The sequence below is a fragment of the Vibrio sp. 10N.247.311.47 genome (assembly GCF_041467535.1).
Lineage (GTDB): Bacteria > Pseudomonadota > Gammaproteobacteria > Enterobacterales > Vibrionaceae > Vibrio > Vibrio crassostreae_C.
On the sequence record NZ_JBFSUR010000003.1, the window covers coordinates 1 to 57,671 of the forward strand.

Below are 57,671 nucleotides of genomic sequence, written 5' to 3' on the forward strand. Positions count from 1 at the left end.
AGAAATACGCGAAACGGGGTTGTTCTATCTTTAAATTTAATTACGCAACAAAGCCCCTTTGAGAGACTTCCGCTCTAGAGGTAAAATTGAAATCTAGTGGCCATCTGATGCCCGTATGTTTCTTCTCTGATATATCGAATGGTACGACCCAAAGCTGATGCCCACCTCCCAACTCAAAGGGGAAATGCAGTGCTTCATCAAAGTTGTCTTGGCTAGGGTAAATCAGCACCACATCCTGACCACTTTCATCATCCGCAAGGTATTTTTTTGCATAAGCAAACAGTTGGTAAATATCCGATTGGGAGATATTTGAATTACTTAACTTGGTATTGAGAAGCTTCCACTTCGTATCGAGCACGACTTGATTGGAGCTCCCTTCCTTAATAATCAAATCTGGGCGTAAACTGAATTTGTTTCTACCGTCATAACGGGCAAGGTACTCACCAGTAACTTGTGTACTAACACTGAGCTTAGGATGACTGACCGCTAGTTGTTCTTTTAAAACTTTAGCAACGTAGTCTTCAAATACCTTCTCCATAGGGAATAAAAGAGAAGCTGCGTTAGCACCACCTTTCATCGTTTGTGGAGAAAAGCCTTCTAAGATTAGTCGACACCAGTCTAAAGGTATTTGGTAGTAACTCATCCCTCTATCAAGCCTGACTTTTGAAAAATCAACGCTGTAGTCCTTACTCTCTGGTATTTCATTAAATACAAAGTCTAGCTCTTGTAACAACTTCTGATTTTCTGCACTCCGCGTATAGCCTTTCACTCGTTTTAGAGCACTATGCATTAACCGGTTTACGGGACGATCGAGTAAGAACTCATCGTACTCACAGTAAAATTTATGCTTACTAATGGAGTTATGCCTAACTTGTTTTCCTACATTCAGCTTCCCCTTTAAGAAACCTAAATTGTCTTCCCTACGTACATAGTCGCTTCTTAAGCCACGTTTTACGAGCGTGTTCACCGACTGTAAGAACTGGCCTATAAATACCTCTAACAACGGCATTCTTTGGCGAGTAATATTAGCATTCGAGGTTTGAATATGTGAGAAACCTTTCAACGCACGTAACATTACTAGTAGTGTGTGCCGAGCTTTCACATAAGCGTCATCATAGTTGTTGTCACTACCTTCATCTGTGAAGCCTTTGCCGATTTTAGGCAAGATTTCAATTTGCGTTTTATCTGGCGTAAACATAACTCCTGCATAGTTTTGAACTTGCAGAACTTCCATACCATTTCGACGACGTAATTGAAGAAGATTTCTTTCATTCTCATTACTTAAGCAAAGCTGCTTGAGATATTGATAAGCTGATATAGAGATAGCTTGAACGTGTGAAGATGCAGTCTGATCTTTCAGCACATCTTCACTCACTAAACAGTCATACTCAAAGAGAGTAATTTCTTGTTTGGCTTTCACTAGCCCTACTCACTATCTTTTGCGTAGATAGCTTTGAACGCTGCCGGGTTTTGCCAAACAGTCCCTGCCCCAAAAGGCTTGAATGAGTATGTCACTTTACAATCCTCATACAGCTCCAATCCATGTTCAGGGCCAAATAACTCACTGTAGGAGTCTTCAGTTCTTTTTAAAAATTGTAGTCTCTCATCTTGCTTCAAACTGTCACCAAGGACTAAACGAATCTTGCTCCAATCTTCATAAAAATACTCTTCCAATAATGGGATTATCTTGTTCTTAAACGCTGACTGTAGCTCGATAAACGCCTTACCTTCATCAACCTCATTGAAAACAGGGAACAAAAAAGCATGACCGAGCGTATGCTCACGATCATAGAGAACTTCAATTCGCTTATTTAGTGTTTCTAGCAATTTAGATAAATTGATGCCCTTAACTTCTTTATCAGCAAAAAGCTTGGGGTTTGGCATCATCTCTTTAAAGTCAAAACGACGACGTAATGCAGTGTCCATCATTGCCAATGAACGGTCCGCCGTGTTCATAGTGCCGATGATATATAGGTTATCTGGCACTGAGAAAGTATCACCAGAATAAGGTAGGATGACTTCTAGCGGCTCCTGCGCACCTTTGCGCTTAGAAGGTTCAATCAAGGTAATCAGTTCCCCAAAAATTTTTGAGATATTACCTCGATTGATCTCATCGATAACTAATACATAGTTTTGGCGTTCTGTTTTGACTTCGCGCTTACTATGCGCAAGCTTTTCTAAATGCTTGATCAAAGCAGAATAGTAAGGGTTCAACCCTCCATTAATCACTCGATCACCATGAAAGATGTCTTTTAAGGTTTTTACACTCAAAGAATGGGTTGATTCACCTTTGTCTTTTTCAAAGCGAATTGTGTTGTTATCGACATCAGTCACTATAAAAAACGTACGAACGGTGTCGATTCGAACGCCCTCTTCCTGTTCAGATAAACTATTTAGAAAACGCCCCCACAATGTATCAAAATCATCTTTCTCATCCGTGGTTTTGGTTTCTTGGTAGTCCTTAGCTTTTTCACAGAGCGCCTTAAATACACCCTCTTTTTCATAGTAAGAAATTTGACCGCCTTCTGTTTTAGCACTAAGTCCTTCCACAAACTCTTCATACCCATAGCTTTGATGGAATGTGACAAAACGAATTCGACCAGAGTCAGTCAGTGCTTTGTATTTTTTCGTTAGTGAGTCTCTTTGCTCTTCTGACACACCGGTTTCAGGATCAATGTTTATGCTGGCGTAAAAGTCAGGATCAGCGGCTTGAACTGCGGCTTCGATAGTGTGGTATGTTTTACCTGTTCCCGGTGGGCCATAGAGAATTTGATTTAGGGGAGCGGCATTTGTATATACGTTGTTTTTGAACACGTCATACTCCTCTTTTGGCTCTTCAACCAGGACTTCAGAATTCAATGGATAGTCATGTGCAATGTTTTCATAAACTGAAAGTAACGAGTCTAGATCCGAAATAAGCTCTTGTTCAGAAGGAATAGACCCTACAGGGTAAAATTTGGCGACAACATTAGGTTCTTCATAAGATTTACCAGTAATTGTCTTTGCTTTTAAGTCTAGCGGACCTTTAGTCCAGCCTTTTTGAGTTAGCAACAATTCACAATATGGGTATATTGAGTCAGCGTTTTTCTTAGCTTCGTGCTTAGCCCCTCTGGTACCAAACTTTTCTTTTAGCTTGGTTGTACCTTGGTTAAGAGAAAGGTATACACCGCTTCCATCAGCACAAAACAAATACACAGGGTAAATCCCGCCTTGAGTCGTCTGAGTTATAGCACTATGCAGGATAGAAACCCAAGGAACATCAGCCCAATTCCCAGCACCGATCGATCCCTTTAAAACAAAGGCACTCTCCTTGGTGCTAGCAATATTTTCTATTTCTTGAACAAGCTCGTTTCTAATAACTCGACCAAGACGGTGCCCAGAAAAGGCTTCCTTTTTAGCACTCTGCCAGTTCTCAAGTACATCTTTTAGCTTTTCTCTTAACATTGTACCTACTACCTTTCTTATTATTTTTACCCTGAGCCAACAATATGAAGAACTAGAGTTCCTCCGCACCTGCACTTAAGAAATATTCGTAAGTTTCGTCGAACCGTGCCTCTTGAGGAAAATAAAACACTACGCCATCTCTACCCCTTGTCATCAGTACCCGGTAACTATTAAGTTTTATTTGATAGGGGTCTCTCACTTTTTGATTCCCCTTGTAAAGTTGCCACCCTCTCCCGTCAAAAATAAAGTCATCAGCCCAAACAAGAATCGGCATATCAAGCTCTAAACCTTGGCTCTTAAATTCATCGATGGTCCGCTCAAACTGACAACACGATTTTGGAGCACTCACATCATCATGAAACCATGGACCGACAGTTTCTTCAGTGTACTTCGTATTACTGGAAGAACTTAATAACCCGTACTTCTTGGCTGTGCCTTGGTACCTGGTTCTGCAATACCTTTTAGCTTTATCCAAATCTCTGGTTAGATAGATATTGAAACCGTCTTTAATCGTCTGCTTAGCCAGCGCAACATCCGGCTTATCATTCAAAACACCTTCCACCCACTTAGGATATAAACTTGCGCTATGAGATCGTAAAGACTGATCTAAATTTAGCAATGGGTTTACTCGAACACGATTACTGCTCATGAATTGAAAATGATGCTCTAACGCTGGTGGGCAAAAAACAATCCAAGGCTCTTCACTACTTTTCAAAGCATCACACCAAAGAGAAATACCCACCTCTTCACCTACATAAATCTCTTGTCCCTCTCCAACTAGAGCGACATAGTGACAAGGCGTTTTATCTTTATCTTTATCTTTATCTGCGATCCTGATGATGCAAGAAGGCTCCGACATTTGGTAATTCTTGTTTTTATTTTCGTCCCACATCCTCTGGGCTTCATCAAAAACAACCAAATTAGTATGAGGGGTTGTACGTGGCTTCATATATTCGCGTTTAAAGTCTTTCAACGCGCGAACAAACGTTTTGTCATCAAGAGCATATTGCAAGACATCTACCAGCGGGCCATTCCCAGATAAAAACTGGCCTCTTTTGTTCCGATGTACAAACTCCAAACCCAGCAACGTCTTCCCTGCTCCAGGAACACCAGTAACCAGGGTCAATACACTCGCCCGATTTCTATTTCCTTCACTCTCAACCCAAGCAGTTACTTTATCCAACTCATCAAGCGCTTCATAAATCCCTGCGCTTTTAGCGCTCTTTAGTTCTTCTATTGGGTTGTTTTGAAATATCTCTACTGCCGCATCCACTAAATTTGGTAATGGCGCATAAGGCGATTCAAGCCACTGTTTTAAATCAGTGTTAGTTGGAGCGCCCGTTAAGTACTTATCAAGAAAGGCTTTGAGTTTATCGCTAGATAGGATTGAGATATTACTTTCGATATCCGTTAATTTACCGGTGGATTGAGTCAAAACCAAACCGGCAATCACCTCTAGCGCAGCGCTTTCATGATGGTAATTGCAGAGATCTCGATAATAGCCACACAACTGGTCATAATCGGCTCGCTGATAGCGATCCTTCATTTTGAATTCTAAAATGAATAGCTTATTTTCGACTAGAAGCAGAACATCAGGCCTACGCCCTCCTTCCATTGGTAGAGCATACTCAAAAATAACATAGCCATCAGATTGGGCACGCTTGGAGAGTTCTTTCTGAAGATGATGAAAACAATCAACCCAAGCTCGTTTCTGAAGTTCACCGAGCTCTAAGCCAGGGAAGTTAATACAAAACTCAGAACACATGTTGGCCAACCAGTTTTCTTCTTGTTCTTGAAGAAAGACATCAATCCTATTTGCATAGCAATAAGTCATTCACGGTCCTCTTCAGTTTGCTTGCAACTTTGCAACGATGGGAACATCAGCTGCAGCCCAATCTAAAGAAGTTAGCTCATCGAGATTTAACCACAATGCTTGAATATGCTCAGTAAGTACTATCTTTCGGTTTTCGACAGGACATAAATAAGCGTGCATCGTGATATGAAAGTCAGGGTAAGCATGCTCAACCGTCATGAAATAATCTACATGTTCGATATTCAGATGCAGCTCTTCATTCAACTCTCTTTTAATGGCTTCTTCTCTCTGCTCACCTACTTCCACTTTCCCGCCGGGAAATTCAAACTTCTCATGGATATAAGCTAACTTTGAAGGACCGCGCTGAACACACAAAGTTTTATCTTCATGTTGAATAATGGCCGCTACTACTTCTATTTTTTTAACCATATTCACTTGCCCCTAACTATTCTTCTTATAATTCTCAGCCTGCTCTAGCACGCCTTTGTAAACATCATCATTGGCAACTGGTGGGAAGCCGTATTTGTGTAGCAGTAAGATTAAATCCACTTTCAACTTGGCTTTGATGTCATCGCGGCCTGCCCAGTCTGGGTATTGAGCGACATTGTCTACTGTGGTTTTCATCTCCTTCGCCAGTTCGAGCATCTTGTCATCGTCGTAAGTGAAATCGTACTTCTTGCGCATGTGGTTCAAGATATCGAGGAACGCTTTCTCTTCTAGGTCGATGCCTAGGTCTTCAAACGAGCCCATTTCTTTCACGATATCAAAGATAATATCGGTCATTTCTTGAGAGAAGGTATCGAACTCCTCGCCATTCAACACATCATTTTCACGGCGTTCGTTATACTGCTCCACCAGCGATTGGAAGCGCTTAGAGAAGTTCATGCCTTGCAGCTGGTTGACCTTTTTAAAATCACTTATCGCCTTCTCTAACAGCTTTTGAAGCAACTGAATCTTGGTGTTTGGCAGCTTAATCTTGTTGATACGAGCTAGGTAATCTTCGTCAAAAATATCGATAGCTTCGGCGTGCTCATCACCAATCGTAAAGATCTCTTCTACTCCATCGGCACGAAGTGCTTCTGCCACTAACTCACGAACACGTCTATTCATTTGTGCCGTGTCTGGTGCATCACCTTTGGTTAGCTTAAAGATGATAGAGCGCACTGCGATATAGAAGTGAATTTGGTCACGCTCTTGCTGAGATAACAATTCACTACCACAGCAAACATCATAAGCCGCCTTCATACGGCCCACTAAAGCCATGAATCGGGTTTCGCCTTTCTTGGTTTGAAGGATGTATTCTGCCGACTGATTAAGGCACTCCAGCTGCTTACACGGCTCTCCTGTGTAATAACCTGACGTATCGAGCTTGTGGAACATCTGTCTTAATAGATCGAGGTGGTTCTTCACCTCAATGACAGAAAAACGAATATCTTCAAAGTTAGTCTCATCAGCCTTTGAATACATTGCTAAGGCTTGATTCATTCGCGACTTGATACCAATGTAATCGACAACCAGCCCTTTCGCCTTGCCTTCAAACTTACGGTTAACACGTGAGATGGTTTGAATCAGGTTGTGTTTCTGCAACGGCTTATCGATGTAGATAGTATCCAATTCAGGAACGTCAAAACCTGTTAACCACATGTCGACTACAATGGCTATTTTGAAATTCGACTTAGGACTCTTAAACTGCTGGTCGAGCGATTTTCGATATTCCTTTGTCCCTAGCAGGCTGTACTGATCAGGGTCATCGTCTTTACCGCGCGTCATCACCATTTGCACCATCGCAAGTGGCTTTAACTCTTCTTTCTCTTTATCAGTCAGCTCGACGCCATCAATTGATAGCTTTTCCTCGAACCATTCTGGCTTTAAGACTTTGACTTGCTTATAAAAATCAAACGCAATTTCACGACTCGCACAGACAAACATCGCCTTGCCCTTTATCGTAGAACCTTCTTTAACTCGCCCTTCATAATGTTCAACAAAGTCTTTCGCCAAAGCTTCAATACGGTCAGGGTCGCCAAGAATCGCGTTCATATTGGCAGAAGCTTTCTTGCTCTCTTCTATCTGATGTTCATTAGTGCCAGCTTCTGCGCACGCTTGGTAGTATTTCTCGACCTCTTCAAGCTTGCTGTTATCAAGAATGACTTTAGCGGCTCGGCCTTCATAAACAATACGAACCGTAATTTCATCATTAACAGATTCTGTCATGGTGTAGCTGTCTACTGCATCACCGAATACATCAAGGGTGGCATCGATCGGCGTTCCGGTGAAGCCAACGTAAGTCGCGCTTGGCAGAGAATCGTGTAGATACTTAGCAAAGCCGTATGTCTCTTTCACATCGACGGCTACACCATCTTGATATTTGATCACCACTTTCTTATCGAGGTTGACCTGTGAACGGTGCGCTTCATCAGAAATACAGATGATGTTTGTACGCTCTGAAAGCAATTCGATGTCTTCGGTGAACTTATGAATGGTAGTCAGGAACACACCACCACTCTTGATGCCTTGTAGCTTATCTCTTAAATCTTGACGGCTTTTAACTGGCACCACCATCTCATCACCAATGTAATCAGAGGCATTACAGAACTGTTTAGAAAGCTGGTCATCGAGATCGTTGCGGTCGGTAATAAGTACAATGGTCGGGCTTTCAAAATCGATGCTTTTCATCAATAGGCGAGATAGAAACTGCATGGTAAAGCTCTTACCACACCCTGTTGCACCAAAGTAAGTACCGCCTTTACCACTACCGTATGGCTTACGTTCTTTGTCGATGTTGTAGTAAAGCTTACGCGCTGCGTAGTACTGCGGGTAACGACAACAGACTTTTATCTCTTTCTTAGAGGTATCAGGGAAGAAGACAAAGTTCTTCACTACATCAAGTAATCGAGTTTGGTTAAACAACCCGGCAATCATGGTGTAGAGGGAATTAATACCCTCTTTTTCGGTAGACTCGTTGCCCGTTACTTTGCGCCACGCGTAAAAAAACTCATACGGCGCAAACAGGTTGCCCATTTTGTTGTTCACGCCATCGCTGATGATGCACATCGCGTTGTAGACGAACAGCTTGGGAATATCACGGCGATAACGCACACAGATTTGCTTCCATGCATCAAAAATGGTCGCGTCTTTCTCTCGCACGGCACTTTTAAATTCAAACACCACCAGCGGTAAGCCGTTCACATAAAGGATGCCATCAGGGATTCGAATTTGTTCATCGACCCCCTCAATCTCTAGCTGGCTAACGATTTTATAGATATTGGTGTCAGTCGCTTCTAACCGATTTGTTTCTAGGTACGTAACCTTACCTTCAGCAACTTTTCTATCAGAGTTGTCTGCTTTAGATTTATTCTCTAGCAGCGGGACAAACATCAAGCGTAAGGCTTGTGCCAAATGTCTTGTATCGATTAACTCAATATAGAGGTCTTTCTTTGAGCGATCTTCACGCTTAAACAAGAAGCCATTCGTTAGCCATTGGCAGAAGGTTTTATTGCTATGGTATAAATCACTGGCAGGCAACGTTGAGATCATACGAACAATGGCGTCAATTTCGCTCTCGGTTATAGCATCGCCTCGGTACTGCTTGGCAAGGTAGCGGCGTAAGTCATCTAAGATGAGTACTTGTTCTTTGTCTTCACGCGCTATTTGTTCACCCACTACGTGTGGGTAGCCTTGCTCACCCAATAGCTCAATAATGGCCTGTTCGAGTTTGGCTTCAGTAAATTTTAAGCTCATCGCCTTTTCCTACTGCTGTTTGACGTTGTTTGTTGTTTTCTAAATTGAGTTATTTAAATTTGTTTTGTAGTAACTCGGTTTCGGGCTTTGTTCCATTTTCTCAACACCGCAGATCTTGTCACCTCCGCAGAATCAGATATATTTTGAATAATATTTCTGAATTAAAGCGAACATATTACGCTTACGCTTGTACGTGGTAGCGAGTTGCGCCACCTGACTATAAAATGTCGCCAATTGAGTAGGATGCGATTTCAGCATATTCTCTAAACGTCGAAGTAACTCTAAAGCTTGATCGTAAGCCGTATTATTGGTCTGTTCGATATAAGATGAGACTGCTCGCAGATAATAATCCAGCGTATTTTCAGGTATATCATCCACAATATGATCGGCAAGCGAAATAAGTCCTTGTATTGATATTTTATGTTCGGCAACCCATTCGCACGCTTTGTCTAATTGCTGGTTATCGATATAGAACAGAACCAAGGCATCCGTACGATCAGAAGCTTGATTATAGCGGTCTGGTTGTTGATAGGCATTGGCAAGTAGCAGTTCAGTGCGGGAGAAAAATTCAACATCATCAATTTGGTAATTGGCTTTAAACTTCGCTAACTGTTGATAATATTGAAAGCTTGGTGATTGTTCTAACAAACGGTTAGCTAATACCCATGCAGAATGGATTTCACCTAGTTCAACATAAAGACGGAATTGAGCTTGTTCGCACGCACGAAGTTCATAATCACTCGCCATTTTTTTCGCCTTAGCTAACCAAAACTCAGCTTCTAACGGCTCTTGCTCATCAATGAACATATCAACAACTTCAAGATAATCTCGACACGTTCGTGCTATTTTTTGTTTAATTTCCGCCACTTCACGCCAATCGAAGCTGTGTTTCATTAACGGAACTGCCCATGAGCGTAAGTTCCAGCTACTCTCATCTTGCGATGCTTGATCTATCGCTTGGCGGCATAAGGTTAGAAAGTGGGTGTTAGATTGCCAAATCGCTCCAAAACTCTCTTCAATCGAAGGAAATACGTCAAATTCGTAATGGGTCAAACGCTCAAACATCCACTGCGCTTTCTCTTGCTCACTCCAATTAAGCTTTGCCAGCGTCTTTGGCATGTGTTCGTTAATCATGCTTTCAATGCCATAACGATCGCCATTGGAGTCATCAATTTGCTCTAGCACCTTATTCAACCGTTCAACAAGGTAGTTGATTAATTTCCATTGATGATCGGCGTTAAGGCTTTGCATTGATTCAATGATCATGTTCAATTGAATTTCTGCTGAGTTGAAATAATCATGGCTTTCTCGCCAATCCCAGAGCTGTTCTCGCGGTAAGGCTTGGGTAACCAACTTTTTCAGCTCGCCATATACGGCTGGCTTTTCGCGTATTTCAATTTTTGTCAGCAGTGCATTCCATGTGTACTCATCTTCTTCTAGGTATTCGAGTAGCATCTCTACCATGGCCTCTTCACCAAGGCTTTGCAGGTGATTTTTTATGGTATCTCGTTCACTACTTTGGTTTAAAGCTTGTTCTTGGTCTTGTAGGCAAAGGGCAACCGCCACGCCGTGCTTGCACAACATTTGATATTGCGCCGCAGGGCAAGTACAAGTGCCAACCAGATCGCCAGTGAAATCGAGGCTCACTTGATAATTGAGGCTGCCTTTGACCTGTGCGGTCGCGGTGTTGCCAACAAGGTTAAGCTTGCGTACTGCACCACTGCGTGAAAGCAAGATGCCTTTTTGCAAAGTGCTTGTTTCACACAGTGTCGTCAATTCAGAAATGTCGATTTCACGAGTATTAGTTGCGTTCATTATATTATGGTTCCACCTACGCTTTGCTTTGTTCTATTTCGGATTCATCTAATTCCCACCTTCGTTATCTCAGAACCGAGGCGCGAGGTATCTGAGATCTCGCTTTTCACCACCGTCAAAAACGAGATTCCTGATAAGTTCGTTCCTCACTTTCTGGAATGACGAAAGGTTACTCTGCTAGTGCTTTAGCTTGTTCTACTTGCACGTTTTCTAAGTCGATTTCGCCGGAAAGCAATTTAGGGAGTAGTGTGTCACGTAGGTCTTCAAGAACTGTATTTTGTGCATTATTTTTCGCTGCCATACCGACTAGATTACTAGCTACAGCACTGTACTTTTCTAGAAGTTCTCGTGGCGGAGTCAAAATCTTAACCTTACGAAGCTCAGCTTGCTTAATACCTAATGCAGTTGTACCTGAAGCTCGACCTTCCATATCTGCCTTTGCTTTTGTGGTTTGGAGCCAGTTAAATAAAAATTCTGGACTACAAACGTCACTGTTAGCTCTAAGGCCGTATAGTCGTTGGCTTAAGCAAAAATCTTCTGAACCATCAAAGAAGTACAGTTCGCCCATAGGCGCTTCAGAAGTCATAATGATGTCACCTTTAATAAGCGGCTCTTTCATCCATTTCTTGTATGTAGCTTCATCGATAAAACGAATTGTGTCTGGGCGAACAATCTTTTTGGATTTAATATTTTTTGCAGATATTGCTGGGTAACCTTCCTCGACCCAGTCACTACCTAACTTCTTAGGTGTTTTGCCACGATGATCGATAATCATAGATGTGTGACTGTCCAGTGTTCCAACTTCCCAACCTTCCGGGATCAACCCTAGCTCAGACTCAACTAGCTTTTCTGGGAAAAGCGAGGCAACTTCTTTTGAAAGAAAAGGCGCATCCATCCCTTTTGGCTGTTCGCCATTCATTTTGGCTTTTACTGGGTCAAAATCGACAAACCAAGATTTGAAAAGCGTTTGTGCCATTTGCTCTAGGGTTTGGTTTATTTGGTTGTTAAGAGTAATTTTCTGATCTAATGCTGCTCCAACAGATACTATTTGGTCTTGAACCTCTCTCCTAGGCCACTCAACTTGCAATGGATGGACATGATTGCGGTTAAGAGCAGGGTTTGCTGCACCTACATCCATTTTTTTTAATTCCGCAGACATACCTTTGAAAAAGTAGTACACAAACTGTGGATTATTCCCTTTGAAATCTTTAACCCATAGGGATGTGTCATGAGGCCAAAAGTCTTTCTCCACAAAAAACACTGTTCCTAGAGTACCTTTTCGACCGAGAACGACTCCGGGCGCTTCTACTTTAGACACATTGTGATAACTTGATATTCCTCCTGAAGAAACTACAGGCACATTACCCTCTTGCTGCTCCTTCTTGGTTATATCAAACCCTCTTTGAAGAGTAATCTGCTCACCAATTGTGGTTGAGAAAAAGTTACTCCCCATAACCCAACGCCTCCAAATTGCGGCGAATCGCTTTATCCAAGTCTTGAGATTGATTCATTTGGCTGTATAGGGTTTGTGAAAGCTCACTCATCTTGGTTTCAAACGGAATACCATCATCTTCCATGTCAGCTGCGCCTACATAGCGCCCTGGAGTCAGTACAAAATCATTAGCCTTGATATCAGCAATGGTTGCGGATTTGCTAAAACCTGCTTTGTCTTGGTACTTATCTACTTTGCCATCACCACGTTCAATACGCGCTTTTAGTTCTGCTTCATCGCAGCGCCATGCATGGTATGTATCAGCAATTAGCGCGATATCGTCTTTAGTCAGTTCTTTATTGGTGCGGCTAATCATGGTGCCCATTTCACGAGCATCAATAAACAAAGTCTCTTTTTGACGGTTACGGAAACCTTTAGTGGTGTTCTCGGTTTTGTCTTTAGTGATAAACCAAATACACACTGGGATTTGCGTCGTGAAGAACAGTTGCCCCGGCAGAGCAATCATACATTCAACACGGTCATTCTCGATTAGCTGCTGTCGGATCTCACCTTCGCCGGACGTGTTTGAACTCATAGACCCATTCGCCAAAACAAAGCCTGCCGTGCCTGTTTCACTTAACTTAGACAGCATGTGCAAAATCCAACCGTAGTTGGCATTGCCTGTTGGCGGTGTACGATAACCAGCAAAGCGCGCATCATCGGTTAGCTCGGCTTCATTACGCCAACCTTTAAGGTTAAATGGTGGATTCGCCATGATGTAATCGGCTTTCAAGTCTTTATGCTGGTCAGCAAAGAAGGTATCGGCTGCACGTTCACCTAAGTTGCCAGATAAACCGCGAATGGCTAAGTTCATCTTCGCCAGTTTATAAGTGGTCGAGGTCAACTCTTGACCATAAATAGCAATATCTTTGGTGCGCCCTTCGTGCTCTTTAATGAATTTTAAAGACTGAACAAACATACCGCCCGAGCCACAAGCCGGGTCGTAGATCTTACCTTGGAAAGGTTCTAGCATTTCAGCTAACAGTGTTACCACTGACTTAGGCGTATAGAACTCGCCCCCGCCTTTGCCTTCGGTTGCTGCAAACTTGCCTAGGAAGTATTCGTACACACGACCGACTAAGTCTTCTTCGCTCATGTCACATTCGTTTGCCAGCGTGTCGATGTTTTCAATGCTGTCGATAAGTGACGCCAGCTTTTTCACTTCCAAACCTTGGCGCGAGAAGTAGTTGTCTGGCAGGGCGTCTTTTAAGCTAGGGTTGTTTTTTTCGATGGTTGATAGAGCGGTATCGATAATGATGGCGATATCGTCTTGCTTAGCGCGTGCTTTAACAAATGACCAACGCGCATCTTCTGATAAAAAGAAGATGTTGTCTTGTTGGTAGAACTCTTTCATCTCAACAAAAGCTTCTTGCCCGTCGTCTATCATCTTCTGACGGCGTGCTTCAAACTTGTCGCTGATGAACTTTAAGAACACAAGGCTTAATACCACGTGTTTGTATTCAGATGACTCAACACTGCCACGCAGCTGATTAGCGGTATCCCAAAGGGTCTCTTCAAAGCCTTTGGTCGCTTTTTTAGCTTTTGACGTAGGCTTAGCTTTTGAGGCGGGTTTCTTGTTAGCGGGTGCTTTTGCCATGTTCTTAATTACTCGAATAATGTAGGACTTGGCTCTTAACAGCAGAGCCAAGATTTATTGCGTGGTATTGTATCGTAAATGCGACTTTTTGCATTGATTAAGAGTTACTTATGATAAATAAATAGCAACTAAATTTGGGTAACTTCTCCCGTAATTTCAATATGTTTTTCAACGCTAATTGGAAACTCTTCAGTACTGAAAACCACTAACTTTTGCCCAGCTCTAGTCATTGCTACATAAAGTTTACGCATTGATTCTTGCAATACTTCTTCTCTTTCCGAATCACTCAACTCTAGATTCTTAGGCTGGTTAATTATTTGACCACAACCAAGAACGAACACCGTACCAGACTCCATACCCGTACAACTATTGATATTAAGTAGCCTAATTTTGCTGCCTACGTTATCCGCTAACTCTTTGGAGTTGTTGTAGTTAATGACCTTGTTTGAACCAATACGTTTTTCAATGTCTTGCTTTAGCGACCATGGATTATACTCTGGGCTACATAAAACCATGATCTGATGAAGAGCGACTGTTCCCGACAGCACCAGGGCTGCGAGTTCGTTCAGGAACCTCTTTTTCTCATCTTGAGCATTTCGAGAATATATAATTTGGGGTTTGTGTCCTCTTGCCATTTTTTCATAGTCAGGCTTCACGTAATCTTCAGGGCTTCCTTCGAGATCATCGAGCAGAGCGTTCGCAGCGACCATTATTTCATAAGTCGTTCTGTAAGAATGATTCAAACGCTTAGTGCGCCCTCGAACATTCAAACCTACGCTCTTCCAGCTTAAACGGCTTTTTAAGAAACCTTGGTTGGGATCAGCACAAATAAATAATTGTCCCCCCGGCGTCAATGAGCGTTTAATTAACTGTAACCAAGATGGCGCGAAGAATTGAGCCTCATCAAGCAGTATGTGATCAAACTGTTCAAGAGGCTTGTCTGATAACGCAACTTCCTTAATATACAAACTCGGTAGGTATTTCTTAACCGACGACAACCGAGCAGAAAAATCAACATATAGCTGCCAAATATGTTCTCGCTGACTTTTTTGTAGTGCAAACCCACGACCCTGTCGATCGAATTCCAAGTACTCTTCTTTGTCTTTAATTAAATAGTCATTGATGTACTCTAGTTCGGACCAAATCTGCTCATCTGTTAACGATAGTTGCGTGTAAGCTTCATTTTTATCACTTAAAACGGTCTTCTTTTCTTCTTTCATATTCGCATCGCCAAATACTGGCTTAACACGCTGATGGCTTTTACTGTACTGCTTTAGCGCAAACGAGTGAAAGGTGGTAATTTCAAGGTTATCAGGTTTACCTTTAAGCCAGGTTTCGAACCTGTACTTAATATCTTCCGTCACTGGCTTATTGTGTATCGCAAGAAGGACCTTTTTTTCCGGGTATTTTTTACAATACAAAACTGCACGATTAATTAAAATCAGAGTTTTCCCACTCCCAGCGACCCCATTTATCAACCTTACTGAAATGTCTTCCTGACCTTCTTCTTCAGAATCGACAGACTCAACCATATCTAGCCTAGTAGCCAATTCTTGCTCGTAATCTAAAAAAAATGGGAGCAGCTTTGCGGTATTGTCTACGGAGGTTTTTCCTCGACGAGTACTACACTGTGCGGGAATAACCGACTCCGGAAAAAACGTGCGCTTGATTCGTGAATGTGAGTCGATTGTGAACTCGGTTAGTGCGGCGTGGATTAGTTTTTCACCACGCTCAATAAACGTTTTGTTCTCAATTATTTGTACATAATCAGAGAAAGAACTATCAACTTGGAGAGAACCGTCAATTGGGAAAGTACTTTCTTCTTCCACAATCATATTATCGACGACAGCTAGATACTGAATAGGCTTTAAACCTAACGTCAACATCGAGTCATTAAACTTCAACAATTTAGAAAGACTAATACTATCTGGTTTCTCTGAATGGACTCCAACAAACACCCAACTATTGCAAGGCCCCTCAATAATACAAGGAGCAACTTGTAGAGACTCTAATAATGACTCACGAATAAAAAATTCGTCATTGAGTTTATTGAATACCTTTTTGCAATGACGTCGATGCTTGCGGTCTAAGCCTGTAATCGTATCTATATGTGCCATTAATCTACTTCCACCTTATAACAGTGACGAACCAGAGATTTATAATCTTCAATGTTTTGTCGCACCTTAGGATCATCCACCTGTTGCAGCATGCCTTCTGGGATTTCGGGACCTACAATCACCAACTTAGTCTGGGGTCTAGTAATGGCGACATTGAGACGTTCCGCTTGGAAAAAGAATTCAGCGATAGCGCTAATGTATTGCGGATCTGAGGAGCAAAATGAAACTATAATCATTTCCCGCTCTTGGCCTTGCATCCTTTCCACAGTATCCGTTACCACTAATTTTGATCCAAATATCCCCAACTTATCCTGAAGGCAAGACTTTAGAGCTTTGGCATGACCCCGAAACGGTGTAACGACACCTATCTCTTCAGCAGATAGACCCGCTTCAACAGCCGCGGTTATCAAATCGGCCACTAACGCCGCTTCTTTTCTATTTACACTTCGGGCATTGACCCCTGGAGTTTTTATGAATACAGAAGGCCGATTGCTAGAGAGGACCTCAGAATACTTGTGAGGTTTTTTAGGTAGAGAAAATGATGACAGCGTTGGTGGTCTTTTCGATTCTAATTCGCCCTTGTAATAACAGTTACTAGGCCATTCAGTTAAGGCTGGAGACATCCGATAAGTTTGGCTTAACAATACCGAAACCTTTTCATTGCCAAGAATCATCTTAGAGAAAGCCGAACTTTCCTCAAGAACGGATTGAGAAAGTATCACAGGAGGAAGCTGCTTATGATCCCCAACGAATACAAATCGACACCCTTTTCTCATTGCCATTAACGCCAATGGAACGGTAATTTGGCTGGCTTCGTCAAAAATAATGGTGTCGAATGTAAAGCTTTCAAGTCGCTCACTACAGGTAGCAAAAGGTGTCGCACCAATCACATACCCAGTGTCCGGTATATCTTCCCATTTTGATGCGTATTCAAAATGCTGAACCTTATCACTCAGTGATTTCTTACCGCCACTCGCACAAATTTTTGCAACAGGAACCCCTTCCTCTACAATTTTATTGAGTGCATTATTGATCGCCATGTGGGTATGAGAAGTCATGAAAACTCTCTGCCCTGCCTCTACAAGAAGCTTGGCGATAATACTAATAACTTTTGTTTTACCCGTTCCGGGAGGACCTTGAATACACGCTAAGTATTTAGAACCGACACCAAGCCCAACAGCTTCACTCTGCTTTTCATTTAATCCTCGAGATTCGGCATAATCCGCAGCGTCATCAAAGTCTTCGTCATAAATCGTTTCCGTATTCAAATGTCCGGAAAGCATAGGTAGCAATACGTCTCTGCCGACTTTAGATGTTGCTACATCAACCAAAGCTTTGTCATAAAACGGTTTTAAGTCCATGCCTGCAGGGTCGGCATAACAGCCTTCACTTAGTTGTGGAAGTAAGCTTTGATCTACTTTGACTTTGAGCAACCACTCTCCATCGTTTTCAGCTTCAATAGCTACTTGGTCAAATACCTTATGGTTACTTGGGTCGCCAAGATGCAAACAAATCATGTCGCCTTCTCTAAAGCGTGATTCGTTATCACCTAATACGACTTCCAGATGATTAGACCCGGAACACCTTACTGACTCTATTCGTTGAGTTTCGCCTTTTAATAGTTTTTCTTCTAAAGGTTTCTTCCAAATTTCTAGAAGGTTTTCCATGCTAGCTTCATGTTCTGCATACACAAAAGCTTGTAATTCTTTTAATACCGGAGTGAGTTCCATACCTAGCTTACCAACGTGAATTTGTACTCAAAAATGAGAATATTCATCAATACGAATAAACTATACCTTATTTTTTGAACGGCCATCACGTCAACTACACATTAGCTAAATTGTTAATTACATCCATTAGTAGACAAAGATCATCCGATATTCTCAATCAATTTCAATGAGTAACAGTGGTTTCTAAGAGGAGGATGAGGAAGTATGGTTACTGATGAAGCCTAAAATTGAATAATTTTTGGGGCTTATCGTATGCGTTGCCGTGAGCAAACTGCACTGCCTGCAACTCAAGTAAACCAACGCAAGCTACAGAAACTGCTAAATCAAATTGAAGCGGACATTCGCCTGAGTTGTTTTGTATATAGTGAGTACTTCCCTGAGTCTAAGAAAGCTCAGACATTTTTGAAACAAGACATCCAAGCTCAAAAACGCAAACAGGAATTACTTGGTAATTACAAAACGGCAGTACAAGAGCTACAAGGAATTGAAACTGTCTTGTTCGAAAGCTTCGCACAGGAGTGGTACGACGAAAACGAAGTGCGTTGGAAAGAAAGCTATAAGGACAGTATGAAGATCTACTTATGGTCGTACCTTGTACCTCACTTCGGGCGTTTAGACGTCGCGAAGATCTCTCGACCTGACATCTTAAAGTACCGTGCTTCTTTAGTGAAACCGCGTAACAACGGCAAAAAATTATCTGCCGAGTTCATTAATCATGTCATGACACCACTGCGCATGATTTTGAGCGAAGCCGGAGATCGCTATGATTTTCGTTCGACGTTTGAAAACATCAAACCACTACGTGTTGAACGCACTAATGTAAACCCGTTTGATTTTAACGAAGTGAACTTGTTTTTATCATCGGTACGTTCCGATTTTAAAGATTACTTCACCGTTCGTTTCTTCACCGGAATGCGCACCTCAGAGATCGATGGTCTGAAATGGAAGTACGTAGATTTTGAGCGTGGTTTAATTTCAGTTCGAGAAACGTTTGTACACGGCCGTTCAGACACAACGAAAACGGTGGGTTCAACAAGAGACATTCAAATGTCATCTGTTGTACTTAAAGCTATAAAATCCCAATACAAAGTGACTGGTACTAAGGAGTATGTGTTCTGCAATGCAGCTGGAAACCCTTTAGATAAAGGTAACGTCAGAGACCGAATCTGGAAGCCGACACTTAAAAACTTGGGAATGGAATATCGCCGCCCTTATGAGACTCGACATACGGCTGCAACATTATGGTTAGCAGCCGGAGAAGCACCTGAGTGGATAGCTCGCCAAATGGGCCATACCACTACAAAAATGCTGTTCACAGTTTACAGCCGATATATACCAAACCTAACCAGGCAAGACGGCAGTGCTTTTGAAAAGTTATTAGATGCTAATTTAAATGGAGGAAAGTAAATGGCTTATTCACCTCTAGCTATTCACTGCACCAGTTTGTGCTGTGACATTCTTCAGGCTCAGCGTTTTCAGAAAATCTCTCATCAAGATATTGATTGGCTATACGATGAAATTTACGAACTTATCAAGCAACGTACTGAACTGTGGCCAGATAAATTCCATCATGAACATGTCTTTATTGATTCAGTCACGCGCGGTGTACTAAAAGCACTACATCTATGTAAAGACAAGCCAAATAATCGAGATGCCAGTTGGCTGTTGATTGCAATGCAATCACGGATCAGTTTTTCTTTGAAGCAATTGCATTAATGAGAGCTACTCAAAAAAGAGCCAAATGAACCCATGTTTATTTGGCTCTTTTCTATTTCCCATTTTTGAACATTTCTATACTCTGCTTGAATCTACCCTCACCTACAACTGGCGCCTAGTTCACCTTGAAATAACTCATCAGCCATCACCCGTTAACAAGAACACTATAATTTGTTGCACACCCACTTCACTGGCCGCACAAAGTTAACGTTGATAACTTGAGCCTAAGTTCTATAGTAGTTTTGCATTAACCGTAGTGCTGGACCCTTCAAACCGCACCAGACTCAGATTAACGAGAGCATTCTTTTTAAAAATGTGCTGATGACTATTTCTTAAATGTTCTGTTACTCCAAACTGTAGATGCTTAGAAGGTTGTCACAGCATGGTCACCACGCGGTCACAAATCGAGTTTGAGAGATATGAGTCACTTAGCTCATCCAATAATTATTCAACGGGGAGGCAGACAAGAATGATGCTATTTAAGGTACTTTCCAGAAACGCAGACACAAAAAAGCCCACGCTAGGTGGGCTTTTTGCTTGTTCAGAAAGAACGAATTTGGTGCCCGCTACTGGACTCGAACCAGTGACACCTTGCATGTCATGCAAGTACTCTAACCAACTGAGCTAAGCGGGCGATGTTCTAATTTCTTATTACTACCATTGTGACAAACTCAATAGTTATGCAATAAAAACAAATAAGGAATGGTGCGTCCGAGTGAACTCGAATCACCGACCCCCGCCATGTCAAGGCGGTACTCTAACCAACTGAGCTACGGACGCATTCCCTTAGAACGCCAACGATGATATCCATGATAAACAGATGGTGCAAGTATTAACTGGCATCTTGCGATTCGTTTGCTCACTTTGCAATCAAAGACATAACAACATGTCGATTTTACACCCAGATTATCGTCAAACCGCTGAAAAACAAAGTTTAGTTAGAAAAAATTCTAATCCTTGATGACAACCAATTAACTAACCTAATGTGTTCAATTTGGGATTTTTGTTGTCTATACCGTTTTTCTTGGCCTTTACAGTAACCATACAGGTATAGATCAATGCCTATATTTAGTGTCAAAAATTTTGCTTGCCCACTGGGTTACCGTAGTATTTTGATCATTATAAGTGAAAGGCACGCAAAGGCTTTGTAACTCACTGAAATACATCATTCATAAAAATCACCACGATTTTGTAATCGTCGTCATCGAATTACTAGGCCGCAATGACTAAATTCGGATTTTTCATATAAAGTGGCCGGGTTATTACCAACATACATAAATACGATAGCACTCTATAGTCGAAAAACATCAGCTACAATTAATCTCCCTCAAGAGCAACAATCTATAAGCAATTCAAAACCCAACCCCACACATCATAGCTATTTTGAATACATACAGCACAGTAATACATAATGAAATTTGCATAATGGTAAAGCGCGCCTATATTCATAACCTGTAGGAATCAATAATCTAAATTCAATGCTATACGTGAATTTATGGTTTGCGATAAATACAAGTGTGAAAAATAGGGAATAAATTATGAAAAAATCACATATCGCCATTGCAGTGGTGAGCATACTATCGACATCTGCCGTATCGGCGGCGACCATTTATGAGACAGATGAAACAGTATTCAATATCGGCGGCCGCGCAGAAGTTCGAGGGAATTTCTCTGATGCGAATAAAAGTGCTGGTAATAGTAGCACCTATAGTGATAGATCACGTGTCCGCTTAAGTGTCGATGGCACACAAAAAGCGTCGGACGATATTTCCTTTTTTGGGAAATATGAATTCGAACTAACAGAGTCTGAAGATGGCGCATCAGATGATATCGGCATTAACACTCGATTCTTATATACGGGTGTTCAAACCAATCACGGTAACGTCTATTATGGCCACCAAAATAATGCCGTTACCTACTTAACCGATTGGACGGATATGGCTGAAACCTTCAGCGGCTATATCAATGAATACACGGTGTCGACTGCTGATCGAGCAAAAAATGTTTTACGTTATGAACTGACAAGCGACAACATCACCTTTCAAATTGATGGCAATTTCAATTCAGATAGTGAATCAGCACAAAGTGACGGCTTCGGTGCAGTTGTCGCCGGCAGCACTTCGATTGGGTTAGATATTGGCGTCGGTTATGCGTCAAGTGATGAAACCTATGGCGTTGGGACAGATACAGAAACTTCTGATGCCTATATTGGTGCGGTTAAGTACACCAACGATCAGGGGGTTTGGTTCGCCGCACTCTATCAATTTGGTAGTATTTCAGGTCTAGGCGTAAAAGATTCAGACTACGATTCTGCCGATGCTTACTTGGGATACTCGTTTGGTGTCAACACCGTCAACCTGACCTACAGCTACTTTGAAGCTGACGATATTGCAGATTACGACATTAACTTTATCGGTCTAGAATACGCACGTTATATTGGCGATGTGGCCTTCTTTGGTAGTTATAAGTTTAACATGTTAGACGAGGGCGAAGGTGGGCAAGGCGATAACGACGAAGATGAGCTACAGCTCGGTATGCGTTACGCGTTTTAGTCTAAACCAATCCACTTAATATTAGTAAAGCCGAGCATAATCAATGCTCGGCTTTTTAGTTTGTATAACTTATTCGTATCTAAGCGATTGAATGGAGTCCAACCGGGTGCATTACTATCGATACCAACTATTCTTCAACATCGAATACAACGTTGTAGTTTTCGGTATAGGTGCAGTTTGGCTGGCGGCTACAAGTGAAGAAGCGTCGGCCTTTGTAATCGCCTTGGCTTGCCAGTTTGATGATCATTGGGCTACCACACTTCTTACAAAATCGCACTTCTTTTGATGGCTCGATTAAATCGATGTGTGCTGCCAGTAACCTCTTCAAACGGCTCACTTGGTAGCTGTGTTTAATAGATGCACCAATCAGAGGTAAACCTGCCGATTTACACACGTGAATTAGTAGCTTTTCGCGATCGACTTTCCCTTTAGTGAGCTCTTTGCCGTTATCAAGTTCGATAATAACGCGGGGCTCTAGCGTTCGCGGGTCGCAAACAACAAAGTCGAAGTAACTACGTGAGATCTTGTTGTTGGCGATAAACCAATTCTTCTTATTGTTCGTCTTAGCAGGAACAAGTACGTTCGACATGCTGACTTTAGCAAACACTTCCCCATGGTTGCCCACAGCTGATTTTAGCGCATTATAGAATGTCGCCTGTTGCGCCGACATCAACGCGCCTTTCTTCTGATAAGCGTGGTCTTTGGTGTCATCGTGTTTCACCACATACTTTTGAATAAAGTAAAAGAACACAACCAGAACAATTACAACGATAAAGATATTAGTCATTTTCCAACACAATCAAGTCTGTATAGGGATTAAGAGAGTAGCTAGCGTATGTAGAAAAGCATCACCTGGCAAGCAAAAGAGCGAGAGTTGCCAACCAGAATCACGACCTTTGAGCGCAGTGCCCAACGAGAGGTCGCTCCTTCGCTAGACACACCTCTCTTATTTTGATAATTAAATCATCAATTACACTCTAGATTGATTTAGATCAATTTACCTAGATTTGTGATCAACTAGCCTAAAAAACGTTAGGCAAATGTTAATAAGGAAATTGATATGGAACTTAAACAAGACCCAAGATGTTATACCGACGTATGTGTAGATGGTAAATGGTTCCACTATGACCACTGCGGAACCCAAGCCTACATGTTAAAGGGAGGAGCTTCGGCTGTGATTGAACTCGCTAGCGAACCAGCGACAGAAGGCGAATTGGTTGAAATGCTTCAAGGTGTCGCTAAGTAACTCATTTAGAAAATGTTGATATAGATAAACTCGACATATCGCTAAGTAAACCCCACTTCTCACTCAAATTTTGATATTAGCGATCTCAGAGTGTTCCAGAAGCCATTCTTATCTCACGAAGATCAGAATGGCTTTTTGTTTCCAGATTAGCGATTAACTTTCAGCAATGATGACTTGATTCCTACCCGACTCTTTCGCTTGATATAGTGCATCATCCGCGGCTTTGAGGTACTTCTTGTAAGTATCTTGATTGAGTTGCTCATGAACAATACCAATCGACGCTCCTATCGATGTGGTGAGGTCTAAAGAGCCGGAGTGCGTATCAATGGGTGTTTCAGAAATAGCTAAACGGATAACGTTCAACTGTTGCTCAGAATCAATGGAACCAGACAGCAACAAAACAAACTCTTCCCCACCCCATCTTGCCACTACATCGTTTGTTGATAAGATTTTCTCTAAACGCTTAGCGACTTCCACCAGCACTTGGTCACCAATATCATGGCCATAAGTGTCATTAACTTGTTTGAAGCGGTCTAAATCTAGAATAGCGAGCGTATACCCAAACGACGACAAATGATGTGGCATCGGCTGAGTTAACCGTTGCTCTAAGTAACGCCTATTGTATAAGCCTGTCAGTTCGCATCTTGTTGATTGCTTAAGTAGTTCTTTGTTGGTCTTCTGGATCGAGCGTAACCTTATCAATAGTAACGTGGCGCTTATCATCACCATGATACCCAAAGCGACGACGATTCGATTCCGTAATTGCTGCTTATCTAATGTCAGCTCACCCAACTCTTTTTCTGCGTTAAGCAGTTCGTTTTCTTGAGCTAATGATGCCGTAGCGAAATCTTGCTCGAGTAAAAAGATATCACTCTGGCGCTTATCAAATAGCAGCGCTTTATTACCCTTGTAATAGAGCTTGAAGTAACGAAGTGCGTTCTCGCTGTCGCCTCTCGAATCATAGTATTCAGCAAGTGTTCTTAAGCCGAGGACCTTCCAGCTGCGAGTCCCCACAACATCGAACATTGCAGACGATCGCTTTAGATCAGCAAAAACAAAATTATCTCGGTTCAAACCAATGTTCGCTAAGGCTCTATTTAGGTAACACTGCCCCAATTGAAGTGTGTATTTGTCCACTCCTGGGTATCTAAGACACAAGTTTGCGACTTGTCGTGCTGACTCAAAGTTCTTTTCCGCCAACAACACATCACTCTCTGCTTTTAATAGGATGATTTTGTATCGTTCACTCACGTTATCGCCATTAAGCTTAGCCGCACTTTGATATGCTTCCCGCCCTTTGACCAAATCACCACTGCGCAGATAAGCAAAAGACTCATTCACATGCAGCACTCCAATGGTAGACGCTTCGAGTAGTCCACTCTTGTAATAGAGTTTTTTGGCTCTTTTAATCAGCTTGAGCGCTTTAGGCCAGTCTTCCAAATAGATATAAAGCAGTGCCATATTTGACACTAACTTGCTGTTGTAGATGTGATGAGGGTACTTCTTACCAAGGTCTAAACCTTTATGGAAAAAGTATTGAGCTTCAGGAAAGTCATTGCGGATGTTATTGATGACACCAGCCGTGTTATAGGCCTTAATCAACAACTCTTCATAGTGAAGCGATTCTGCGATATCTATCGCTGCTCTGATTTGGATTTCAGATTCCGCTAGCTCACCCTTACTGATGTATTCAATCGCCAATTCAACGAGAGATTGGGCCTTTAGCCAACCCATATGTTCGTGTTGTGCGAGTGCTTTAATCTGCCTGACGTATTCGGAAACCGCTTCGGTATCCAACTTATGTTGCGCGAGGTTGGACAAAATCATCAATTCGTAAGCACGATAGATGGCTTTATCTTGGTCTGGGAACTTGGCTTGGAGAGCCTCAAGTTGTTGGGAAGCTAAATTAGGGTCACCGCGAGATACATCGAGAATATCGATCAACGCAGATCCATATTGAGAGAGTGATAACTCTTTCTCTGGACTATAAACACTCGGGTTTTCAGGGCGAATATGCTTTAAATCGTCGTCATAAGTTGGATAGAGCAAATACAGCCCCAGCACAATACTCATCAGCACCACGAAAAGGAATGAACCTAACACATTGTTTCTATTCATTTATCAGGGCCATTATTGATTGAATTCCAATTTTATTGACGTTTTTTAAGAGCGGTCAAACATTATACCCGACAGATATACAGATTAAAATCCTGCGCACTGGTGGATCTGAATTGGGTTTTTCTCATTAATTAGAATAATCAGGCAACTTTCTTGATTTAACTCAGACAATCATCTACCTCATTGGCGTTATAGTGATTTTCCTGTTCCTACCTCCGCGGCTTCTTTTTGAACAAGCGGAAGCATAATGAGAATTAACAATGACCCAAATTAATGAACAACGTCTTGTAGAACATTTCTGCGATCTAGTGAAAATTGATAGTGAATCTCGTAACGAAAAAGCGATTGCTGAAGCTTTGGCTGAGCAACTCGGTGAACTAGGTTTTGAAGTTCACAAACTGGCGGTTCCTGAAGAAGTGTCTAATGGTTTCAACATCTACGCTCGTCTAGATGGCACTCTTCCAGGTAGCACAGTGTTCAGCTGCCACATGGACACAGTAACGCCAGGCATCGGCATTGAGCCAATCATCGAAGACGGTATCATCCGTTCAAAAGGCAACACAATTCTAGGTGGTGACGACAAGTCTGGTATCGCAGCTATCATGGAAGCGGTTCGTTGCATTAAAGCTGAAGGACAAGAGCACAAAACTATCGAGATTGCATTTACTGTATTCGAAGAAGGCGGTCTGTTCGGCTCTTTGAACTTCGATATGTCTTACATTCAATCTGAGCACGTAATCGTACTTGATACAGGCGGTCCAATTGGCACTATCGTAAACGCAGCGCCTGGCCAGCAGAAGATTGTTGCTAAAATCAAAGGTCGCCCTGCTCACGCTGGTTTAGCACCAGAAGAAGGCATCAGCGCAATTCAAGTTGCTGCAGACGCTATCACTAAGATGAACCTACTTCGTATCGATGAAGAAACGACAGCAAACGTTGGTATTGTTGAAGGTGGTCAAGCAACTAACATCGTAATGCCAGAGCTTAAAGTCGTGGCTGAAGCACGTTCTCTAAACGGCGAAAAGCTAACGGCTCAAGTTGAGCACATGATCTCTACATTCCAAGAAAGTGCTAAGCAGTTCGGCGCTGAAGTAGAAATCGAATCAACTCGTGCTTACGATGCATTCGTTATTGCAGACGATCATCCGCACATTCTTTCTATCAAATCGGCGTTTGAGAAGCTTGGCGTCACAGCGAACACTAAACGCACTGGCGGCGGTAGCGATGCAAACAACTTCAACGCAAAAGGCCTGACAACAGTTAACCTTTCTACTGGTATGGCGAAAGTTCACACCACTGAAGAGTACATTGCAGTGAAAGACATGGTCGCAATCACTGAGTTTGTTGTGGCTTACGTAACGCAATAATCGAATCCATTAGTTGGGTAGTCACTTCTATCTAGCACAATGAAAAAAGCCGAGACATCATCACGATGCTCGGCTTTTTGTTGTTTAGGTGAACATAGAAGGTAGAACCTAAAACCCTCTACGCTTCCAGAATTGGCCTTCGTCTTTTGCTACTAGGTCGAATGTCTTGTCGGCGATGATGTTGCCTTTTAGCTCAACCGTCATGCGCCACTTTCCTAGCTTGTTCGAGACAGGAGCCCAGATAGTGTCACCTAAGTAGAAATCCCAGTCATTGTTACCGACATACTCCTCACCATCAAACGGTTCGAGCACTTCACCTTTGTCTGTGGTGATGTTTGGGTGATAAATGCAGTAACGGATCTTCTCACCTTTGGCTTTTTTGATATTCAGGATATAGCCAAACTCTACGTCGATTTCAGCATCAACGGTGGTGGTGAACTCTTGGATTTTTGGAAGATCTTTAGATTTTGAATCCCATGTGGAATAGATACCATAAGAAGTCATGTCGACCACAACAGAGCGCTTTGCCATTTCAATCGTTACCTTGAAGTTGTTCTATTAATTTAATTCTATTTGCCATTCAGCCACGCAAGCAGAAGAAGAAGAACGAGGCTATTCTTGCCAGTCTTTCGCCATACGCTTAATTACTGAAGGTTCAATGTCGTGAATAGTGCCATATTGCTCTCGGCACACTTCGATAATTAATTCTGCTTTATATTTGAGTGCAAGTTGGCGGTAGGCTTTCATTTCCCAATGCTTAATAAAGGTATTCGAAACAACCACATCAAACCCTTGCTTTAAGCCGTTTTCAGCTGTGTTTTGACACCACTCATGAGCTTGTTGCAGCTGCCTAGGACCAAAATGGTACTCACCTTGCTCATTCACATAATACATATCGGCTTCGACATGCAATGCATCGTAGGTTTTTGCTTTTGTTGATTTGCCAGAACCGGGCAACCCTCGAATGAGTATTAACTTCATCTGTCACTTTACAGGCTAATTCGAAAACATGAGTTTATCGTAAATGCTAGCCGCTTGCTCTGATAACTGCCTAGTTCTACATAACAGAACCAAGCACTTATGCCTTACTCAGGTAGTCGTAAAACATTATAAGACTCCCCCGACGTCGGAAGATGGCTTCTGATAGAAAACACAAATAATTTACATCTATCCATTTTGTATATCGACAAGCGTACCAAACTACTATAGATTTAGATGTATAGACGTCTACATATCTAGCTTAGGGAGAAAGCTTTGCCTATTCGCATTCCAGATCAATTGCCAGCATCTGATGTTCTTCGTGAAGAAAACATCTTCGTGATGCCGTTATCAAGAGCATCGACACAGGAAATTCGTCCACTTAGAGTCTTGATCCTCAACCTGATGCCGAAGAAGATTGAAACTGAAACTCAATTCTTACGCCTACTATCGAACAGTCCATTGCAAGTGGATGTAGAGCTGCTACGCATTGATGATCGACCAAGCAAGAACACACCGACTGAACACCTTGATAACTTCTACCGCCAATTTGAAATGGTCAAAGAAAGAAACTTTGATGGATTGATCATCACTGGTGCGCCGCTTGGCTTGGTTCAATTTGAAGATGTGATCTACTGGGATCACCTGAAAACCATCATGGAATGGGCAAACAAGCACGTTACTTCAACGCTATACGTGTGTTGGGCGGCTCAGGCTGGTTTGAAGTTATTATATGATTTGCCAAAACGCACTCGTAAAGAGAAGCTGTCTGGTGTTTATAACCACGAGATACATAACCCATACCACCCTATTTTACGTGGCTTCGACGATACATTCTTAGCTCCGCACTCTCGCTATGCGGACTTCTCTCAAGAGTACTTAGCGGAACATACTGACCTTGATGTTCTTGCAACTTCTGATGTTGCAGGCGTATACCTAGCAGCAACCAAAGATAAGCGAAACGTGTTTGTAACGGGTCACCCTGAGTACGACTCTCACACACTTCACAATGAGTACATTCGAGATTTGGGTGAAGGCATGGAGCCTGTGATACCAATCAACTACTACCCGAATAACAATCCAGACAACAAACCGGTTGCAAGCTGGCGCAGCCACGGACACTTGTTGTTCTCAAACTGGCTAAACTACTGCGTTTACCAACAAACGCCTTACGATCTGGATCATTTCAGCGAAGACAACTTTACCAAAGACGATTAAGTTCTTTCTTCCGATTCACAAACACATAAACCGTGTTCAGTATGTTGTTGATAAAACGACGAATTGGACGCGGTTTTTTTATGGTGTGTGGGTCGCATTCCATGATAGATTTACGACTTCAATGGGTTTGATTTCATATGATGGGTTGGTGTTCATAAGGAGCTTCACATGCCTGCCAAGCCATCATTTTCAAATCCGATTTCGTTGTCCCGCCCTCTTTCGTTATCAAGTGTGGTACTACTTGCCTCGCTTTCCTTGGCCGGTTGTGTCTCTGTCACTGAAGGACCGCCAAAGATTGAAAGTGATCCTATCGCGATGTCTGAATCTCGAATCGAATTAGGTTTGGGCTATATGGGACAAGGCAATATGGTGAGAGCGCGTGAAAACCTTGAGCTCGCGATTAAACACGCACCTAGCTACTACCGTGCTCGGCTTTCAATGGCGCATTACTACGAACAAGTGGGTGAAGTAGATGAAGCGAGAAGCACTTACCGCAAAGCACTCAGTCTTGATTCAAGAAATGGCAATGTATTGAACAACTACGGTACCTTCTTGTGTAAACAGGGCGAATACGAACAAGCCGATAATTACTTCAATCGCGCCATCGACCAACCCTACTACTACTTGGTGTCTGCAAGTTATGAAAACGCCGCGTTTTGCGCATTTAAGGCTGGCAATACCGACCAAGCGAAGTACTACTTCAGCAGAGCGATTGACCACGATCCAAACCGCGTAAAATCGATACTACAGTTATCAAAAATTGAAGTGAGTGACGCCGATTACAATGACGCTCGAATCCGTTTATTCAAATTCCACCAGCGTTATGGCTATCAAATTCCATCGCTTAAAATCTTGGTCGATCTCGAAAACAAAGCAGGTAACAAAGCTCTAGAGCAGAAATATCAGAGTAAGTTAGATGAGTTGCTTTCTGCTTAGGTTATATGCAAAACACAAAAAAAACGGGCTTGTTGCGTTAACAACAAGCCCGTCCGTATTTCAGCTTAATATCTTAACTAAGTGCAGCCGCTATTTTAGCGCGATCCACTCTTGTCTTTGCTCATCGTCCATAAAGGTCCATGCGATAAAGCGACTTACCTTCTGGCCTTGTGACATCTCGACGACTTTCACTTGTTTAGCTCTAAGCTTGCCAAGCTCTGAACGAACCATATCGACGTTATCTTTCTTAGAAATCAATGTCGTAAACCACAAAACTTGAGTAGCAAAAAGTTGACTCTCTCTCGCCATCTTCATAATGAAAGCGGCTTCACCACCTGGGCACCAAAGCTCGGCTTTTTGACCACCAAAGTTTAAGGTTGGTTTATCTTGCTTAGTTGATTTATCTAACTTAACTGGCTTCTTATTCATTTCTGGCTTGAACGACTGACCGGCTTTCTTAGCACGGTTCGCCGCTAGATTATCCAGTTTACGTTGTGACCCCTTTTCAGCCTCTTCAAGAGAGCTGTGGAATGGCGGGTTACAAATAGTGACATCGTAACGTTCATTATCCTTAATCACGCCCTTAAAGATAGATTCAGAGTCAGCTTGTAGGCGAGCGCGGATCTTACCTTTTAGATTAGGGTTGCTTTCCGCTATGAAGTTCGCTGTTTTGATGGAGACTGAATCAACATCTGTCCCTGTACAACGCCACTTATACTCTGTCGCACCAATGATTGGGTAGATACAGTTTGCACCGACACCAATATCTAATGCTTTCACAGACGCGTGGTTATAGGGTTCACCTTGGCCATCGCTATTAAGGATGTCGGCCACTCTGTGAATGTAGTCTGCACGACCAGGAATTGGCGGGCACAAGTAACCAGCAGGAATATCCCAATGTTTAACGCCATAGTGATGCGCCAACAAAGCTTTGTTGAGTAGCTTAACAGCCAATGGATCAGAGAAATTAATGGTGTCTTCGCCAACCGGATTCTTGATCAGATGCTCTTTTAGCTCAGGCAAGGCTGCAACTAGTAACTCGAAGTTATAGCGGCCAGTGTGCTGGTTTCTTGGGTGTAATCCACCTTGAGGTTTTTCAGCCGAGCGTCTTTTCTGAGCTGCGTTCTTGTTAAAAGCCGTTTTATTGAAAGAACCCTTATTCGATGATCCTTTATTGGCACCCGGTTTACCTCTGCTATCTTTTGCAAAAGGTCGCTTTGCTTTGTTATTGCCCGCGCCTTTAGGTGCACTATTCTTGCGGCTTTTATCAGATGTGTTCTTTGTAGAAATACGCTTGTCGCTGCTTGGCTTAGCTGTACTTGGCTTAACATCAGCTTGGTTGTCTTTTGTTTTTGCTGATGAAGTGCTGTTTTTCGACAGGCTTAGCGTCGTTCTATTTTGTGATTGGCTCATTGGGCTACTTCTTTAAATCTAAATACATCATGAATAAACGGGCATCCAACTCAAGTTGATGATATTCCGGTTCCATGTGACAGCATAGTTGGTAAAAGGCTTTGTCGTGCTCTTTCTCTTTGATATGCGCCAGTTCGTGTACCACCAGCATTCTTAGCAAAGGTTCTGGTGCATTTTTAAAAACACTGGCGATACGAATTTCATTCTTTGATTTGATCTTTCCACCGTGATTCTTAGCAACGTAAGAATGCAGACCTAACGCATTATTGATTAGGTGTATCTTGCCGTCGTAAATCACTTTGCTGATCGGTGGTGTTTTTTTCATGTAGCGATTTTTTATCTCAATCGCATAGTCAAACAGGGCTTTCTCGCTTTTTATTTCATGATTCTTTGGGTAGCGAGCTTCAAACCAAGGCACCAATTTACCCGACTCTACAAGTTGAGTAACAGGATCAAGAATGTGCTTAGGATAGCCTTGAATATAGCGTAAAGAAGGATGCATGCTGAAAGACCGTACAAGTTACACCACGACAATACGTTGTGGTCTTGAAAATTGAGCCGCATAGTGTAACTGATCACACTTTTCTAATCACCTAGGATTCGTTACACTTTAGCGAGATTCACCAAGAGCTACACTCAAAAAGAGATTGTAAAAATGAAACGTGTTGTATTGTACGTCGCAGACAAATGCCCGCACTGTAAAGATGCACAACGCTATTTGGATTCGAAGAAAATTGAATATCGCCTAACGAATGCAAAAATGCAGCGTGGCCGTAAAGAATTACAGGCGATGGGTGCTCGTTCTATCCCTGTGCTTAAGATCGGTGACCAAGTGATGGTCGGCTGGAATCAGAAAAACTTCGATAAGATGTATAACTCAAAGAACACCTAACGTGCTCTGAGCCAGTCATACTTCTATACAACAAAGCCCGAATATCCAATCTAGGATACTCGGGCTTTGTTTATTTATATCTCACTAAATCACACATACCGCTTTACGAAATCAATAAAGGTTCTGTCGGCTTTCGACAAATACCCTTCCTTTCTCCAGGCCAAAGATAGATTCAGTTTTACAGGGTCTTTAAATGGCACGCCTATCACGTCTTTTTCATATTCTGTCACTAAGCTCAACAGCGCGGTGATCGCAAACTCTTGTTTAACGATAGAAAGAATCATTGGCAATAAATTGGTTTCGAACGCGATGGTCATATCGAGGTTGTACTTCTTACAAGTCGCATCAATAAAATCGCGGTGGAAATAGCCCGATTTGAACATGATCAGCTCTTGAGCAAAGAATTCTTCAAAGGTCATCGAAGGCTGTTGTGCTAGCGGATGCTCCTTACCGACAACGGCGACCATCTCAGAACTTAACAGATGATCCGTTTCCAAATCATCAGGAACGTTCTCATGATTAATTACACCAATATCGAGTTCGCCGTTTAACAGCATTTCACGAATCGATGCGGTACCAGCATCAATCAAGGTCAACTTTAGATTAGGGTATTGGCTTTTAAATGCCATAACGACTTGTGGGAAAAAGTAACTGCCCATCATACTTGGAGCGCCTAATCGAACCTCGCCTTTTTCTAGTCCCTTTAGTTCATTCATCGCGAGCTGAGCATCATCAAACTGCTGGGCGATTCGCTTTGCATGCTCAAACAGTACCTTTCCCTCTTCCGTTAAGGTGACGGATTTATCTCCGCGACGAAACAGAATTAACTCCAATGTCTGTTCTAGTTTCTTAATGGAAATACTCAATGCAGGCTGTGCGATATGCAGCGCTTTTGCAGCCTGAGTGAAGTTACCAAACTGCGCAACAGCCAAAAAATGTCGAAGAGGTTTTGATTCAAGCATAGCGATATATTTAATATATAGAGGTGATATCTTTAATATATTTCTTTAATCGCAACTGTACTGATAACTTGTTCACAAATAGCTTACTAACTCGCGCAGGCACAACGTAAATGTTTGATAAAGGCAGTCCTCAATACAAACGCATCACCCAATCATTGGCGATTGGTTCGTTTATCATTTTCTGTAACCTTTACCTCTTTCAGCCAATCTTGCCGCACATGGCGGAGCACTTCCAAGTATCTGAAACTCAGATCAACTGGTTGTTTGCTGCTACAACACTCGGCCTTTCGATTAGCTTGGTACCTTGGGCAATTGCCTCTGAAACCTTTGGTCGTAAACCCATTATTCTGTTCAGTCTGTTCGCTATCCCATTAATAGGGTTAAGCATGGTGTTCACGACTACCTTGTTGCAACTCGTTATTGCCCGCGCATTTATGGGCATCGCTGTGGCGGCGTTTGCTGGTGTGGCGGTTGCCTATATGGTTGAGGAGTTAACACCCAAAGCCTTTGCTGTCGCGATTGGAGGTTATATTGCGGCCAACTCATTGGGTGGAATCTTCGGACGTGTATTAGGCGGCTTAATTACAGACTATTTCGATTGGCATGCAACTGTACTGTTTTTCGTTGTCGGTTCATTGCTTGGTGCACTCTTTATTGCCTATCGCCTACCTGACCAACAGAACTTCAAACCTCAAAAAGGGCTGTTCTTTCATCACAACCGCTCCGTTGTAATGCACTTAAGAAACCGTACCTTGTGGCTCGCGATGTTGATTGGTGGTGCTAACTTCGCGCTGTTTGTTAACCTGTACTCTGTAATGGGCTTTAGGCTAGTATCCGAACCTCACTCGGTACCCGTTGGTTTAGCTTCACTGATATTCCTATGTTACTTGGCCGGTACGGTAAGCTCTAAGCTCTCCAACAAATGGACACTTCGCTTTGACCCGTTAAGCGGAATATTGATGGGCGTGTGTATTAGCTTAATCGGAATGCTAATTTCTGCAGTCGACAAAGTTCCGTTCATGCTAGCAGGCTTGTTATTGATTAGTGGCGGCGCGTTCTTCGCCCATACCCTTGCCTACTCTTGGGTGAGTCAAAAAGCACCGAGCGCTAAGGCGACAGCAACTGCACTTTACTTGGTTCACTATTATATTGGCGGGAGCTTAGGTGGTTTCTTACTCTTGTATTGCTGGCAACTGTTCGGTTGGAATGGCGTGATTGCGGGCGGTTCAATCTTCTATGTTGCGATATTTGCTTGGGTCTACCAATTAAAACAACTTCAAGTATCGGCCTCTAAACTCGCACAAGCATAAGTACGACTAAGGTTGTAACTCAATTATTGCTTTTGATTGACGTCCGTTCTGATATCCTACGCAAAATTTCATTTCGGAACCTGTTATGTCGAACACTCAAAGCACAGATCTTCAAACCATCCACGACCAAGTAAAACAGTGGTTAGACGATGTCGTTATTGGCCTAAACCTGTGTCCATTCGCAGCCAAGCCACAACGTAATAAACAGATTAAGATCTTTGTGAGTGAAGCAAATACGGAAGAAGCGTTGTTGCAAGACATCATGACGCATTTCGTAGAGTTAGATAACACGCCAGTCGCAGAATTAGAGACGACGTTGGTGGTTGTACCTAACATGCTGCAAGATTTCTTCGACTACAACATGTTCATTGATTGGATTGAAGCGTTGATCAAGCAAGAAGATTGGGAAGGCGTTTACCAAGTAGCAACCTTCCACCCAGACTATTGCTTTGGTGGTGCGGATCCAGAAGACGATGAAAACCTAACGAACCGTTCTCCGTATCCGGTTTACCATTTGATTCGTGAAGCGAGTATGGAAAAAGTGTTGAAGCACTACCCTAACCCTGAAGCGATTCCTGATACAAATATCGCGAGAGTTGAATCCTTAACGCCGGAAGAACGTCGTCAACTGTTCCCTTACCTGTTCAGTTAATCGTTCAGTTAATCGCTAACAAGATGGCTCATATTCCTGAGCGTTCTTGATGGTATGGACGAGAAATGAACTGATCTCGTCCATTTTGTTTCGCAATGTACAGGCATTCATCGGCCACTTTGATTAGCTTATCTAACGCCGACATCCTTTCCCCTTTGGTATCCCCTGTACTCAACTCAAAATGACACGCACCGATTGATATAGTGACTGGCTTTCTATCAAGCGTGATTTTCTTCATCTCTTGTAAAAGAGTCATGAACTTATCTTCAACACAACTTGGTGTTTTATTTGGATACCAAAGAATGAACTCTTCACCACCAAAACGCGCCACAAACTCACCTTCTTGAGTGTTATTGCTCAGCACGTTCGCCACTTTCTTTAAGACAACATCACCCATTTGGTGGCCATAAGTGTCATTGACCTGTTTAAAGAAATCGATGTCGACAACCGCTAAGGTTCCCTTTCCTAAAGATCCTTTTAACTGCTCCACTTCTGCGTTCAACGTTTTGAACAAGCAACGTCTATTTGGCAAATGGGTCAGAGGATCATACAGAGCTTGGTACTCTAACTTCTCATTCAGCTCTTTGAGTTTTCGTTCTTGCTGTCTTCTAACCAGTTCCACTTCGATCCATGAGGCCATTAACCTCATAACGTCGATATCGAACTCTTTGAATTCACGATGATAAGGAGCCGGGCTTGAAAAGTTTAAGGTGCCATAAAGCTCATCATTAACGAAAATGGGAACCCCAATATAAGACTCCAAGCCAAAAGACTGGTAAGCAGGGTGCTTCGCATACTTATCGTGTTTACCACAATGCTCTATGCAGATAGGACCAATCGATTTACAGGTAATTTCGCAATAGGTTGAACGATAATCGAAGATATCGCCACTATTGAGCTCAACCCCTTCAGGTGTGACAGAGTGTTCAACTAAGTAAGTATTACCCTCGACTTTAGATAAAATACCGATATCAAGGTTGAAGCGTTCAAGCCCCATGATAAGCAGCTGAGCGATCTGAATATCGAAGCCCTTCCGGTAATCATTGGTGATTTGATACAAGCGACGTATAACAATTTCGCTTTCACTGGCTTGGTTCATAAATGGGGTCCCACTGCAGCCGAAGTTAATGGCAACATTAATATTTGGTATATTAAGAAGAGTAAAGTGTAAAAAAACATAATAATCAATTGGTTTGTATGCAAAATACCTCATTGGTCCAATGAATAAAAGTCGCGTTCTTCCACTTTGCGTTAGCACCCCATTACTACCTTTGTTAAAATGGTCCATTAACGAAACAAAATGGATAGGAATATGAACCTTTCTCAACTAAACCAAGAAATCTACGATCACCTTTACCGCGACATTGAAGAGTTCCGCAGTACTTTTGATCTGCCTGTTGCTGCTCCTGAAACAATGGACGAAAAAGGCGATACGCTACATACCTCTCTAGCGATCGAAGAACTAACAGAACTTGCAGAAGCTGACTCAAAAATCGAACAAGCGGACGCTATTGTAGACAGCGTTTATGTTTTGATGGGGCGTCTGGTTCACCTTGGCCAAGCTAAGGTTGAAGACAACCTAGCAATCAGCTACCTGATCGACCTACTATTGAATGTTTCTAAAAACCGCTCAATTGACTTCTTACCTTGCTGGGACGAAGTACACTCAAGCAACATGAGCAAAGTATGTCGCAACGAAAAAGAATACGCTGAAACAGAAGCTTTCTATGCTGAGCAGAACATTAAGCTGATGGCGGTTCAAAAAGGCGAATACATCATCGCTAAGTGTGCGGAAGATTTCGTATCTGAAGGCAAGACAGTTCGCCAAGGTAAAGTACTAAAATCTGTACACTACCGCCCTGCGAACCTTGAGCCACTAACGGCTTAAGACAGGTTGTCTAAACCGACCAACGCACCAAAATAGCAAACGCCACGTTTAAATAACGTGGCGTTTTATTATCTTTCAATCGAACCTTAGCTCTATACCAGTCGAGCCATATGATAAGCCGCTACATATTCGCCATTTCTGAAAGCGAACCCTGCGGACTCTCCTTCAATCACGAAACCAAACTTCTTATACAGACTGATCGCTCTTTCGTTATCGGTATACACCGTTAACTCCATTCGCTTGATGTTAATCCAGTTATCACACAGATCGATTGCGGTCGCGAGCAATTGACTACCCACACCTTTGCCTAACACATCGTCTTTAACACCCATACCAAATGAAGCCACATGTCGTCTTCTTGGATTCACACACACTTCCATTCCCAAGTTGCCAACAATCTCATCGTCGATCATCGCGACATACGAGTACACGTTATCAGGCATATTAGAGATTCGTTTTTGCCAGCTTTCCAGAGATGGATTTGGGAGTTGCAGCGTACCAGTATAAGCATTAGTGCATTCGTAGATTTCTTTTATTCCCTTCGCATCTGACGGTTCAGACCGTCTCACTATAATACTCATCGCAACTCCTAATATTTCTTCGCTAAATATGAAACACATCCTCAATGTGCACCTAAACACACTAACAAATAGTGAATATTTAACAATAGGTTAGATGAACTTATCTTATTGGGCTTAATTGATACTGAGTAAACGCCCTCTCTCAATATCTTGCTCAAGTACCTCCGGCGTTAAATCGCCATGTCCATGGTGGTCATGATTATGGTGATGCCCATGATCGTGGCCGTGTGAATGACTTTGATGTTCATTTGATCTTTGAGCTAACTTATCTGAATCCAAATAAGTGTCAGTCAAATCAGCACAATAATCTTGAGTCCATAAGCGACGAGCGTCGTCATCACTCATGATTTGCTCAGCTTTAGGGCCCAACTTATCCATGTAGTACATCCCCAACTCCTCACCTTCTACATTGGCGTGGTTGATAAGATTCATGAAAGCAGGTTCTTGATTCTCATCTGATAGATGACCATTTTTGTAACACACGGTTAGACCAATAATGTCGTCGCCAAGTTGCTCTAATTCAGGGTTAAAATGATTGTGACTGTGATTATGTTCGGCAGCGGCGACAAGCATTGGAGTAAGTAAAACACATGCGATAGCCAGTAGCTTAATGGTATTTTTCATGGGATAGACCTTCTGTATTTTCGAATACAAAGTTGATTAGTTGGCTGACTTAGCTTCTTGTGAGCTAAGTTAAGGGGAACTTCAAGACCATTTCAGCCTGAGTACCCCTCTGTCTCACTACAAATAATCAATATGGTTGGATAACGAGGCTCGATATAACGAGCGTTCTGTAGACAAAAATCACTTATCAACTACGATTCTTGCTGGTGCGATGGTGTAAGTCATTGGCTCCACCTCCCATTCACCTTTTGCTTCCAATGCAACCGCTAGTGCTTGCGCCTCTTCACATACCTTCGCTGGTTTTCCGTCAGCCCAGTATGATGGACCCGAGGTGTAGCCGCACATCACTGAAAACGTGTGTTGCCCATTCTTTGTGGTGTATTCCGTCATAATGACACCACCTTCTCCATGCGTTATTTTTAGCGAGCCTTCATCGGCCACATGCATTGCATCGGAAGGATTCGGTTTGACATACGTTGTGTAGGTCCCGCCATCTGACATGGATTGGTTGTCATACATGGTGTAGCCTTCTTTTTCTGAAGGTAAGGTCAGTTCGTAGTTAGGATCAATATCCGCTAAACGTTCTGAGTTATTCGTCGCACCAGGTTGATAGTTGTGAGCATTGGATTGTCCGTTAGCGAAAACAGACGCTGACACTAAAGATAGAATGACGACCGCTAAAATTGATTTTTTCATAATGAACTCCAGATATTCTAAGCAAAGAAGTGGTAAGCAATAGTTTTATGATTGAGTAAGAGAATGGGTTTATTTACCTAACTTTTTAGGATGTGAGGGCAATATCAGCCCTCACTACAAATACCCTATTTGTTGTCTGTTCCTGCTCCTTCACCAGGCTCAGTTGGACGACTTACCGATTTGCGCTCAAGATTGTGATGAGCACGCACTCTATCCATGTATTCTTGCTTGGTGTTCATACCTTGCTTCATTGCTTCTGGTACTTGTTCAGCTGGGATTACGATGTCACGGTCGACTGGCCACTCAGTTAACAGCTCTGGATGGTAGCCTTCTGGGTAGTACAGTTTAGGATCTAACTCTAAATCACGAATCTCTTGTTCTTGTATGTCTTCACGGCTATTTTTCGGTAATGGAATTCTAAAATCAGACCCATCTGCCATATCAAATTGTGGCGCTCGCGCATTCGGGAAATCAGGTAAAATACCTTCACGAACCCACGCATTATCTTTGGTCATGTTAACGACAATGCCATCTGGCGCACCGAAGTGGTAAGGCCCTTGCCAATGGTGGCGAACCTCTGCAACGGTTTCCTCATTGAGATATGGGTCGAATGTCATGTGCGTTGTCATGAACAAGCGCGGTTGTACTTCATTGGCCACATAACCCGCCGCGTACGCTGGCGTATGGTGAGTATCAACGGTGTAACGAGCTAAGAATGGCGGCACACCTTGAATAATCGAAGACACACCAAACGTTTCGGTTTGCAGTTCAGTAATGAACAAGTCTGCACCTTTTGCGTATTTCAAATCCAACTCCGTTGGGCGACCGTCTCCTGTCCAAACAAATGAAAGCACTCGACCGTCATCTTGAGTCCAATTTAAGCGGTAACCAGACGCGCCATCTTTTGCGTGACTGCGTCGCCAGTGAATCACTTCCACATTGTCTTGGTCATAGATAACGCCACCGTCGTCGCGGAAATCAAACTCGTGAACCACAATGTCGTTGCCTGATGGGAACACATCAAATGCATCGGTGTGCCAGTTCAACATTTGTTGCATGCCTTCAATCATATGACGAGTGCCATATTCTGGAGTCGCACCACTCGGGCCATAAATGTTAAGCGGCTTTTCCCAGCGACCATTCCAACCACCAAATTGATACAGATAAGGTAATGAGCCGTAATGATCTACGTGCAAGTGAGTAATGAAAATATGGTCGAGTTCATTCATCGCGACACCCGCCGCTACGTAGTTCGCAATTGATCCTTCACCTAAATCAAAGACAAAGTTAGAGCCGTTACCCAGTTCTACGTATATCGAGGTGTTTGCCTGCCCCGGGCGAATCATTGGTGATGTTCCCATGAACGTGACACGCATTTCATCCGGTTGAACTTCTTCAGTGCGTGGGAACCAGTTGGCGCCCGACACCATGTGATCGCCATAAGGTGCAATGCCCTCAAACATCAGGCCTTCTTTCCAACCTGAATTGGTTTCTTTGCGATAGTCACCATTGTTTACACCGCCCATTAACACAGAAAGCACTTCTTCTTCTGAAGAGTACAAGTTCCCCTTAGGTTGAGTGCTCAGATACTCTTCAAGAGTTTCACCCTCGTGATATTCAAATTTCTCGAGTTTTTGAATATCAGAGTTAGTCTGCTTGGTGTTGTATTGCATCATTGGGTCAGCAGCAAAAGCGGTTGTCGTGATGATCATTGCTGTAGAGATGATTGATAATTTTGCGAAAGTTCTCATAGTTTCACCTATCGGTCTGAGTATTTAGTAAATGAATGAAGTTCCTTCCTCACTCCGATGCAAACAAGTTTATTAATAAACAGAACCTTGATATATAGTGTAAACTTTACTTAAAACCTCCATTTCATTTATGAGTTAATAACGACTCCACCATGATTTGGATGAGTGGCAATAAGAATAGAGGGAACTGAATTTGGACCTTAATCTACTGACGACATTTTTGGCCGTTTACAAACACAGCTCTATCACCGTGGCATCAGAGCAGCTCGATATTTCTCAACCCGCGGTAAGCGCGGCGATTAAGAGACTCGAAGGTGTCGTGGGCAAGGCTTTATTTGTGAGAGAAGGACGAGGTATCGCGCCCACTGGAGCAGCGGTATCACTCGCTAATAAGATAGAAGACCCATTGAACATCATTGGAACGGTTGAGCAGCAAAAGAATGACCTTAAAGTCTATTGCACAGAGAGCTTGCTTCATTTCGTTAGCCAGGTTGAAGGCGTAAGCTTTACGGAAGCACCACTCGAAGAGGAAGAACTGTTTGATGCGCTTACTGCACAAAAAGTAGATATCGTCATTGATGTACTTTCGAGTAAGAAACACTCATTGATTGAAGAAACCATCGTCGATGAGGAGCCCGTGTGTCTGACTCGAATCAACCACCCTCGAATTGGTGAGACACTAAGTAAAGAAGAGTATTTCCAAGAGGAACATATTGCGCTCAAGATCAAACGCGCCAACATGAACACGGTCGAGTTTTTATCAGAGAGCGATATCGAGCCGAGAAAAGTCAGAATTGAAACCAGCTCAATTTCAAGCATGCTGATTTTGGCAAGCACGACAGATTATATCGCCGCTTCTACTCGCTCTTTTGCAGAAATGCTTGCACCAGCGCTTGGCTTACGCGTTCACCCTATCCCCATCAAATTAAAATCGCTCACGTTTCGAATGCTCTATCACCGCCGTTATGCTAATGACGAACAACACATCAAAACCCGTGAAGCAATCAAGTCAGCATTAAGAAAACATAAATGAAACTGAGGTTTTAACTAAAGTTAACCCTATTAATATAAATTCAGTTTAATCACATACTCTCCAGTAAGTTAATTCAATAGAACGACACTGGAGAATCCATGAAAAAGCTTAACCTTATTGCTCTACCACTTACGTTACTCAGCAGCGCAGCGTTTGCGACTTCGACTCAAGTTTACATCGAACAAAACGTTGCCTCTAATGCTGCTGATAACGGTGTCTACACCACAGAAGCTGGCGCATTAATCGATACCTCAGAAAATGGACAAGTCTATATAGGTTTTGATGACCAGGGTTGGCTAGCCGCGGGTTACGGACACGACTTTCACATCAGCGAATCCTTCACGTTCAACCTATACGGTGAACTCGGTAAATGGGACAACGGTGAAGAGTTATTAATCGAAGGTATTATCGATTATCAAGTGAACGACAACTTCAATGTATTCGGTGGATTGGGATATAACCAGTCAGGGCAAGTACTCGAGAATGTAAGCGACACCACGATCAACACCAATAAGTTCATCGCCGGTGCTGGGTACTCACTCGCAGGCTGGGATTTAGCTTATCAATACACTCACGAAAACAGTGATGGATCCAATGGCGGGTTTACCCACAACGATGACAACGTAATCTTTCATCAAGGCGACTACCGTACCAATGAACACGAAGTCGTTCTCTCTAAGAGCATCGACGACTGGACACCCTACGTGAAATACACCTATTTCAACACCAACGAAGGTGACCTTTACTTGAACGGCCAATCGATGGGCCCGATCGACAACGACAGCATCATCACACTTGGTTTGTCTTACGACTTCTAAATATCTCAGATTCAATTCTCATAGGCAGATGGATTTGCCCACCTTTCGAGGGCACTACTATGAAAATTACTTCTCAACGTAACAAAGCCATTAATATCGCTGCAGCGATCAGTATAGTTTTGTTTTCTGCGATTCCCACCTACGTAAGTGCTGATCACTTAGACCCCCATTATCTAGAGCCGAGTTATCTAGAAACCAGCTATCTAGACTCCTCCTCCGTCGAATTTATGACACCAGATTTTGATCAGGGGTATCTTAACGATGAGATTAAAGAAAACCTTATTCTGAAATAATTCGTCAACACATTACAAAACGTTATATAGCTCTTGTTTTCTATATAACTCTCATCTTCTTATAGAGCCGTGCTGAGTGATTAAGACTCCGTTCCTGAATCACTTTTTCTAGGCTGATGACATTCAAAACCGCAAATGCAGACGCTAAAAAAGACACCACACTCGTCAAAAAGTGTGGTGTCTTGGTTATTATTGCAAGGCTAATTAACTAACAATAGTTAAGATTAGTTGGCTGGACGCCAAACGCCCCATTTGTCATTTTCGTAAGTCGCTTTAGGGTTAGTACCACCTTGAACCCACCATTGTGCTTTCCATGACTGGTTCGAGTAAGTCACGACTTCGCCACCAAGGTAAGTCGCTGATGAGTCCCACGTACCTGGATCTGGCGTAGGGTCTGGGTCAGGAGTCGGATCAGGATCCGGCGTTGGATCTGGGTCTGGTGTCACGCCACCGTCATCGGCAATTACTTCAAAAGTGAAGGTTTCAACACTGTCGCTTTCAATCGAGCTAGCCATAAACGATAAAGTTTCGTTTGCAGTGATGCCAGTGGTATCAACTACGATAGAAGCCGTGCCGTTATTTTGGATGCTTACTGAAGAACCTTGAGTTTGAGTCAATGTCGCGGCTTCGCTTGTTGCAATCACAACCTTATCGCCAGCATTGACTACATTGTCACTCTTCACTAGCTCGTAGATGTCACCTTTCAATGGTTCAACACCACCGTCGCCACCATCAATCAACGTTAACTGACCAGAAGCACGGCTATCTTTTGAGTTGAAGAAGTTACGTGAAGGATCGTTTTGGAAGTACATGTAGTGCTGCATTTCAGCGTGCCAATCACCAATGAAGATCGCGCCGTCTTTAAACTCTTCATGCCAGCCGTTAATTTCTGAAGCCAACAAACGAGCCCAATCGTTAACGTTTGAAGCGTCGATGACGATGGTGAAGCTACGCGCTACTTCACCGTACTTGTTGATGATGTCGTATTTAACCGTATCACCAATTTCTGGCGTGCCAAACTGGTCAGAAACAAACAGGTCACCACGCACTAGATCAGGCTCTGGACCCGGCTCTGGTGGAGGGGTTGTGCCACCCGCGATAGTTATGTCTGAACAGTTGTAGAAGCCTTCGCCCGCAGCATCATCACGTTGCCAACGAACGAATAGAATCGCATCGCCAGAACGGTCTGAAGGAATAGTGACATTAATGCGGTACTTGCCGCCATTAACCGGAACGTTACCCTCTTCTTGGATAAGATCTAAGTCTCCCCACGCTAGGCCTTTGCTTAGGTCCGCGTTTGGTTTCGTTAGGTAGAACTCCCAGAAAGAAGGGTTGTGTGGCGCTGTCGCATTGAATACATATTCAAACGTACCAGTATTTAGCTCGGTACGAGTCCAACCAGTATGAGGCGCACCCATGCCGCGTTTTTGCGAATCGTTGGCATAACATAACGTGCCGTCAGGAATCGCCGCTTTTACAGCATTGATGTTGTTGAAATCTTGGATATTTTTCGCGTACTCGTTACGTTGAACAAACGGGTATGAACCCGAAATGTCTTTTGCTTGAGCACACGCAGCATTAGGTGGTGTACCCGACCAAATCCCGCCTTGCTCGTAACACGTGTTCTGACGCGCGCTTGGAAACTCAGACCAACCATGAGCATTTGCCACTGACGGCACACTCGATAGCATAGCCATACCCACTGCTATTTTTAGAATATTATTATTTATTGTTGTCACTTTCCCACTCTCTATTATTTCACCCTAAACACAAAACCAATTGGTTACTAACCAACCAGCACTGTAATTCGAAGGTTTATAGTTTCTGACTTAAAGAACAACGAAAAATATATACGTCAATTTTATCAATAACAGCGGGTTTTATATTGATAGGAATCAGCATCACACAACTCAAACAAATGCGTTGTAGATAGATGATGTTGCTTCGAATTATGACGTTTCAGTATTCTATGTTGATTGAGGGAACATTATTCGGAATGAATAAAAAAGCGGCTTTATGATTAAGCCGCTTTGGGGATATAAAGGCGTTAGGTAGTAAGAAGATATTTAATAACGGCTATGCATGCCCATGCGATGTGACATGTCATCGTCCATACGACCGCCCTTCCAACCGCCGCCACCCAATAGATTAAGTACATCTCGCGCTGTGTAGTCTTCTCCGCCAAAGAAGTCATTAGACACATCATTACGCAGCAACTGAATAGTTGGAGCTAATTCAACAGCAAGATCTTGTGGATCCGCAAACAAGGCTAAAGCAATCTGTTGTTGGCGTTTACTCAACTCACGAGAACTTGTTTCAACCTGCCCAATAGAGAAGAAATCACGGCTTCCGTAGCTCTTCACCATCTTTGCAGACAATGACTTAATCACCTTTTTGATTCTTCTTCTTTGGATGTATCTAAACATATTTGCTTCCTGTACTAACTCGCCTTAAACCCAATGAGCAGCTTAACTAATTAGTCTTTTAACCAAACAAAAGATAGGTCTGATTGTCGACTGAGATACTTTTGACTTCGGTGTTGAACACGGACTCTAGCTGCTCAGGGGTAAGCACTTGATCAGCTGAGCCTGATGCTTGAAGTACACCTTTATCGAGCAACAACACTTGGTCTGCGTGTCTTAGTGTTCTGTTCAAATCATGGTTAGCCATGATCACAGCGATGCCCTTCTCTGCCACTCGTTCAATGAGCTTGTACAACAAGGCTTCTTGAGCAATATCCAACGGAGCTGCGGGTTCGTCGAGGATCAGCAGCTTCGCGTATGGGTTAAGTGTCGGCCAAATTTGCAGGCACATTCCCGCCAAACGTACGCGTTGCCATTCACCACCAGACAGTGTCTGAATTGAGCGATGAAGTTTGTCTGCAATGTCTAGCATCTGGCTGATTTCTTCCAAAGCTGCGTTGATTTCAGCATCAAGGCCGTGTGAGGAGCTTGGCAGTGACAATGCAAGATATTGGAACACTTCTAAGTTGAAGGCTGGCCTTGCGCTTTGGCACAAGTAAGCACGATGCAATGATAAATCTTGTAAAGACAGCTCCGACAAATCCTGCCCGTCGATCTTGATATCACCTTTGTAACCATCACCAATGCCAGATATCGATTCGAGTAAGGTACTTTTACCGCTGCCATTCGGGCCGATAACGTGAGTCACCTGCCCTTGCTTGAGCTCAAATGATAGTGGTAATAAACGAGCGCCAACGCTCAGGCTCTTAATTTGAATCATGATTTTTAATTAACATCCAAATGAAGATAGGCGCACCGATACTGGTGGTCATCACACCCAAAGGTAGCTCTGCGGAATCTAATAAGGTTCTTGCACAGATATCAGCAAACACCAACAACGCAGCGCCAGCAACGGCAGACAAAGGAAGAAGGTATTTGTTATCAGTACCAATCGCTAAACGCAATAAGTGTGGCACAACCAAGCCAACAAAGCTGATCACGCCACCTAAAGCTACCGCGCAGCCGACTAAAATAGACACGGCGAAAATTAGACGCCAGCGCAATCTCGGTACGTTTACGCCTAACTGTGCGGCATGCGTTTCGCCAATCATTAACTTATCTAGCTTACTACCTTGCAGGCACAGCCAAATAATCACGGGGATCATCACCAACGTGAGCGAGTGTTGATACCAAGTGACGCCACCTAAGCTGCCCATCAGCCAATACATCAATAAGCGTAGACTTAAGTCATCACTAAAATAGAACGCCCATGTCACCATCGCGCCAGAAAGAATGCCTAACGCGACACCCACTAGCAGTAATTTAGCCGTGGTGAGTCGCATCGTTTTTACCATGCTCACCAGTATCACGGTGAAACAGAGCGAGCCTAAAACGGCGGCAATCATGAACAGTTCTGGTGTGGGAGCAAACGGCAAGAAGAACAGCACGATAACCATCGCCAAACTTGCACCACCAGAAATGCCGAGCACACCGGGCTCTGCTAATACGTTACCCAATAAGACTTGTAAGCTTGCGCCAGATACTGCTAGCCCTGCCCCGATAGCAATAGCTGCTAATAATCGAGGTAAGCGTAAATCAATCAGTAGTTTTTGTTCTAACGTGGACAAGGTGTCCAGAGGGGAAATGAAGAGATCGCCAACCATTAGGTAAATAGCACTCAGCGCGACAAGCAGTGCTGCCATCAGATAAATGGCTCTAGTCCATTTGCGCTGTTTTTGGTGAAGAAGTTGTTGGAAATCCATATCAAGCTACTTTGAAAATGTTCGCGTAACCTTACCTGTATCCCCAAATAAACTCAAGGCTCACACCGTAATGTGAACCTTGATATTTCAACCAGTTGAGCGGTTGTTTTCGTCGTTTAAACCCGAGTCGATATTAATCGTACACAAGCTGACCATGGTCGAATCGCGTTTCAACTTCACACACCATTAAGGCTGCTCGTTGACCGATAGCAACATTACGATTAGGGAACACCACCGCTTCGTTTTCATTCTTAGCCATTAACGGTTTATCACCATCATGACCGAATACTTCACCGTGCTTGAACGCGGTAAAGTTCTCTACAGAATCTGAGAACATGAAATCGAAGTCATCATGTAAACGAACAATGGTTCTGCTCACGCGATAAGTGATGGTTCGCTTAGGTAAATGCTCTGGCTCAACTTCAGCAATCAAGTTACGCATCGCCAAGTCAAAAGCCGTTAGCTTATCAAGTTGGTTCTCACCAATTCTCGCGACCTGCCCTAGTTCCATTGTCAGTGCTTGCGCTTCGAAGTTTTCAGCACTGTACCAACTGAATGTACTGGTTGGCGCATTTGACAACAACACTGCTTCCACGTGCGCACTGTTAATGAAATCAAACAGCTCTTTACTGCGTACTTCGTGGCGAACTTTAGGGCTCACTGCAAACGAGTAATGCTTAGATAAACGGATTGCACAGTGCAAATCTAGATGCCAACGAGTGGCAGGTTCCGTTTCTTTGTAAAACTCAGTCACCAAGAACTTCAAGTTCTTCGCGATATCCACTTCTCGATTGCTCTCGTACTGCTTTTCATCAAACAGACGATTCATGTTCACATCAAGAAAACGAGTATGCGCGTTAGTGGCTTCTGGGTGAGCTATGATAAACAAGCATCTCGCGTTTACTACTTGGAAACCTGTTTCAATATCCTCAATGAGCTTATCGATCAGCTCCATTGGTGAAGTTTCGTCGCCATGAACACCGGTTGAAAAAATGATGTTCTTGGTTTCAGAATTAAAATCCGCGGGAATCACTTCCAAGACACCGCGTTGATGAAGCTTAATTTGAACACCGTTACTCAGTACGGTCTGTCCTGCAAACACTTCTTGCTCAAGATCTAGGCTGTCAAAAAGAAATGATTGGCGAAAGAGGGTCTTCGTCATGCGCTACTCCTTAATTGCACGGCCGTATGTTAATAAATTGTACATAGAAATTGTGTTGCTAGGATCGCACTTATCAACAGAAACTCCGTTATCACTCACAAATACTACCCATATATTTTTATATTACCTGCTGACTTTACTAACCGACATCTGTTCCAAATAACTTTCTCTATTTAAAGAGACTTTTGGTTGTTTCGGCTTATCTCAGGTTATGCCAGCAAGATAAGAGCCACGTAAGCTAACACAGCTCTTACCTGCTATGAACAGATTGAGATCAATTAATCTTCCTGATCGAGCAATCTTTCAAATTCATCGATTTGAACTTTGACCATGTCGATGCTTTGTTGCCAAAAATCAGCTTGAGTCAGGTCCATTCCTAAGTGCTTTTGAACGACTTCTTCCGCCATCATGCTGCCCGTATCACGAAGCAACGAAACGTAATCGCCGTAGAATTGCTCACCTTTCGCATCGCGCTGAGCGTAAACACCTTTACTGAACAGGTAACCGAACAAGTATGGGTAGTTGTAGAAGCTTACTTGAGAGATGCTGAAATGCAGTTTGCTCGCCCAGAAGTAAGGGTCAGCTTCTGTCATTGCATCGCCATACCACTCTTTCCAAGTCGTTTCCATCAAGTCACACAGCTGCTGAGCCGTTAGCTCGCCTTTTTCACGCTGCTCGTAGAAGGCTTTTTCAAACTCAAAACGAACGGGAATGTTCACCATTAATGCCAAAGAAGAAGAAAGCTCTTCCCACAGCATTTCAAGTTTCTCATTACGTGTTTGTGCTTGTTTTAACAAATGGTCTCGAACGATATTTTCAGCAAAGATCGAAGCGGTTTCTGCTAGCGTCATTGGGTAGCGTGTTTGGCACAACGGCATGTCTTTCATCACCCAGTTGTGGAACGCGTGGCCTAACTCGTGCGCTAATGTCATTAAGTCTGAGCGGCTACCGCTCCATGTCATGAACACAAGCGGAGTGCGTGTAGCAGCAAACTTGGTGCAGTAAGCGCCTAAACGTTTGTTGGCTGCTGGTGCGGCATCAATCCAACCATTATCAACCATCAAAGCGACAAAATCAGCCATCTCTGGATTTACTTCAGCGAACGCAGTTTTGATCACGTCGATCGCCTCATCAAATGGGTAAACCTTAGATTCAGCGTCACCCAGCGGCGGCATCGCAGCTAAGTGATTCCAAGGCTTCATTTCATCTAGCCCGTGAACTCTTGCCATTAACAAACCTGCTTTCTGACCAACAGCTCGATTAGCTTTCGCTACCGACATCATGGTGTCTAGCGTTTCTGGCACAATGCGGCTGCCGTGTAGGCTTGGATCTAGGAAATGCACATCGCTAATCTTCGAACGCTTTTTGTTTTCAGTCAGTCGCCAACCCGCCAATGCATTTAGAATCGAAGCAAAAGACTCTTGGTGCGTTTTCATCGCACCTTGAACCGCGCGCCATGCTGGTTCTTGTTTGTCGAATTCGCTGCCGTACAACAGGCTCGCGGCTTGTGAAAAGCCTAGGGCTTCCTCTTCACCGTCCAGCTTTAGCGACAGTTTTAAAGATCCGGTTAGGTTATCGTATAAACGACCCCATCCGTCACGACCATCAACCTTCATCGCTGCCAATAACTGCTCTTCAGCAACACTGAGTCGGCTGCTTGATAACTTACGAGAGCTTTCAATCGCAAAGCGCTGCCCTGCTACGTCCGCACTATCATGCTCTAATACTGCATCAATAAATTCTGGTTCTGCGTGAATTAGCGTATCTTCGTAAGGGCTGAACGCTTGAGACATTTCAGAGTTCAGCTTCGCTACACGACCAAGCAGTGCTTTGGCTTCTGTGTGCGTCGCGTCTACCGATGCGTGACAATTAGCGAAGGTGTTGATTGTGCTCAGTAACGTGCCTGCCGCTTCAGAAGTTTGAATGGCGTTTTGCATCGCTAGGATAATATGACGCTTTTCAACGTGTAGGTACAACAGCTCAATACATTGTTGAATGAGTTCAATGTCCAGTTCGATTTTTGCATCATTAAGATCGCGATAAGCAATGCTTAGATCCCAACTCGGTGTTGTCATGACTAAATTCCTTTCACGTAGGTAGTAATACCAATCTGGTATAGCGGCTGTAAACGCCGCTTTATACTTCTATTTCTATTTCTATTTCTATTTACAGTTCTAATAGATTGTTAATTCTTAAACTGTGTTTTTTGAACACTCAGAGAACAGGTAGCCCTATCGATTTAACGCTGATAAAGCTCTGCGCAAACTGAGTGATTTGAATATGCGTTATCGATGCGTTTTCTATCGATAACTTCGAGTACAAACTCGGGTTTTTCCAATCAATATTAAGGCAGTGCGCTAGCAGTATGCGAATCACACCACCATGAGTAACCAACAATATGTTGTCACTTGAATCATTCAAAAGTTGCGACCAAGCTTGAGTTACTCTGTCGTGGAAGCTCTGTAAACTTTCTGCGCCAGTTAATTGATGATTAGCAGGGTCTTTCCAAAAGGTTTCTAACATTCCCCACTTGTCTTCAAGTTCATCAAATGGGACACCATCTACTTCACCGAAGTTCATTTCCTGAAAACCCGATGCAACTGATAAAGGCACAGACATACGCTCTGCAAACAAGCTCGCGAGATCACCACATCGTCTTAGTGGAGAGCTAACCACGCTATCAAAGGTAATGTCTTGTGTAGTTAGTGCCTCACATATCTGTTCTTGAAGATCAGAGTTGACCAGCACATCAGATAAACCATTGAGCGCAGCTTTTCCTTCGACTTTGCCATGTCTTAACAAATAGATGTTTTTGGTTGTTCCATTGACCATGTGTGCGACCTAGCCTTGAATATCAAGCAAGTGATTAGATGGTTTTAAGTGCAGCGGCAATCCGGCAGCAACCAGCGTGACGCGCTCAACGACGCGAGCTAGCGCTTGGTTCATTCGTCCTGCATTGTCCACAAACAAGCGAGACACTTTACCCAGCGGCACCACACCTAAACCGACTTCGTTAGAGACCATGATAATTTGCGCCGGACTTTGCTCGACGCTTTTGACCAATACTTCAACCACGGCTTCAACCTGTTCATTAGTTGCGTCATCACCCAGTTCAAAGATGATGTTGTTCAACCACAAGGTTAGGCAATCAATCAATACCACATCTTCTTTCTCAAAAGACTGCAGTTTTTCGGCTAATTCGACGGGTACTTCATGCTCAATCCACTGCTCGCCACGACGTTGTTGATGGTGCGCGATTCGTTCTCGCATTTCATCATCAAGATATGTCGCTGTCGCAATATAATTGAGGCGTCCATTTGAACATGCTTCAAGCGCACATAATGCTTGTTGCTCTGCAAAACTAGACTTACCAGAACGAGCCCCGCCCAATACCAAATGGCTGTTTCGCTGGCTTGCTTGATTAATTTGATTAGCTTGAATAGTTTCACTCGTGTTGATCATAGGAAGCCGTTATAGAAAGCCATTGTAAAATGCAGTAATGAATACAAGGTAAGTCAGCAACTCCATTAACTGTTGAGCCGCACCCAAGCAGTCCCCAGTAAAGCCGCCAATTCGAGCCGTTAACCACGTTTTAAAACCTGTTCTGAACAGATAGGCGACGACAGATAAAACCAAAGCGAATTCAAGACCAAACCACAGGCTAGGCAGCACGCCTACCAGCAACAAGAAGACAAGTTCGCCTTTGGTTTGCTTGTTGGCCAATGGTTTACTTTTACTGGTATCTAAATCACTGACATAAGGCATGTCGTAAATTAGCGATGCAGCAATCGCGCGGCTAAAGGTATAACTGGTCACGATTACCATAAACAGTCCCGTCATGCTTATGAGTTCATTCAACAGCACCCACTTGCCAAGCAGAGCCATAATCAGAGCAGACGCACCATAAGTACCGATTCGACTGTCTTTCATGATGGTCAAACGGCGTTCTAGGGTCATGCCGCCACCAATGCCATCGGCCATATCAGTCAAACCATCTTCATGGAATGCGCCAGTGAGCATCAGGCTAAAACTCATCATCAAAAAGATCGCTACTGCACTCGGCAGTACCACATCAAGTAGCAAGAACACACCGCCACATAGAGCACCTAGCAACAAACCAACCGTTGAAAAGTAACGACCCGAACGATTCATTCGCTCTGATGAATAGGGCATATTCTTCGGCATTGGCAAGCGAGAAAAGAAACCCATCGCCAGTGCAAACAGCTCCCACTGATAAGTGACTCGACCTTTCAACGATCTTTCTGATGCATCACTCATTAAACCGTGACTCCAGCACTTTCGAAGCTCGCCATGTTGTTATAGAACTCGGCTGCCGTACGAATAATGGGCATAGCTAGCGCAGCACCCGTGCCCTCGCCTAATCTCAATCCAAGATCGAGCAGTGGCTCAGCGTCTAGCAGTTCTAACAGAATTTTGTGCCCTGACTCTTCAGAGCGATGAGCAAAGATCATGTAATCACGGCAGTTCGGTTCAATTAAGGTCGCGACATACGCTGCAACAGATACGATAAAACCATCGACTAATATTGGTGTTCTGTTCTGGTAAGCGCCAAGGAAACCACCCACCATTTGAACGATTTCATAGCCACCGACTTGTGCTAGTACCTCTTTAATATCTTTAACTTCATTCGCATCTAAACCTTTGCAACGCGCGACACCTTGCTCAACCACAGCCACTTTAAGTGCAAGCTGTTCATTGTTGATACCAGTGCCTAGGCCAACACACTCCGCTGCAGCACGATTCGCTAATGCACTTAAGATCGCTGATGCGCTGCTGGTATTTCCGATACCCATTTCACCAAACATGATGATATTGGTGCCATTCGAAATGGTTTTAGATACAAGATCTGTACCCAGTTCAATCCCACGTTCAACCGTTTCTAAACTCATTGCCGCTTCATTGGCAAAGTTATTGGTTCGCGTACCCAAACGCTGAGAGATCAACATGTCACTGTCTGATTCCACAGGCAACAATATCCCCGTGTCGACTACCGTGATATCGATATTATTCACCGCACAGAAGCAATTGATCGCCGCGCCATCGCTTAAGAAGTTCAACACCATCTGTTGTGTTACCGCGCTTGGAGCAATACTCACGCCTTCGTCAGCAATGCCATGGTCGCCAGCAAAAATGATGATACTTGGCTTATTCAATTCGATGTGTTCAACCGCAGCTTCTTTGCCTTGGCTCTGAATCAAAGCCAGTTGATGTGCGACTTTTTCTAGTAAGCCAAGTGCGCCAAGTGGCTTGGTTTTTTGGTCAATTCGGTGTTGGATGTACTGCGAGTATTGGGTATCTAACATAGTTTTTAAAAACGCTTATTCTGGGTACGTTGATATAGGGCTGCTACTTAGGGCGTGCGACAGAAAACACATTGGAAAGCGTCGCGTATTCACCGCCACCAAGGCGAGACAAAGGGTCCAATGCCAACGCATCAATCTTAAGACGTTCACTCTCTTTATCGATCACGTCTTCGGAAATGTACACGGTTTCGACTTGAGCAAAGATGAGGCTTTGTGGCACCTCTCCAACCTCTTTTACTTCGTATAAGGTGCAGCCAAAAGCGACCGCGCACTCTTTCACTCTCGGTAAAGAGAAGCCTTCAAATTCAACCAACTCGATATTATTCGCGGTTACTTCAGACTCACCATGGTCGAGCGTGGCTGCTGTCGCCGTCATTACTTCTGCAGAACTTGCTGACGCGATATGAATGACCAACTTACCCGTTTCAAGGGCATTACGAGTGGTGTCTTTGATTTCGCCCGATGGCTTTTTCCCGACCGATAGCATCAGTAGCGGCGGATTGCTGGAAACAGGCGTGAAATAAGAGAAAGGCGCTAGGTTGTACTCTTGGTCAGAAGATTCCGTCAATGCCCACGCAATCGGGCGAGGAACAACGGTTTGTGTCATCAGGTGATAAATCTGAGTGGGAGCAAGAGTATCAAGCTTGAGGTTCATAGCACGTCCTTGATCTATGTGAATTACGACTCAGTTTACGTGTTAAGCAAGGCTGTATCTATGGCTATGTGGCAGAAACCGCAGAGAGTGTTCTTAATTTAAACAGATCACACTGGTTTTTTCTCAGATTGACAGTCAAATTGACGAACCCTAAAACACAAATAATACTGATAATAGATTTATCAATAACTTACATTTTGGCATCGTTTATGCCTTATCTAAATTACTTATTAATCTCTCCATTGATAAGTACCCATACAGTGAATGCCCACAACACTGACGCTACACGAAGAAAGACAATCGATTGAAAGACAAAACAGAACAACGATTTAGGAGGTGTAATGATTCCAAATTCAAGTAAAAGAAAACCAAATAAATCAAGTAAGAAAGCTAGCAAAAAGGTAAGGAAAATCCCACTGTCCTTTACCTAGTAAGAAGCAAGAAAAGTAACAAAGCCCGTCGCCCAGCGGGCTTTGTTATGTTTAACGCCTAACTTAAGTTTCAAACCGCATTTATCTTTCCCACCGCCATTATGTTTCATATCGTACTTATGCTTCAGACCGTACTTATGCGTCGAGCCAAACTAAATCATCTCTTTTTCCATAAACAGGCGACTCCCCACATACTACTGACCACTCGTTTAACAAACTTTTATTCGCTTAAAATTCAAACACTGTTTATATTAAACAAGCACTTGTGGAGTGAAGAAGGGATTAAAATGAGCATTTCTGGAGACAAAACATCGGTCGTGGTGGCTGGTGCAACCGGGTTAATTGGTCATCATGTGATGAAGTTGCTCATCGATGAACCCGCCGTTGATCATATCTATGCCCTATCTCGCCGAGCGTTAGATTCACAGTTTGATTCCAACAAGCTCCACACACTCATTCACAGCGACCTGCAAGTTACCAGTTGGGATGACACGAATGCGACGCCTAATCTTGGCGTTATCTGCTTAGGTACGACTAAGAAAAAGGCAGGATCAAAAGAAGCGCTTCGCAAAATCGATGTGGAACTGGTTAGCCAAGTCGCACAGTCGATGAAGTTTCTTGGGGTTCAACGCGTAGCGGTCGTTTCTAGCTATGGCGCTTCACCAGATTCCTATTCGCACTACCTTCGCTGTAAAGGACAAATGGAACAAAATTTAAAACGTATTGGCTTCAAGCAGCTTTTCATCGCACGCCCTGGGCCTCTGGTGGGTGAGCGTGATGAACCTAGAGCTGATGAAAAACTCCTGCAAAGTGTCTTTCCTCTGCTGTCTCCATTTATGCTTGGTAAGTTCAAAAACCTACGCCCTATTCAGTCGGAAAACGTAGCCAAAGCAATGTTGTTCCGGTTATTCGAAAATAATTTCCAAAATATCGAAATTTACTCGTCAAGTGACATGCTCAATTTATTGGCAAAATATCGCTAAAAAGCTCACCTATTCATCACAATGTTGAATATCCACCCATCCTATTGAGTGGATATTACTAATCGTTCTAATAAATTACTTTTCCTTATTTTACGTTTTGTTACAGGTCGCTACTGTAGCTAACAGTATTTGCGCCCATATATCTAAGCGCCCTATCGATTTAAAGAGATTCATAAGGAAAACAAATGTCATTTTCAGCTATCGCTGCCTTAGCGGTATTCACTGGTATCCTCTTTTTTCTCTACGGACAGCAGAAAAAAGAAAACACACTTTCTCGCCTCGTTTTACTCGGTTTAGTATTTGGTAGCGCATTTGGTCTTGGTCTACAGCTGTTATTTGGTGAAGGCAATCCGGTCATCAACGAAACACTAGACTGGGTAAATATTGTTGGCCGTGGTTATGTTGGCCTACTGAAAATGGTGATCATGCCATTAGTATTGGTTTCAATGATTGCAGCAGTAGTGAAGCTTGAAAAAGGCGGCTCACTGGGCAAGATTTCTGGTATCACCATTTCTGTACTGTTAGCAACAACCGCGATTTCTGCGATTGTTGGTATTGTTGTAACGCAAGCATTCGGCCTGTCTGCTGAAGGTTTAACAGAAGGCGCTCGCGAAACAGCACGTATCGCAACACTTGAAAGCCGCATCGGTAGCGTTTCAGACCTAACAATTCCACAAATGCTGATCAGCTTTATTCCGACTAACCCATTTGCAGACCTAACGGGGGCTCGCTCTACGTCTATCATCGCGGTTGTTATCTTTGGTGTGCTAACGGGCATCGCTGCTCGTAAAGTGATGGCAGAGAAAGAAGAACTAGAATCTCCAATCCGTACTTTCGTTGAAGCGTCACAATCTATCGTTATGCGCTTAGTTAAGATGATCATGGCACTAACGCCATACGGCATCGCAGCGTTAATGGCGAAGGTAGTTGCAACATCAAGTGCTTCTGACATCCTCAGCCTACTGGGTTTCATCGTTGCATCTTACGTTGCGATTCTACTGATGTTCGTCGTACACGGTGTGTTGGTTTCTTTTGTTGGTGTAAACCCGAAAGAGTACTTCCAAAAGATCTGGCCTGTACTGACGTTCGCTTTCACGTCTCGTAGTTCTGCAGCAACAATTCCACTGAACGTTGAAGCTCAAATCACTAAGCTAAACGTGCCACCAGCGATTGCTAACCTGTCTGCCTCTTTCGGTGCGACGATTGGTCAAAACGGTTGTGCGGGTATCTACCCTGCAATGCTAGCAGTCATGGTTGCGCCTACAGTTGGCATCGACCCAATGGACATCAACTTCATTCTGTCTCTGATTGCTATTATCACAGTGAGCTCATTCGGTATTGCTGGCGTAGGTGGCGGTGCAACGTTCGCGGCGCTTATCGTACTTCCTGCTATGGGCCTTCCTGTAACGATTGCAGCACTGCTTATCTCTATCGAGCCACTTATCGATATGGCACGTACGGCGCTTAACGTATCTGGTGCTATGACAGCCGGTACGATCACAAGCCGCCTATTAGGCAAGAAAGACAAGCAACAAGATCTGGAACAAGCGAACGCTTAATGGGTTCGATTGATTCAAGCACTTGAGTCTCGTTAAACAAAAAAACCGATGCACATGCATCGGTTTTTTATTATCTGTTACTTCTAACTTCCATTACTTCACGAGCAACAGCTTAGAACACAAGTTGAATGACTTTTTCGGCAAGTGCTTCATCGTCGTCTTCACTTAATCCGCTGACACCAATAGCGCCAATCACCTGCCCATTTAATTCAATGGGAACACCGCCTTTAAAGCCAGTGATCTTTGGGTCAGTCCAGTAACTTAAGTCTTTACCAGTTTCTCTCGCCCAAGCACCTAAGTTACCGCTTGGCTGTCTATCTCTTGCAGATGTATAAGCTTTGTTCTGTGCTAACAATCCGGCTTGAACACTCACATTATCCATGCGAATAAACGCCAGTAACTCACCGTGCGTATCACACACGCTCACCGCGATTGCTTGTTGATTACGCTCAGCAATGTCTAGAGCGTTAGACACCAGTTGTTGCGCGATCTTTTGATTCAACATATTCATTCCTTATGGCAGTGCTTGACCACGTGAGTAC

The 57,671-nt window shown here is 43.2% G+C and carries 51 protein-coding genes and 2 tRNA genes (1 of these 53 running past the window's edge); 16 read left to right on the forward strand and 37 right to left on the reverse strand.

What is annotated here, in order from left to right:
• Positions 1 to 40 precede the first annotated feature (40 nt).
• From AB6E51_RS02745 to AB6E51_RS02790, 10 genes are all read right to left on the reverse strand, one after another.
• The gene (locus tag AB6E51_RS02745; protein ID WP_372058435.1) at positions 41 to 1,420 is read right to left on the reverse strand and encodes an McrC family protein; all 1,380 of its coding nucleotides are present in this window, start codon (positions 1,418 to 1,420) and stop codon (positions 41 to 43) included.
• Between the two features lie 5 nt (positions 1,421 to 1,425).
• Positions 1,426 to 3,444, reverse strand: a complete 2,019-nt coding sequence (locus AB6E51_RS02750; RefSeq protein WP_372058437.1) for an MrcB family domain-containing protein — start codon at positions 3,442 to 3,444, stop codon at positions 1,426 to 1,428.
• Positions 3,445 to 3,496: 52 nt separating this feature from the next.
• Positions 3,497 to 5,278 (reverse strand): DNA/RNA helicase domain-containing protein, encoded by a 1,782-nt coding sequence (locus AB6E51_RS02755; RefSeq protein ID WP_372058438.1) that lies wholly within the window; start codon positions 5,276 to 5,278, stop codon positions 3,497 to 3,499.
• Positions 5,279 to 5,290: 12 nt separating this feature from the next.
• Positions 5,291 to 5,686, reverse strand: coding sequence for a (deoxy)nucleoside triphosphate pyrophosphohydrolase (locus tag AB6E51_RS02760; RefSeq protein ID WP_102393898.1), 396 nt, complete (start codon positions 5,684 to 5,686; stop codon positions 5,291 to 5,293).
• A gap of 12 nt (positions 5,687 to 5,698) precedes the next feature.
• Positions 5,699 to 8,995: a type I restriction endonuclease subunit R gene (locus tag AB6E51_RS02765; protein WP_372058440.1), complete on the reverse strand. Its 3,297-nt coding sequence runs from the start codon at positions 8,993 to 8,995 to the stop codon at positions 5,699 to 5,701.
• A gap of 132 nt (positions 8,996 to 9,127) precedes the next feature.
• Positions 9,128 to 10,810, reverse strand: coding sequence for an SWIM zinc finger domain-containing protein (locus tag AB6E51_RS02770; protein WP_372058442.1), 1,683 nt, complete (start codon positions 10,808 to 10,810; stop codon positions 9,128 to 9,130).
• Positions 10,811 to 10,979: 169 nt separating this feature from the next.
• On the reverse strand, positions 10,980 to 12,263 hold the full coding sequence (locus tag AB6E51_RS02775) for a restriction endonuclease subunit S (RefSeq protein WP_372058443.1): 1,284 nt from the start codon (positions 12,261 to 12,263) through the stop codon (positions 10,980 to 10,982).
• Positions 12,253 to 13,899: an N-6 DNA methylase gene (locus AB6E51_RS02780; protein WP_372058444.1), complete on the reverse strand. Its 1,647-nt coding sequence runs from the start codon at positions 13,897 to 13,899 to the stop codon at positions 12,253 to 12,255. Before AB6E51_RS02780 ends, AB6E51_RS02775 begins: the two co-directional genes overlap by 11 nt.
• A gap of 128 nt (positions 13,900 to 14,027) precedes the next feature.
• Entirely contained in the window at positions 14,028 to 16,016 is a 1,989-nt protein-coding gene (locus AB6E51_RS02785) for a UvrD-helicase domain-containing protein (protein ID WP_372058446.1), read from the reverse strand.
• Positions 16,016 to 17,746: an AAA domain-containing protein gene (locus AB6E51_RS02790; RefSeq protein ID WP_372058448.1), complete on the reverse strand. Its 1,731-nt coding sequence runs from the start codon at positions 17,744 to 17,746 to the stop codon at positions 16,016 to 16,018. The genes AB6E51_RS02785 and AB6E51_RS02790 overlap by 1 nt, the downstream gene beginning before the upstream one ends.
• 231 nt (positions 17,747 to 17,977) lie before the next feature.
• Between AB6E51_RS02790 and AB6E51_RS02795 the strand changes: the two genes are divergently transcribed.
• Together AB6E51_RS02795 and AB6E51_RS02800 are read left to right on the forward strand one after the other, a co-directional pair.
• The gene (locus AB6E51_RS02795; RefSeq protein WP_372058527.1) at positions 17,978 to 19,153 is read left to right on the forward strand and encodes a tyrosine-type recombinase/integrase; all 1,176 of its coding nucleotides are present in this window, start codon (positions 17,978 to 17,980) and stop codon (positions 19,151 to 19,153) included.
• Positions 19,154 to 19,462: a hypothetical protein gene (locus AB6E51_RS02800; protein WP_102321029.1), complete on the forward strand. Its 309-nt coding sequence runs from the start codon at positions 19,154 to 19,156 to the stop codon at positions 19,460 to 19,462. It begins immediately after the preceding gene.
• 557 nt (positions 19,463 to 20,019) lie between these two features.
• Here the strand turns inward: AB6E51_RS02800 and AB6E51_RS02805 are convergent.
• Positions 20,020 to 20,096: transfer RNA gene (locus AB6E51_RS02805), tRNA-Val, on the reverse strand.
• Between the two features lie 69 nt (positions 20,097 to 20,165).
• A tRNA-Val gene (locus tag AB6E51_RS02810) sits at positions 20,166 to 20,242 on the reverse strand.
• Positions 20,243 to 21,000: 758 nt separating this feature from the next.
• Here AB6E51_RS02810 and AB6E51_RS02815 point away from each other — a divergent pair.
• Positions 21,001 to 22,014, forward strand: a complete 1,014-nt coding sequence (locus AB6E51_RS02815; RefSeq protein ID WP_065584214.1) for a porin — start codon at positions 21,001 to 21,003, stop codon at positions 22,012 to 22,014.
• A gap of 127 nt (positions 22,015 to 22,141) precedes the next feature.
• Here AB6E51_RS02815 and AB6E51_RS02820 read toward each other — a convergent pair whose 3' ends face one another.
• Entirely contained in the window at positions 22,142 to 22,801 is a 660-nt protein-coding gene (locus AB6E51_RS02820; protein WP_372058449.1) for a DUF2726 domain-containing protein, read from the reverse strand.
• Positions 22,802 to 23,074: 273 nt separating this feature from the next.
• Here AB6E51_RS02820 and AB6E51_RS02825 point away from each other — a divergent pair, with 273 nt between their 5' ends.
• A complete protein-coding gene (locus tag AB6E51_RS02825; RefSeq protein ID WP_017059179.1) occupies positions 23,075 to 23,260 on the forward strand; it encodes a hypothetical protein in 186 nt (61 codons plus the stop codon).
• 153 nt (positions 23,261 to 23,413) lie between these two features.
• Here the strand turns inward: AB6E51_RS02825 and AB6E51_RS02830 are convergent, their stop codons facing one another.
• Positions 23,414 to 25,378, reverse strand: a complete 1,965-nt coding sequence (locus tag AB6E51_RS02830; RefSeq protein ID WP_372058450.1) for a diguanylate cyclase domain-containing protein — start codon at positions 25,376 to 25,378, stop codon at positions 23,414 to 23,416.
• A 260-nt stretch (positions 25,379 to 25,638) separates the two neighbouring features.
• Here AB6E51_RS02830 and AB6E51_RS02835 point away from each other — a divergent pair, with 260 nt between their 5' ends.
• Positions 25,639 to 26,745 (forward strand): M20/M25/M40 family metallo-hydrolase, encoded by a 1,107-nt coding sequence (locus AB6E51_RS02835; RefSeq protein WP_372058452.1) that lies wholly within the window; start codon positions 25,639 to 25,641, stop codon positions 26,743 to 26,745.
• A 108-nt stretch (positions 26,746 to 26,853) separates the two neighbouring features.
• Here AB6E51_RS02835 and AB6E51_RS02840 read toward each other — a convergent pair whose 3' ends face one another.
• Complete coding sequence (locus AB6E51_RS02840; protein ID WP_019824122.1) at positions 26,854 to 27,276, reverse strand: DUF3859 domain-containing protein; 423 nt, start codon at positions 27,274 to 27,276, stop codon at positions 26,854 to 26,856.
• An 81-nt stretch (positions 27,277 to 27,357) separates the two neighbouring features.
• A complete protein-coding gene (locus AB6E51_RS02845) occupies positions 27,358 to 27,726 on the reverse strand; it encodes an ATP-binding protein (RefSeq protein ID WP_372058453.1) in 369 nt (122 codons plus the stop codon).
• 273 nt (positions 27,727 to 27,999) lie between these two features.
• Here AB6E51_RS02845 and metA point away from each other — a divergent pair, with 273 nt between their 5' ends.
• Complete coding sequence (gene metA / locus AB6E51_RS02850; RefSeq protein WP_017066439.1) at positions 28,000 to 28,941, forward strand: homoserine O-succinyltransferase; 942 nt, start codon at positions 28,000 to 28,002, stop codon at positions 28,939 to 28,941.
• 168 nt (positions 28,942 to 29,109) lie between these two features.
• The gene (pilW, locus tag AB6E51_RS02855) at positions 29,110 to 29,877 is read left to right on the forward strand and encodes a type IV pilus biogenesis/stability protein PilW (protein ID WP_017065536.1); all 768 of its coding nucleotides are present in this window, start codon (positions 29,110 to 29,112) and stop codon (positions 29,875 to 29,877) included.
• 90 nt (positions 29,878 to 29,967) lie between these two features.
• Here pilW and rlmF read toward each other — a convergent pair whose 3' ends face one another.
• Entirely contained in the window at positions 29,968 to 31,290 is a 1,323-nt protein-coding gene (gene rlmF, locus AB6E51_RS02860) for a 23S rRNA (adenine(1618)-N(6))-methyltransferase RlmF (RefSeq protein ID WP_372058454.1), read from the reverse strand.
• Between the two features lie 4 nt (positions 31,291 to 31,294).
• Positions 31,295 to 31,792, reverse strand: coding sequence for a YgjP-like metallopeptidase domain-containing protein (locus tag AB6E51_RS02865; protein WP_004734935.1), 498 nt, complete (start codon positions 31,790 to 31,792; stop codon positions 31,295 to 31,297).
• Positions 31,793 to 31,945: 153 nt separating this feature from the next.
• Here AB6E51_RS02865 and AB6E51_RS02870 point away from each other — a divergent pair, with 153 nt between their 5' ends.
• Complete coding sequence (locus AB6E51_RS02870; RefSeq protein ID WP_004734934.1) at positions 31,946 to 32,182, forward strand: glutaredoxin family protein; 237 nt, start codon at positions 31,946 to 31,948, stop codon at positions 32,180 to 32,182.
• Between the two features lie 89 nt (positions 32,183 to 32,271).
• Here the strand turns inward: AB6E51_RS02870 and AB6E51_RS02875 are convergent, their stop codons facing one another.
• Positions 32,272 to 33,144: a LysR family transcriptional regulator gene (locus tag AB6E51_RS02875; protein WP_017095361.1), complete on the reverse strand. Its 873-nt coding sequence runs from the start codon at positions 33,142 to 33,144 to the stop codon at positions 32,272 to 32,274.
• A gap of 110 nt (positions 33,145 to 33,254) precedes the next feature.
• Here AB6E51_RS02875 and AB6E51_RS02880 point away from each other — a divergent pair, with 110 nt between their 5' ends.
• Positions 33,255 to 34,454: an MFS transporter gene (locus AB6E51_RS02880; RefSeq protein WP_017065532.1), complete on the forward strand. Its 1,200-nt coding sequence runs from the start codon at positions 33,255 to 33,257 to the stop codon at positions 34,452 to 34,454.
• Between the two features lie 85 nt (positions 34,455 to 34,539).
• Positions 34,540 to 35,106, forward strand: coding sequence for a DUF1415 domain-containing protein (locus AB6E51_RS02885; RefSeq protein ID WP_017065531.1), 567 nt, complete (start codon positions 34,540 to 34,542; stop codon positions 35,104 to 35,106).
• A 28-nt stretch (positions 35,107 to 35,134) separates the two neighbouring features.
• Here AB6E51_RS02885 and AB6E51_RS02890 read toward each other — a convergent pair whose 3' ends face one another.
• Complete coding sequence (locus tag AB6E51_RS02890) at positions 35,135 to 36,205, reverse strand: diguanylate cyclase domain-containing protein (protein ID WP_372058456.1); 1,071 nt, start codon at positions 36,203 to 36,205, stop codon at positions 35,135 to 35,137.
• A 213-nt stretch (positions 36,206 to 36,418) separates the two neighbouring features.
• Here AB6E51_RS02890 and AB6E51_RS02895 point away from each other — a divergent pair, with 213 nt between their 5' ends.
• Entirely contained in the window at positions 36,419 to 36,994 is a 576-nt protein-coding gene (locus tag AB6E51_RS02895) for a nucleoside triphosphate pyrophosphohydrolase family protein (protein ID WP_372058457.1), read from the forward strand.
• Between the two features lie 92 nt (positions 36,995 to 37,086).
• Here the strand turns inward: AB6E51_RS02895 and AB6E51_RS02900 are convergent, their stop codons facing one another.
• The 4 genes from AB6E51_RS02900 to gntH all read right to left on the reverse strand — a co-directional run bounded on the left by AB6E51_RS02900 (position 37,087) and on the right by gntH (position 40,646).
• Positions 37,087 to 37,575: a GNAT family N-acetyltransferase gene (locus tag AB6E51_RS02900; protein WP_050052538.1), complete on the reverse strand. Its 489-nt coding sequence runs from the start codon at positions 37,573 to 37,575 to the stop codon at positions 37,087 to 37,089.
• 114 nt (positions 37,576 to 37,689) lie between these two features.
• The gene (locus AB6E51_RS02905) at positions 37,690 to 38,199 is read right to left on the reverse strand and encodes a hypothetical protein (protein ID WP_102511367.1); all 510 of its coding nucleotides are present in this window, start codon (positions 38,197 to 38,199) and stop codon (positions 37,690 to 37,692) included.
• A 180-nt stretch (positions 38,200 to 38,379) separates the two neighbouring features.
• Positions 38,380 to 38,895 carry a hypothetical protein gene (locus AB6E51_RS02910; protein ID WP_229647271.1) on the reverse strand — a complete coding sequence of 172 codons (516 nt, stop codon included), beginning with the start codon at positions 38,893 to 38,895 and terminating at the stop codon, positions 38,380 to 38,382.
• 125 nt (positions 38,896 to 39,020) lie between these two features.
• On the reverse strand, positions 39,021 to 40,646 hold the full coding sequence (gene gntH, locus AB6E51_RS02915) for a guanitoxin biosynthesis MBL fold metallo-hydrolase GntH (RefSeq protein WP_017068281.1): 1,626 nt from the start codon (positions 40,644 to 40,646) through the stop codon (positions 39,021 to 39,023).
• A 193-nt stretch (positions 40,647 to 40,839) separates the two neighbouring features.
• Between gntH and AB6E51_RS02920 the strand changes: the two genes are divergently transcribed.
• From AB6E51_RS02920 to AB6E51_RS02930, 3 genes are all read left to right on the forward strand, one after another.
• A complete protein-coding gene (locus AB6E51_RS02920) occupies positions 40,840 to 41,679 on the forward strand; it encodes a LysR family transcriptional regulator (RefSeq protein WP_372058458.1) in 840 nt (279 codons plus the stop codon).
• 98 nt (positions 41,680 to 41,777) lie between these two features.
• Positions 41,778 to 42,497, forward strand: a complete 720-nt coding sequence (locus tag AB6E51_RS02925) for a hypothetical protein (RefSeq protein ID WP_017068279.1) — start codon at positions 41,778 to 41,780, stop codon at positions 42,495 to 42,497.
• A gap of 59 nt (positions 42,498 to 42,556) precedes the next feature.
• Positions 42,557 to 42,790, forward strand: a complete 234-nt coding sequence (locus AB6E51_RS02930; RefSeq protein ID WP_017065527.1) for a hypothetical protein — start codon at positions 42,557 to 42,559, stop codon at positions 42,788 to 42,790.
• A 224-nt stretch (positions 42,791 to 43,014) separates the two neighbouring features.
• On the opposite strand, the gene AB6E51_RS02935 is transcribed toward AB6E51_RS02930, so the two are convergent.
• The 11 genes from AB6E51_RS02935 to AB6E51_RS02985 all read right to left on the reverse strand — a co-directional run bounded on the left by AB6E51_RS02935 (position 43,015) and on the right by AB6E51_RS02985 (position 54,156).
• A complete protein-coding gene (locus AB6E51_RS02935) occupies positions 43,015 to 44,481 on the reverse strand; it encodes a lytic polysaccharide monooxygenase (protein ID WP_372058528.1) in 1,467 nt (488 codons plus the stop codon).
• A 375-nt stretch (positions 44,482 to 44,856) separates the two neighbouring features.
• The gene (locus AB6E51_RS02940; RefSeq protein ID WP_017066163.1) at positions 44,857 to 45,216 is read right to left on the reverse strand and encodes a DUF6559 family protein; all 360 of its coding nucleotides are present in this window, start codon (positions 45,214 to 45,216) and stop codon (positions 44,857 to 44,859) included.
• A 58-nt stretch (positions 45,217 to 45,274) separates the two neighbouring features.
• Positions 45,275 to 46,033 (reverse strand): vitamin B12 ABC transporter ATP-binding protein BtuD, encoded by a 759-nt coding sequence (btuD, locus tag AB6E51_RS02945; RefSeq protein ID WP_136974865.1) that lies wholly within the window; start codon positions 46,031 to 46,033, stop codon positions 45,275 to 45,277.
• The gene (gene btuC / locus AB6E51_RS02950; RefSeq protein ID WP_017070911.1) at positions 46,020 to 47,015 is read right to left on the reverse strand and encodes a vitamin B12 ABC transporter permease BtuC; all 996 of its coding nucleotides are present in this window, start codon (positions 47,013 to 47,015) and stop codon (positions 46,020 to 46,022) included. The genes btuD and btuC overlap by 14 nt, the downstream gene beginning before the upstream one ends.
• 133 nt (positions 47,016 to 47,148) lie before the next feature.
• Positions 47,149 to 48,177: a succinylglutamate desuccinylase gene (locus AB6E51_RS02955; RefSeq protein WP_017059157.1), complete on the reverse strand. Its 1,029-nt coding sequence runs from the start codon at positions 48,175 to 48,177 to the stop codon at positions 47,149 to 47,151.
• Between the two features lie 278 nt (positions 48,178 to 48,455).
• Positions 48,456 to 50,252, reverse strand: a complete 1,797-nt coding sequence (locus AB6E51_RS02960) for a M3 family oligoendopeptidase (RefSeq protein WP_372058459.1) — start codon at positions 50,250 to 50,252, stop codon at positions 48,456 to 48,458.
• 139 nt (positions 50,253 to 50,391) lie between these two features.
• A complete protein-coding gene (cobC, locus tag AB6E51_RS02965; RefSeq protein WP_229647265.1) occupies positions 50,392 to 51,009 on the reverse strand; it encodes an alpha-ribazole phosphatase family protein in 618 nt (205 codons plus the stop codon).
• A gap of 9 nt (positions 51,010 to 51,018) precedes the next feature.
• Positions 51,019 to 51,639: a bifunctional adenosylcobinamide kinase/adenosylcobinamide-phosphate guanylyltransferase gene (gene cobU / locus AB6E51_RS02970; protein WP_229647264.1), complete on the reverse strand. Its 621-nt coding sequence runs from the start codon at positions 51,637 to 51,639 to the stop codon at positions 51,019 to 51,021.
• A 9-nt stretch (positions 51,640 to 51,648) separates the two neighbouring features.
• Entirely contained in the window at positions 51,649 to 52,455 is an 807-nt protein-coding gene (locus AB6E51_RS02975) for an adenosylcobinamide-GDP ribazoletransferase (RefSeq protein ID WP_229647263.1), read from the reverse strand.
• Positions 52,455 to 53,501: a nicotinate-nucleotide--dimethylbenzimidazole phosphoribosyltransferase gene (cobT, locus tag AB6E51_RS02980; RefSeq protein WP_229647262.1), complete on the reverse strand. Its 1,047-nt coding sequence runs from the start codon at positions 53,499 to 53,501 to the stop codon at positions 52,455 to 52,457. Before cobT ends, AB6E51_RS02975 begins: the two co-directional genes overlap by 1 nt.
• Positions 53,502 to 53,544: 43 nt before the next feature.
• Positions 53,545 to 54,156, reverse strand: a complete 612-nt coding sequence (locus tag AB6E51_RS02985) for a flavin reductase family protein (RefSeq protein WP_372058460.1) — start codon at positions 54,154 to 54,156, stop codon at positions 53,545 to 53,547.
• Between the two features lie 718 nt (positions 54,157 to 54,874).
• Here AB6E51_RS02985 and AB6E51_RS02990 point away from each other — a divergent pair.
• Together AB6E51_RS02990 and AB6E51_RS02995 are read left to right on the forward strand one after the other, a co-directional pair.
• The gene (locus tag AB6E51_RS02990) at positions 54,875 to 55,570 is read left to right on the forward strand and encodes an NAD-dependent epimerase/dehydratase family protein (protein ID WP_372058462.1); all 696 of its coding nucleotides are present in this window, start codon (positions 54,875 to 54,877) and stop codon (positions 55,568 to 55,570) included.
• A 185-nt stretch (positions 55,571 to 55,755) separates the two neighbouring features.
• Positions 55,756 to 57,129, forward strand: a complete 1,374-nt coding sequence (locus AB6E51_RS02995; protein ID WP_017059148.1) for an L-cystine transporter — start codon at positions 55,756 to 55,758, stop codon at positions 57,127 to 57,129.
• 112 nt (positions 57,130 to 57,241) lie between these two features.
• Here the strand turns inward: AB6E51_RS02995 and AB6E51_RS03000 are convergent, their stop codons facing one another.
• On the reverse strand, positions 57,242 to 57,634 hold the full coding sequence (locus AB6E51_RS03000; RefSeq protein ID WP_017066157.1) for a heme-binding protein: 393 nt from the start codon (positions 57,632 to 57,634) through the stop codon (positions 57,242 to 57,244).
• 9 nt (positions 57,635 to 57,643) lie between these two features.
• Positions 57,644 to 57,671, reverse strand: the 3' end of a protein-coding gene (locus AB6E51_RS03005) for an aldo/keto reductase family oxidoreductase (protein ID WP_017059146.1). Its footprint extends 983 nt past the window's final position; only the last 28 of its 1,011 coding nucleotides appear in the window; the start codon falls outside the window, past its right edge; the stop codon is at positions 57,644 to 57,646.

What these genes read in the sequence shown, in the direction of transcription:
- AB6E51_RS02750 (WP_372058437.1), bottom strand. Translation starts at nt 3,444, where the DNA reads ATGTTAAGAGAAAAGCTAAAAGATGTACTTGAGAACTGGCAGAGTGCT.
- AB6E51_RS02755 (WP_372058438.1), bottom strand. Translation starts at nt 5,278, where the DNA reads ATGACTTATTGCTATGCAAATAGGATTGATGTCTTTCTTCAAGAACAA.
- AB6E51_RS02760 (WP_102393898.1), bottom strand. Translation starts at nt 5,686, where the DNA reads ATGGTTAAAAAAATAGAAGTAGTAGCGGCCATTATTCAACATGAAGAT.
- AB6E51_RS02765 (WP_372058440.1), bottom strand. Translation starts at nt 8,995, where the DNA reads ATGAGCTTAAAATTTACTGAAGCCAAACTCGAACAGGCCATTATTGAG.
- AB6E51_RS02770 (WP_372058442.1), bottom strand. Translation starts at nt 10,810, where the DNA reads ATGAACGCAACTAATACTCGTGAAATCGACATTTCTGAATTGACGACA.
- AB6E51_RS02775 (WP_372058443.1), bottom strand. Translation starts at nt 12,263, where the DNA reads ATGGGGAGTAACTTTTTCTCAACCACAATTGGTGAGCAGATTACTCTT.
- AB6E51_RS02780 (WP_372058444.1), bottom strand. Translation starts at nt 13,899, where the DNA reads ATGGCAAAAGCACCCGCTAACAAGAAACCCGCCTCAAAAGCTAAGCCT.
- AB6E51_RS02785 (WP_372058446.1), bottom strand. Translation starts at nt 16,016, where the DNA reads ATGGCACATATAGATACGATTACAGGCTTAGACCGCAAGCATCGACGT.
- AB6E51_RS02790 (WP_372058448.1), bottom strand. Translation starts at nt 17,746, where the DNA reads ATGGAACTCACTCCGGTATTAAAAGAATTACAAGCTTTTGTGTATGCA.
- AB6E51_RS02800 (WP_102321029.1), top strand. Translation starts at nt 19,154, where the DNA reads ATGGCTTATTCACCTCTAGCTATTCACTGCACCAGTTTGTGCTGTGAC.
- AB6E51_RS02815 (WP_065584214.1), top strand. Translation starts at nt 21,001, where the DNA reads ATGAAAAAATCACATATCGCCATTGCAGTGGTGAGCATACTATCGACA.
- AB6E51_RS02820 (WP_372058449.1), bottom strand. Translation starts at nt 22,801, where the DNA reads ATGACTAATATCTTTATCGTTGTAATTGTTCTGGTTGTGTTCTTTTAC.
- AB6E51_RS02825 (WP_017059179.1), top strand. Translation starts at nt 23,075, where the DNA reads ATGGAACTTAAACAAGACCCAAGATGTTATACCGACGTATGTGTAGAT.
- AB6E51_RS02830 (WP_372058450.1), bottom strand. Translation starts at nt 25,378, where the DNA reads ATGAATAGAAACAATGTGTTAGGTTCATTCCTTTTCGTGGTGCTGATG.
- AB6E51_RS02835 (WP_372058452.1), top strand. Translation starts at nt 25,639, where the DNA reads ATGACCCAAATTAATGAACAACGTCTTGTAGAACATTTCTGCGATCTA.
- AB6E51_RS02840 (WP_019824122.1), bottom strand. Translation starts at nt 27,276, where the DNA reads ATGGCAAAGCGCTCTGTTGTGGTCGACATGACTTCTTATGGTATCTAT.
- AB6E51_RS02845 (WP_372058453.1), bottom strand. Translation starts at nt 27,726, where the DNA reads ATGAAGTTAATACTCATTCGAGGGTTGCCCGGTTCTGGCAAATCAACA.
- pilW (WP_017065536.1), top strand. Translation starts at nt 29,110, where the DNA reads ATGCCTGCCAAGCCATCATTTTCAAATCCGATTTCGTTGTCCCGCCCT.
- rlmF (WP_372058454.1), bottom strand. Translation starts at nt 31,290, where the DNA reads ATGAGCCAATCACAAAATAGAACGACGCTAAGCCTGTCGAAAAACAGC.
- AB6E51_RS02865 (WP_004734935.1), bottom strand. Translation starts at nt 31,792, where the DNA reads ATGCATCCTTCTTTACGCTATATTCAAGGCTATCCTAAGCACATTCTT.
- AB6E51_RS02870 (WP_004734934.1), top strand. Translation starts at nt 31,946, where the DNA reads ATGAAACGTGTTGTATTGTACGTCGCAGACAAATGCCCGCACTGTAAA.
- AB6E51_RS02875 (WP_017095361.1), bottom strand. Translation starts at nt 33,144, where the DNA reads ATGCTTGAATCAAAACCTCTTCGACATTTTTTGGCTGTTGCGCAGTTT.
- AB6E51_RS02880 (WP_017065532.1), top strand. Translation starts at nt 33,255, where the DNA reads ATGTTTGATAAAGGCAGTCCTCAATACAAACGCATCACCCAATCATTG.
- AB6E51_RS02885 (WP_017065531.1), top strand. Translation starts at nt 34,540, where the DNA reads ATGTCGAACACTCAAAGCACAGATCTTCAAACCATCCACGACCAAGTA.
- AB6E51_RS02890 (WP_372058456.1), bottom strand. Translation starts at nt 36,205, where the DNA reads ATGAACCAAGCCAGTGAAAGCGAAATTGTTATACGTCGCTTGTATCAA.
- AB6E51_RS02895 (WP_372058457.1), top strand. Translation starts at nt 36,419, where the DNA reads ATGAACCTTTCTCAACTAAACCAAGAAATCTACGATCACCTTTACCGC.
- AB6E51_RS02900 (WP_050052538.1), bottom strand. Translation starts at nt 37,575, where the DNA reads ATGAGTATTATAGTGAGACGGTCTGAACCGTCAGATGCGAAGGGAATA.
- AB6E51_RS02905 (WP_102511367.1), bottom strand. Translation starts at nt 38,199, where the DNA reads ATGAAAAATACCATTAAGCTACTGGCTATCGCATGTGTTTTACTTACT.
- AB6E51_RS02910 (WP_229647271.1), bottom strand. Translation starts at nt 38,895, where the DNA reads ATGAAAAAATCAATTTTAGCGGTCGTCATTCTATCTTTAGTGTCAGCG.
- gntH (WP_017068281.1), bottom strand. Translation starts at nt 40,646, where the DNA reads ATGAGAACTTTCGCAAAATTATCAATCATCTCTACAGCAATGATCATC.
- AB6E51_RS02925 (WP_017068279.1), top strand. Translation starts at nt 41,778, where the DNA reads ATGAAAAAGCTTAACCTTATTGCTCTACCACTTACGTTACTCAGCAGC.
- AB6E51_RS02930 (WP_017065527.1), top strand. Translation starts at nt 42,557, where the DNA reads ATGAAAATTACTTCTCAACGTAACAAAGCCATTAATATCGCTGCAGCG.
- AB6E51_RS02935 (WP_372058528.1), bottom strand. Translation starts at nt 44,481, where the DNA reads ATGCTATCGAGTGTGCCGTCAGTGGCAAATGCTCATGGTTGGTCTGAG.
- AB6E51_RS02940 (WP_017066163.1), bottom strand. Translation starts at nt 45,216, where the DNA reads ATGTTTAGATACATCCAAAGAAGAAGAATCAAAAAGGTGATTAAGTCA.
- btuD (WP_136974865.1), bottom strand. Translation starts at nt 46,033, where the DNA reads ATGATTCAAATTAAGAGCCTGAGCGTTGGCGCTCGTTTATTACCACTA.
- btuC (WP_017070911.1), bottom strand. Translation starts at nt 47,015, where the DNA reads ATGGATTTCCAACAACTTCTTCACCAAAAACAGCGCAAATGGACTAGA.
- AB6E51_RS02955 (WP_017059157.1), bottom strand. Translation starts at nt 48,177, where the DNA reads ATGACGAAGACCCTCTTTCGCCAATCATTTCTTTTTGACAGCCTAGAT.
- AB6E51_RS02960 (WP_372058459.1), bottom strand. Translation starts at nt 50,252, where the DNA reads ATGACAACACCGAGTTGGGATCTAAGCATTGCTTATCGCGATCTTAAT.
- cobC (WP_229647265.1), bottom strand. Translation starts at nt 51,009, where the DNA reads ATGGTCAATGGAACAACCAAAAACATCTATTTGTTAAGACATGGCAAA.
- cobU (WP_229647264.1), bottom strand. Translation starts at nt 51,639, where the DNA reads ATGATCAACACGAGTGAAACTATTCAAGCTAATCAAATTAATCAAGCA.
- AB6E51_RS02975 (WP_229647263.1), bottom strand. Translation starts at nt 52,455, where the DNA reads ATGAGTGATGCATCAGAAAGATCGTTGAAAGGTCGAGTCACTTATCAG.
- cobT (WP_229647262.1), bottom strand. Translation starts at nt 53,501, where the DNA reads ATGTTAGATACCCAATACTCGCAGTACATCCAACACCGAATTGACCAA.
- AB6E51_RS02985 (WP_372058460.1), bottom strand. Translation starts at nt 54,156, where the DNA reads ATGAACCTCAAGCTTGATACTCTTGCTCCCACTCAGATTTATCACCTG.
- AB6E51_RS02990 (WP_372058462.1), top strand. Translation starts at nt 54,875, where the DNA reads ATGAGCATTTCTGGAGACAAAACATCGGTCGTGGTGGCTGGTGCAACC.
- AB6E51_RS02995 (WP_017059148.1), top strand. Translation starts at nt 55,756, where the DNA reads ATGTCATTTTCAGCTATCGCTGCCTTAGCGGTATTCACTGGTATCCTC.
- AB6E51_RS03000 (WP_017066157.1), bottom strand. Translation starts at nt 57,634, where the DNA reads ATGTTGAATCAAAAGATCGCGCAACAACTGGTGTCTAACGCTCTAGAC.